This window comes from Diaphorobacter oryzae DSM 22780 (assembly GCF_059568935.1).
The window spans coordinates 1-55,651 of record NZ_JCANUL010000003.1 but is presented as its reverse complement, the minus strand read 5'-3'; the positions used below and the strand labels follow the sequence as shown (position 1 = coordinate 55,651).

Annotated in this window: 52 protein-coding genes and 1 rRNA gene (1 of these 53 cut by a window edge); 20 read left to right on the top strand and 33 right to left on the bottom strand. The window is 68.8% G+C overall.

Features of this window, described 5'->3' with window-relative positions; all coding sequences use genetic code 11:
* The 3 genes in view from pcnB to hda are tightly spaced (at most 50 nt apart) and all read right to left on the bottom strand, a layout consistent with a single transcriptional unit that may run on beyond the window.
* Positions 1–1,556, bottom strand: partial view of a polynucleotide adenylyltransferase PcnB gene (pcnB, locus tag BP68_RS06305; protein ID WP_496369776.1) — the 5' portion only. It extends 31 nt beyond the left edge of the window; 1,556 of the gene's 1,587 nt are visible here — the first part of the coding sequence; the start codon lies at positions 1,554–1,556; its stop codon lies off the left edge, out of view.
* Positions 1,553–2,254 carry a histidinol-phosphatase gene (locus BP68_RS06300; RefSeq protein ID WP_496369774.1) on the bottom strand — a complete coding sequence of 234 codons (702 nt, stop codon included), beginning with the start codon at positions 2,252–2,254 and terminating at the stop codon, positions 1,553–1,555. Before BP68_RS06300 ends, pcnB begins: the two co-directional genes overlap by 4 nt.
* A gap of 50 nt (positions 2,255–2,304) precedes the next feature.
* On the bottom strand, positions 2,305–2,997 hold the full coding sequence (gene hda / locus BP68_RS06295) for a DnaA regulatory inactivator Hda (RefSeq protein ID WP_496369772.1): 693 nt from the start codon (positions 2,995–2,997) through the stop codon (positions 2,305–2,307).
* 313 nt (positions 2,998–3,310) lie between these two features.
* On the opposite strand from hda, the gene purM reads away from it, so the two are divergent.
* The 3 genes from purM (at position 3,311) to BP68_RS06280 (ending at position 6,109) form a co-directional block, all read left to right on the top strand.
* A complete protein-coding gene (gene purM, locus BP68_RS06290) occupies positions 3,311–4,360 on the top strand; it encodes a phosphoribosylformylglycinamidine cyclo-ligase (RefSeq protein ID WP_496369770.1) in 1,050 nt (349 codons plus the stop codon).
* A gap of 18 nt (positions 4,361–4,378) precedes the next feature.
* Positions 4,379–5,467 (top strand): AI-2E family transporter, encoded by a 1,089-nt coding sequence (locus tag BP68_RS06285; RefSeq protein ID WP_496369768.1) that lies wholly within the window; start codon positions 4,379–4,381, stop codon positions 5,465–5,467.
* Positions 5,468–5,713: 246 nt separating this feature from the next.
* On the top strand, positions 5,714–6,109 hold the full coding sequence (locus tag BP68_RS06280; protein ID WP_496369766.1) for a universal stress protein: 396 nt from the start codon (positions 5,714–5,716) through the stop codon (positions 6,107–6,109).
* A 43-nt stretch (positions 6,110–6,152) separates the two neighbouring features.
* Here the strand turns inward: BP68_RS06280 and ppk2 are convergent, their stop codons facing one another.
* The 3 genes from ppk2 to murJ all read right to left on the bottom strand — a co-directional run bounded on the left by ppk2 (position 6,153) and on the right by murJ (position 9,631).
* Entirely contained in the window at positions 6,153–7,067 is a 915-nt protein-coding gene (gene ppk2, locus BP68_RS06275; RefSeq protein ID WP_496369764.1) for a polyphosphate kinase 2, read from the bottom strand.
* Positions 7,068–7,177: 110 nt separating this feature from the next.
* Positions 7,178–8,026, bottom strand: coding sequence for a SirB1 family protein (locus BP68_RS06270; RefSeq protein ID WP_496369762.1), 849 nt, complete (start codon positions 8,024–8,026; stop codon positions 7,178–7,180).
* Between the two features lie 39 nt (positions 8,027–8,065).
* Positions 8,066–9,631, bottom strand: coding sequence for a murein biosynthesis integral membrane protein MurJ (murJ, locus tag BP68_RS06265; RefSeq protein WP_496369760.1), 1,566 nt, complete (start codon positions 9,629–9,631; stop codon positions 8,066–8,068).
* Between the two features lie 104 nt (positions 9,632–9,735).
* Here murJ and rpsT point away from each other — a divergent pair, with 104 nt between their 5' ends.
* The gene (gene rpsT / locus BP68_RS06260) at positions 9,736–10,035 is read left to right on the top strand and encodes a 30S ribosomal protein S20 (protein WP_496369759.1); all 300 of its coding nucleotides are present in this window, start codon (positions 9,736–9,738) and stop codon (positions 10,033–10,035) included.
* 171 nt (positions 10,036–10,206) lie between these two features.
* On the opposite strand, the gene BP68_RS06255 is transcribed toward rpsT, so the two are convergent.
* Complete coding sequence (locus tag BP68_RS06255) at positions 10,207–10,521, bottom strand: DUF3579 domain-containing protein (RefSeq protein ID WP_496369758.1); 315 nt, start codon at positions 10,519–10,521, stop codon at positions 10,207–10,209.
* A 261-nt stretch (positions 10,522–10,782) separates the two neighbouring features.
* Here BP68_RS06255 and BP68_RS06250 point away from each other — a divergent pair, with 261 nt between their 5' ends.
* The 5 genes from BP68_RS06250 (at position 10,783) to BP68_RS06230 (ending at position 13,831) form a co-directional block, all read left to right on the top strand.
* The gene (locus BP68_RS06250; protein WP_496369757.1) at positions 10,783–11,979 is read left to right on the top strand and encodes an aspartate aminotransferase family protein; all 1,197 of its coding nucleotides are present in this window, start codon (positions 10,783–10,785) and stop codon (positions 11,977–11,979) included.
* A gap of 16 nt (positions 11,980–11,995) precedes the next feature.
* Positions 11,996–12,913, top strand: coding sequence for an ornithine carbamoyltransferase (gene argF / locus BP68_RS06245; RefSeq protein ID WP_496369756.1), 918 nt, complete (start codon positions 11,996–11,998; stop codon positions 12,911–12,913).
* 32 nt (positions 12,914–12,945) lie between these two features.
* Positions 12,946–13,080 carry a hypothetical protein gene (locus BP68_RS06240; RefSeq protein ID WP_496369755.1) on the top strand — a complete coding sequence of 45 codons (135 nt, stop codon included), beginning with the start codon at positions 12,946–12,948 and terminating at the stop codon, positions 13,078–13,080.
* Between the two features lie 45 nt (positions 13,081–13,125).
* The gene (locus tag BP68_RS06235) at positions 13,126–13,323 is read left to right on the top strand and encodes a hypothetical protein (RefSeq protein ID WP_496369754.1); all 198 of its coding nucleotides are present in this window, start codon (positions 13,126–13,128) and stop codon (positions 13,321–13,323) included.
* Positions 13,324–13,471: 148 nt separating this feature from the next.
* Entirely contained in the window at positions 13,472–13,831 is a 360-nt protein-coding gene (locus BP68_RS06230) for a YkgJ family cysteine cluster protein (RefSeq protein ID WP_496369753.1), read from the top strand.
* 153 nt (positions 13,832–13,984) lie between these two features.
* On the opposite strand, the gene BP68_RS06225 is transcribed toward BP68_RS06230, so the two are convergent.
* From BP68_RS06225 to BP68_RS06215, 3 genes are read right to left on the bottom strand one after another with little or no spacing between them, the layout of a single operon-like run.
* Positions 13,985–14,182: a hypothetical protein gene (locus BP68_RS06225; protein WP_496369752.1), complete on the bottom strand. Its 198-nt coding sequence runs from the start codon at positions 14,180–14,182 to the stop codon at positions 13,985–13,987.
* A 30-nt stretch (positions 14,183–14,212) separates the two neighbouring features.
* Positions 14,213–16,129: a ferrous iron transporter B gene (gene feoB / locus BP68_RS06220; protein WP_496369751.1), complete on the bottom strand. Its 1,917-nt coding sequence runs from the start codon at positions 16,127–16,129 to the stop codon at positions 14,213–14,215.
* Positions 16,126–16,419 carry a FeoA family protein gene (locus tag BP68_RS06215; RefSeq protein ID WP_496370381.1) on the bottom strand — a complete coding sequence of 98 codons (294 nt, stop codon included), beginning with the start codon at positions 16,417–16,419 and terminating at the stop codon, positions 16,126–16,128. Before BP68_RS06215 ends, feoB begins: the two co-directional genes overlap by 4 nt.
* 122 nt (positions 16,420–16,541) lie before the next feature.
* Here BP68_RS06215 and BP68_RS06210 point away from each other — a divergent pair, with 122 nt between their 5' ends.
* A complete protein-coding gene (locus BP68_RS06210) occupies positions 16,542–16,862 on the top strand; it encodes a YkgJ family cysteine cluster protein (protein WP_496369750.1) in 321 nt (106 codons plus the stop codon).
* Between the two features lie 10 nt (positions 16,863–16,872).
* On the opposite strand, the gene BP68_RS06205 is transcribed toward BP68_RS06210, so the two are convergent.
* Positions 16,873–17,340, bottom strand: a complete 468-nt coding sequence (locus BP68_RS06205) for an Lrp/AsnC family transcriptional regulator (protein ID WP_496369749.1) — start codon at positions 17,338–17,340, stop codon at positions 16,873–16,875.
* Between the two features lie 130 nt (positions 17,341–17,470).
* Between BP68_RS06205 and kynB the strand changes: the two genes are divergently transcribed.
* The 3 genes from kynB to kynA all read left to right on the top strand — a co-directional run bounded on the left by kynB (position 17,471) and on the right by kynA (position 20,420).
* Entirely contained in the window at positions 17,471–18,130 is a 660-nt protein-coding gene (gene kynB, locus BP68_RS06200; RefSeq protein WP_496369748.1) for an arylformamidase, read from the top strand.
* 86 nt (positions 18,131–18,216) lie between these two features.
* Positions 18,217–19,524, top strand: coding sequence for a kynureninase (gene kynU, locus BP68_RS06195; RefSeq protein ID WP_496369747.1), 1,308 nt, complete (start codon positions 18,217–18,219; stop codon positions 19,522–19,524).
* Positions 19,525–19,526: 2 nt separating this feature from the next.
* Positions 19,527–20,420 carry a tryptophan 2,3-dioxygenase gene (gene kynA / locus BP68_RS06190; protein WP_496369746.1) on the top strand — a complete coding sequence of 298 codons (894 nt, stop codon included), beginning with the start codon at positions 19,527–19,529 and terminating at the stop codon, positions 20,418–20,420.
* Positions 20,421–20,520: 100 nt separating this feature from the next.
* Here kynA and BP68_RS06185 read toward each other — a convergent pair whose 3' ends face one another.
* The 7 genes from BP68_RS06185 to BP68_RS06155 form a co-directional block, all read right to left on the bottom strand.
* Entirely contained in the window at positions 20,521–22,974 is a 2,454-nt protein-coding gene (locus tag BP68_RS06185; RefSeq protein WP_496369745.1) for a penicillin acylase family protein, read from the bottom strand.
* A gap of 116 nt (positions 22,975–23,090) precedes the next feature.
* Positions 23,091–24,143 carry an adenosine deaminase gene (locus tag BP68_RS06180; protein WP_496369744.1) on the bottom strand — a complete coding sequence of 351 codons (1,053 nt, stop codon included), beginning with the start codon at positions 24,141–24,143 and terminating at the stop codon, positions 23,091–23,093.
* Between the two features lie 161 nt (positions 24,144–24,304).
* A complete protein-coding gene (locus BP68_RS06175; RefSeq protein WP_496369743.1) occupies positions 24,305–25,465 on the bottom strand; it encodes a BMP family ABC transporter substrate-binding protein in 1,161 nt (386 codons plus the stop codon).
* A gap of 114 nt (positions 25,466–25,579) precedes the next feature.
* Positions 25,580–26,728, bottom strand: a complete 1,149-nt coding sequence (locus tag BP68_RS06170; RefSeq protein ID WP_496369742.1) for a BMP family ABC transporter substrate-binding protein — start codon at positions 26,726–26,728, stop codon at positions 25,580–25,582.
* Positions 26,729–26,761: 33 nt separating this feature from the next.
* Positions 26,762–27,682 (bottom strand): ABC transporter permease, encoded by a 921-nt coding sequence (locus BP68_RS06165; RefSeq protein WP_496369741.1) that lies wholly within the window; start codon positions 27,680–27,682, stop codon positions 26,762–26,764.
* Positions 27,682–28,755, bottom strand: coding sequence for an ABC transporter permease (locus BP68_RS06160; RefSeq protein ID WP_496369740.1), 1,074 nt, complete (start codon positions 28,753–28,755; stop codon positions 27,682–27,684). The genes BP68_RS06165 and BP68_RS06160 overlap by 1 nt, the downstream gene beginning before the upstream one ends.
* Positions 28,742–30,343 (bottom strand): ABC transporter ATP-binding protein, encoded by a 1,602-nt coding sequence (locus tag BP68_RS06155; RefSeq protein ID WP_496369739.1) that lies wholly within the window; start codon positions 30,341–30,343, stop codon positions 28,742–28,744. Before BP68_RS06155 ends, BP68_RS06160 begins: the two co-directional genes overlap by 14 nt.
* A gap of 218 nt (positions 30,344–30,561) precedes the next feature.
* On the opposite strand from BP68_RS06155, the gene xdhA reads away from it, so the two are divergent.
* Both xdhA and xdhB read left to right on the top strand, forming a co-directional pair.
* Positions 30,562–32,094, top strand: coding sequence for a xanthine dehydrogenase small subunit (gene xdhA / locus BP68_RS06150; RefSeq protein WP_496369738.1), 1,533 nt, complete (start codon positions 30,562–30,564; stop codon positions 32,092–32,094).
* Positions 32,091–34,421, top strand: coding sequence for a xanthine dehydrogenase molybdopterin binding subunit (gene xdhB / locus BP68_RS06145; protein WP_496369737.1), 2,331 nt, complete (start codon positions 32,091–32,093; stop codon positions 34,419–34,421). Before xdhA ends, xdhB begins: the two co-directional genes overlap by 4 nt.
* 21 nt (positions 34,422–34,442) lie before the next feature.
* Here the strand turns inward: xdhB and BP68_RS06140 are convergent, their stop codons facing one another.
* Entirely contained in the window at positions 34,443–36,569 is a 2,127-nt protein-coding gene (locus BP68_RS06140; RefSeq protein ID WP_496369736.1) for a diguanylate cyclase domain-containing protein, read from the bottom strand.
* A 250-nt stretch (positions 36,570–36,819) separates the two neighbouring features.
* Positions 36,820–37,443: a Crp/Fnr family transcriptional regulator gene (locus tag BP68_RS06135; protein ID WP_496369735.1), complete on the bottom strand. Its 624-nt coding sequence runs from the start codon at positions 37,441–37,443 to the stop codon at positions 36,820–36,822.
* A gap of 150 nt (positions 37,444–37,593) precedes the next feature.
* Between BP68_RS06135 and BP68_RS06130 the strand changes: the two genes are divergently transcribed.
* A complete protein-coding gene (locus BP68_RS06130; RefSeq protein ID WP_496369734.1) occupies positions 37,594–39,372 on the top strand; it encodes an EAL domain-containing protein in 1,779 nt (592 codons plus the stop codon).
* 85 nt (positions 39,373–39,457) lie between these two features.
* Complete coding sequence (locus BP68_RS06125) at positions 39,458–39,895, top strand: HIT family protein (RefSeq protein WP_496369733.1); 438 nt, start codon at positions 39,458–39,460, stop codon at positions 39,893–39,895.
* Between the two features lies 1 nt (position 39,896).
* Here the strand turns inward: BP68_RS06125 and BP68_RS06120 are convergent, their stop codons facing one another.
* Entirely contained in the window at positions 39,897–40,841 is a 945-nt protein-coding gene (locus BP68_RS06120) for a 2-hydroxyacid dehydrogenase (RefSeq protein ID WP_496369732.1), read from the bottom strand.
* Between the two features lie 294 nt (positions 40,842–41,135).
* Between BP68_RS06120 and miaA the strand changes: the two genes are divergently transcribed.
* Positions 41,136–42,119, top strand: a complete 984-nt coding sequence (miaA, locus tag BP68_RS06115; RefSeq protein WP_496369731.1) for a tRNA (adenosine(37)-N6)-dimethylallyltransferase MiaA — start codon at positions 41,136–41,138, stop codon at positions 42,117–42,119.
* A complete protein-coding gene (locus BP68_RS06110; RefSeq protein WP_496369730.1) occupies positions 42,116–42,802 on the top strand; it encodes an ABC transporter ATP-binding protein in 687 nt (228 codons plus the stop codon). The genes miaA and BP68_RS06110 overlap by 4 nt, the downstream gene beginning before the upstream one ends.
* Before the next feature lie 25 nt (positions 42,803–42,827).
* Here BP68_RS06110 and BP68_RS06105 read toward each other — a convergent pair whose 3' ends face one another.
* Complete coding sequence (locus BP68_RS06105) at positions 42,828–43,577, bottom strand: hypothetical protein (RefSeq protein ID WP_496369729.1); 750 nt, start codon at positions 43,575–43,577, stop codon at positions 42,828–42,830.
* Between the two features lie 119 nt (positions 43,578–43,696).
* Here BP68_RS06105 and BP68_RS06100 point away from each other — a divergent pair, with 119 nt between their 5' ends.
* Positions 43,697–44,686: a helix-turn-helix transcriptional regulator gene (locus BP68_RS06100; protein WP_496369728.1), complete on the top strand. Its 990-nt coding sequence runs from the start codon at positions 43,697–43,699 to the stop codon at positions 44,684–44,686.
* 102 nt (positions 44,687–44,788) lie between these two features.
* On the opposite strand, the gene ntrC is transcribed toward BP68_RS06100, so the two are convergent.
* From ntrC to rrf, 11 genes are all read right to left on the bottom strand, one after another.
* The gene (gene ntrC, locus BP68_RS06095) at positions 44,789–46,348 is read right to left on the bottom strand and encodes a nitrogen regulation protein NR(I) (protein WP_496369727.1); all 1,560 of its coding nucleotides are present in this window, start codon (positions 46,346–46,348) and stop codon (positions 44,789–44,791) included.
* A 50-nt stretch (positions 46,349–46,398) separates the two neighbouring features.
* Positions 46,399–47,469: a nitrogen regulation protein NR(II) gene (gene glnL / locus BP68_RS06090; protein WP_496370379.1), complete on the bottom strand. Its 1,071-nt coding sequence runs from the start codon at positions 47,467–47,469 to the stop codon at positions 46,399–46,401.
* Between the two features lie 23 nt (positions 47,470–47,492).
* Entirely contained in the window at positions 47,493–48,005 is a 513-nt protein-coding gene (locus tag BP68_RS06085; protein WP_496369726.1) for a hypothetical protein, read from the bottom strand.
* A gap of 226 nt (positions 48,006–48,231) precedes the next feature.
* Positions 48,232–49,647, bottom strand: coding sequence for a type I glutamate--ammonia ligase (gene glnA, locus BP68_RS06080; protein WP_496369725.1), 1,416 nt, complete (start codon positions 49,645–49,647; stop codon positions 48,232–48,234).
* Between the two features lie 169 nt (positions 49,648–49,816).
* The gene (locus BP68_RS06075; protein ID WP_496369724.1) at positions 49,817–50,638 is read right to left on the bottom strand and encodes a competence/damage-inducible protein A; all 822 of its coding nucleotides are present in this window, start codon (positions 50,636–50,638) and stop codon (positions 49,817–49,819) included.
* Positions 50,639–50,647: 9 nt separating this feature from the next.
* Positions 50,648–51,517 (bottom strand): EI24 domain-containing protein, encoded by an 870-nt coding sequence (locus BP68_RS06070; RefSeq protein ID WP_496369723.1) that lies wholly within the window; start codon positions 51,515–51,517, stop codon positions 50,648–50,650.
* 27 nt (positions 51,518–51,544) lie between these two features.
* Positions 51,545–52,537 carry a sterol desaturase family protein gene (locus tag BP68_RS06065; RefSeq protein WP_496369722.1) on the bottom strand — a complete coding sequence of 331 codons (993 nt, stop codon included), beginning with the start codon at positions 52,535–52,537 and terminating at the stop codon, positions 51,545–51,547.
* A 58-nt stretch (positions 52,538–52,595) separates the two neighbouring features.
* Positions 52,596–53,423, bottom strand: a complete 828-nt coding sequence (locus BP68_RS06060; protein WP_496369721.1) for a polysaccharide deacetylase family protein — start codon at positions 53,421–53,423, stop codon at positions 52,596–52,598.
* Positions 53,410–54,372, bottom strand: a complete 963-nt coding sequence (locus BP68_RS06055; protein ID WP_496369720.1) for a YncE family protein — start codon at positions 54,370–54,372, stop codon at positions 53,410–53,412. Before BP68_RS06055 ends, BP68_RS06060 begins: the two co-directional genes overlap by 14 nt.
* A 186-nt stretch (positions 54,373–54,558) precedes the next feature.
* Positions 54,559–55,296: a 16S rRNA pseudouridine(516) synthase gene (locus tag BP68_RS06050; RefSeq protein WP_496369719.1), complete on the bottom strand. Its 738-nt coding sequence runs from the start codon at positions 55,294–55,296 to the stop codon at positions 54,559–54,561.
* Positions 55,297–55,386: 90 nt separating this feature from the next.
* A 5S ribosomal RNA gene (gene rrf / locus BP68_RS06045) occupies positions 55,387–55,499 on the bottom strand.
* Positions 55,500–55,651: the final 152 nt, after the last annotated feature.

The window sequence follows — 55,651 nt, the reverse complement described above, 5'->3', positions numbered from 1 at the left end:
TCCTGCGCGCCGCCGGCGGCGGGCTTGCGGCGGCGACGGCGCCGCTTCTTGGGTGCGGCTGCGTCGCCATCAGCGGCATCGGGCTCGTTGTCCGGCGCCTCATCCACGGGCCGCGCGTCGGCTGGCGCGGCGCCCGCCTTGGGCACGCGCCGCACCACGGGCTGGGCCTTGCGCTGGCGGGTGCGCATTTCCTCGCGCGCCTGCTCGATCATGTCCTCGCGGCGCGCATCGTCGGCCAGCGAGAACTCCTGCCACCATTCGGCCAGTCCCTCGCCGATCTCGCCCACATCGGCCCGCAGGCGCAGGAAGTCGAAGCCCGCGCGAAAACGCAGGTGGGCCACCATGCCGTAGGGCGTGCTGCCCGAACGCTTCTCGAAGCGCGGCTGCATGACCCAGATCTCGCGCATGTCGGCCGCCAGCTTGCCGCGGCCCGAGACATCGCCGATGCGTTTGTCGAACACGTCGTCGATCGCGTCCTGCAGCGCCGGAAACGGCTGCTGGCGCGCCAGGCGCTGCTCCCAGCCGGTCTTCACGTCCTGCCACAGCACGCAGGCCAGCAGGAAGCTGGGCGCCACGGGCTTGCCCTCGCCCACGCGGCGGTCGGTGTCGGCCAGCGCGGCCTGCACGAAGGGGTGGGAGGCGCGGTCCACCACCACGTCGAGCAGCGGGTAGATGCCCTTTTCCAGACCCAGGGCCTTGAGCTGCGCGATGGAGGCCAGCGCATGGCCGGTCTGCAGCAGCTTGAGCATCTCGTCGAACAAGCGGCTTTGCGGCACCTCCTGCAGCAGGGGCTCGCAGGCCACCAAGGGCTTGGCGGTCTTGGGCTCGAGCGAGAAGCCCAGCGGGCTGAGCTTGGCCGCGAAACGCACGGCGCGGATGATGCGCACCGGGTCCTCACGGTAGCGCGTGGCCGGGTCGCCGATCATGCGCAGCACGCGCCGCTGGGCGTCCTCGATACCCTTGTGGAAGTCCACCACGACCTGGGTCTCGGGGTCGTAGTACATGGCGTTGACGGTGAAGTCGCGCCGCGTGGCGTCCTCGTCCTGCGGGCCCCAGACGTTATCGCGCAGCACGCGGCCGCTGGCGTCCACGGCGTGCTGCATGCCGGCGAGTTGGTGCTTGCTGGTCTTCTCGTTGCCGCTCACCTGGCCGGCGGCGGCGTTGTCCATGTAGGCGCGGAAGGTGGAGACCTCGATCACCTCATGCTCGCGCCCGCGGCCGTGGACCACGTGCACGATGCGAAAGCGCTTGCCGATGATGAAGGCACGGCGGAACAGGCCCTTGACCTGCTCGGGCGTGGCATTGGTGGCCACGTCGAAGTCCTTGGGCCGCAGGCCCAGCAGCAGGTCGCGCACGGCGCCGCCAACGATGTAGGCCTCGTAGCCCGCCTGCTGGAGCGTGCGCACCACCTCGGTCGCACGGCGGTCCACCAGCTCGGGGTCGATGCCATGCACAGATACCGGCACTTCCTCGCGCTTGCCGAAGCGGCGCTTTGCACCGCGGCCGGCGCCGCCCGCGCTCTTGCCGAGCAGTTTGTCGATGAACGTCTTGATCATTGTGGAGAGGGAAACAGGTCCAGGATGCGCCAGCCGCGCTGCTGCGCAAGCGTCCGCAGGCGCGGGTCGGGGTTGGTGGCGACGGGGTGGTTCACCTTCTCGAGCAACGGCACGTCGTTCATGGAGTCGCTGTAGAAGGTGCTGTCCACGTCCGCCCAGGCCAGGCCGCGCTCGGCCAGCCACTGCTCCATGCGCCGCACCTTGCCCTCGCGCATGGAAGGCACGCCGCGGATGTCGCCGGTGATCCAGCCGTCAGGGCCGCGCTCCAGCTCCACGGCCAGCAGCTGCTGCACGCCCAGGGCCTGGGCGATCGGGCGCGTGACGAACTCATTGGTGGCGGTGATGATGATCACCTCGTCACCCGCGTCCCGGTGCCGGCGCAGCAGCGCCAGGGCCTCGTCACGGATGGCGGGGTGGATCACGTCGCGCATGAACTGCGCGTGGGCCAGTGCCGCCTCCTGCGCGCCGCGCAGGCGCGCGGCCTCGGTGGCGAAGCGCACATAGTCGTGCACGTCCAGCGTGCCGGCCACATAGTCGTCGTAGAAGGCCTTGTTGCGCTGGCCGAATGCGTTGCGGTCGGTCCAGCCGATACGGATGGTGAACTCGCCCCATTCGTAGTCGGAGTCGAGCGGCAGCAACGTGTGGTCCAGATCGAACAGTGCCAGCCGCTGGCGTTGCGCCGGGGTGTCAGGTGTCATGCGTCTATGCGGTGTGTGGAAGAAATGCACGCGGCGCCGGGGCGGCCGCGCTACTCGGTCTCCAGCATGGTCTTGAGCAGGGGAATGGTCACGGCGCGCTGCGTGCGCAGCGCAAAGCTGTCCAGCTGGTCCAGCAACTGCATCAGGCTGCCCAGGTCGCGCGAGAAGCGGTTGAGCATGTAGTCCATCACCTCGTCGGCCAGGAAGATGCCGCGCGCGTCGGCCTGCTGGCGCAGCACGGCGCGCCGCTCGGGCTCGCCCAGCAGCTGCAGCTGGAACACATGGCCCCAGCCCAGGCGGGTGCGCAGGTCGTCGCGCAGCGGCAGGTCGGCCGGCGGCAGGTCGCCCGCGGCCAGCACCCAGCGCGGCGCCCCCACGGCCGGGCTGATGGCGTTGACGAACCAGTTGAAGGCGGCGGCCTGCTGCGCCGTGGTGTACAGATGCACCTCGTCGAGCAGCACGGCGCTCCAGCGCTCGTCGAAGGCCGTGGGCATGGCCACCGAGGCGTCGAGCCAGCCCACGCTGGCGCCCTGGCCGCGCAGGGCCTCGTACACGGCGCGCAGCAGGTGCGACTTGCCGGTGCCGGTCTCGCCCCACAGATAGGTGGGCACGGGGGAGCGCGGCGCGGCGCCGTCGCCCACCGCCAGGCGCAGGTGCTGCAGTGCCTGGGCGTTGGGCCCGGCATGGAAGTTGTCCAGCGTGGGGCCGGTGGCCAGCCCGATGTCGAGCGCCAATTGCTTCATCGTGCGCACCGCCCGCTGGCGCACGGCAGACGCCGGCCTGCATGAACGATGCGGGCCGCGGCCGTGCCTGGGCATGATTGACTGGGTTGCATGGAGATGGAGCGCTGTGTGAATGCCGCCGCGGCAGCCCCGTCGGCACCAGGCGGGCCGGGGCACGCGAGCGTGCAGCCGTTGATTTTAGTCCGCCGCCGCAGCGTTCGCCGCATGCGCGCGGCCACCGCCGTTCAGGGGGATTCACAGCTTGCACTGGCCGCGCCTTAAAATCCCCGGTTTTAGACCCGCAGCACGGGCCGACAGCACTGACGCACATCCCATGAGTTCCTCTGCCTCCTCCACCCCCATCTCGTACAAAGACGCCGGCGTCGACATCGACGCGGGCGACGCGCTGGTCGAGCGCATCAAGCCGCTGGCCAAGAAGACGCTGCGCGAGGGCGTGATGGCCGGCATCGGCGGTTTCGGCGCGCTGTTCGAGGTGCCCAAGCGCTACCAGGAGCCGGTGCTGGTCTCAGGCACCGACGGCGTGGGCACCAAGCTCAAGCTGGCCTTCGAGTGGAACATGCACGACACCGTGGGCATCGACCTGGTGGCCATGAGCGTCAACGACGTGCTGGTGCAGGGCGCCGAGCCCCTGTTCTTCCTGGACTACTTCGCCTGCGGCAAGCTCGATGTGGACACGGCAGCCGCCGTGGTCGGCGGCATCGCCAAGGGCTGCGAGCTGTCGGGCTGCGCGCTGATCGGCGGCGAGACCGCCGAGATGCCCGGCATGTACCCCGATGGCGAGTACGACCTGGCCGGCTTTGCCGTGGGCGCCGTAGAAAAGAGCAAGATTCTGACCGGCAAGAACGTCCAGCCCGGCGACGTGGTGCTGGGCCTGGCCTCGCACGGCGTGCACTCCAACGGCTTTTCGCTGGTGCGCAAGTGCATCGAACGCGCCAGCGCCAATGGCACCATCCCCGAGACCCTGGACGGCAAGCCCTTCAAGAGCGCCATCATGGAACCCACCCGCCTGTACGTGAAGAACGTGCTGGCGGCGCTCGCGCAGCACCCCATCAAGGCCCTGGCCCACATCACCGGCGGCGGCCTGCTGGAGAACATCCCCCGCGTCCTGCCCGAGGGCACGGCCGCGCACCTGAAGGCTGGCAGTTGGCCGCAGACCGAGCTGTTCGCCTGGCTGCAAAAGACGGCCGGCATTGACGACATCGAGATGAACCGCACCTTCAACAACGGCATCGGCATGGTCGTCGTCGTGCCCGCCGAGGCCGCCGAGGCCACGGCCGCCACGCTGCGCACGCTGGGCGAGACGGTGTACGCCATCGGCGCCATCGCCGAGCGCGGCACGGGCGCCGCCGTCATCGTCGGCTGATTCACCACCGCCGGCACGATGCCATCGGGACAGCAGCCGCAAGGCACGCCCGACCAGCCAGCGGCACCCACCAGGGCGGCATTCCCACCCGCCACGCGCGGCGTGGTGATCGCCAGCTACCTGCTGATGGGCGCCACGCTCCTGCTCGTGATGCTGCGCGGCCTGCTGCCCGGCCTGCTGTGCGTGTGCCTGGGCTTTCTGCTGACGCGCTGGCTGGCCCCCCGCCTGGCCTGGCTGCGCCGCCCCGGCCCCCAGGGCAACGGCGCGTCGCGCAGCGGCCAGACCCTGGCGGCCGCCCTGGTGATGCTGTCGCCCCTGCTGCTTGTGGCCCTGGCGCTGTCGCATTCGCGCAGCTACATCGTCGATGCGCCGCAGCAGTACCGTGAGCTGCTGGACTTCCTGGCGCGCACCGTACTGGAGCTGCGCCTGAAGCTGCCGACCGACATCGCCGCCCAGTTGCCCGAGGGCGCGGCCGAGATCCAGCGCAGCATCGCCGCCTACCTTGCCGCCAAGGCCGGGGCCCTGGCCATCGCCGGCCGCGCTTGGCTCACGGGGCTGCTCTATGCCTATGTGGGCCTGCTCATCGGCGCGCTGGCCGCGGTGCGCAGCGTGGGCGCATCGCGCGGACCGCTGGCGCAGGAGCTGGTGCTGCGCATCGCCCGCATGGGCGAGGCCTTTCGCCAGATCGTGGCGGCGCAGTTCTGGATCGCGGCCTTCAACACCCTGCTCACCGCCCTGTTCCTGCTGCTGGTGCTGCCCATCTGGGATCTGGACCTGCCCTACACGCCGGCGCTCATCACGCTGACCTTCCTGGCCGGCCTGGTGCCCATCGTGGGCAACCTGCTGTGCAACGCGGTCATCACCCTGGTGGGCCTGTCGGTCTCGCCCATGGCGGCCGTGGCCTGCCTGGCCTTTCTGATCCTGATCCACAAGGCCGAGTACGTGATCAACGCCAAGGTGGTCGGGCAGCGCACGCACATGGGCGTGTGGGAACTGCTGTCCGTGATGTTCGTGGCCGAGGCGGTGTTCGGCCCCGCAGGGCTGGTGGCGGCGCCGCTGTTCTACGCCTACCTCAAGAAAGAACTGGAAGCGGCGCGCCTGGTCTAGCCACGCCGCGCCAGCGCGTTATTGCTATGCTATTTATAGCATTTAGCGCTTATTTCACAAGTGCTGGCGGACAGAAAGACTTATAAAAACCGCCATCCCCGCAGCCCATCGGCAGGCTGCGGCCGCGCCGCATGTGTCCTCGCGGCGCCACGCCGGCCCTCGCCAATGCCGGGGCGTTGGGCTATTCTGCCGGCTGGCGCTGGTGCGCCAAAATCACAGTCAACACAGCAGCAAGGGAGACACTACATGACCATTCTCGTCGCCTACGTTCCACGCCCCGAAGGCCGGGCCGCGCTGGACAAGGGGATCGAAATCGCCAGCCGGCGCAATGAGCGCCTGGTCGTCGTCAACGCCGGCCCCGGCGGCCGCCAGGAGGATCCGAGCATCGTCAATGGCTACGAGGCCGAGCGCGTGGAAGAGCGGCTGGCCACGCTGCCCATCCAGGCGGAGTTCAAGCAGTTCGTGCGCGGCAAGAGCGCGATCGAGGAAATCGAGGAAATGGTCACGGCGCTGCAGGTGTCCGTGCTGGTGATCGGGCTGCGCAAGCGCTCGCCCGTGGGCAAGCTGCTGCTGGGCAGCATGGCCCAGGAAATCCTGCTCACCGTGGATTGCCCGGTGCTGGCCGTCAAGGCCTCCGCCTGATTCCCACTACTGCCCGCCGCCAGCGCGGCGGGCCCCGCCCCGCTCAATACACCTCGGGCACGACCATGCTGTCCGGCACCGGCTGGCGGAAATAGTCCGGGTTGCGCACGCGCTCGGGCAGCACCACACCAGGGTGCGGCACCTCGTCATAGGGCAACTGGCCCAGCAAATGGGCAATGCAATTGAGCCGCGCCTTCTTCTTGTCCACGGCCTGCACCACCCACCAGGGCGCCTCGGGGATGTGGGTGCGCTCCAGCATCACCTCCTTGGCCTTGGTGTATTCCTCCCAGCGCACCCGGCTCTCCAGGTCCATGGGGCTGAGCTTCCATTGTTTGAGCGGGTCGTGGATCCGGCCCAGGAAGCGCAGGTGCTGCTCCTCGTCCGAGATCGAGAACCAGTACTTGATGAGCCGGATGCCCGAGCGCACGAGCATCTTCTCGAACTCCGGCACGCTGCGGAAGAACTCCTCGTACTCCCCGTCCGAGCAAAAGCCCATGACATGCTCCACACCCGCGCGGTTGTACCAGCTGCGGTCGAACAGCACGATCTCGCCCGCGGCCGGCAGGTGCGCCACGTAGCGCTGGAAGTACCACTGCGTGCGCTCGCGGTCATTGGGCGCAGGCAGCGCGGCCACGCGCACCACCCTCGGATTCAGGCGCTGGGTGATGCGCTTGATCACGCCGCCCTTGCCCGCCGCATCGCGCCCCTCGAAGATGATCACCACCTTCTGCCGCGTGTGCAGCACCCAGTCCTGCAGCTTGACCAGCTCGCCCTGCAGCCGGAACAGTTCACGGAAATACTGCTGGCGGGCCAACCTGTCCACGGGCAGACGTACGCCATTCCCGTCGTAGTGGTGGTCCTCGACCTCCAGCTCGAGCTCCTCGTCGTAGCCGTCCGCCAGGTCGTCGGCAATGCGTTGCATGAGGTCCTGGGAATTGAGCTCGGATGGATGCGGCATGACGGCAGACTCTCAAGAAAGAGCTGGCATGGTGACACCCGTTCATGTCGATTCCATGACATGCCGCGCCTGTGTCACGGGCTTGTCACACCCCCTGCATGGCACGCACCTCAGAGGCGGCGCAGCTCTTTCACCTGCTGTGCAATGGCCGGCACGTCGCCGGCACCCGCCGCATGCGCGAGATAGGTTTCGAGGTCTTCCACCGCCTCCAGCACCTGACCCAGTTCGGCATGCGCCTGGCCGCGATCGCGCCATTCGCCCCAGGCATCGGGCAGCAGCACGATCAGCCGGTTCTGCACGGCGACGACGCGCCGCCAATCCTCCTGCGCACGGTGGATTTCCTTGAGGTTGCGCAGCATGCGCGCCAGGATGTCGCGCGCCGGTGCGGCCTGCAGGTACAGGCCCATGGGGACCTCATCCTCCGCGGCGCCCCGCCGTTGGCGAAAGGGCTCCAGGCGCTCGCCGAGCGCCTCTCGCGAGAGCGACTGACCCGTCATCGGGTCCATCACCACCTGGCCCGCGGGCAGCAGCACCTTGACCAGAAAGTGCCCGGGAAAGGCCACCCCGTGCGCCTTCAGCCCCGCGCCCTGCGCCAGCTCCAGCCACAGCACCGCCAGCGAGATCGGAATGCCGCGCCGCGTGCGCAGCACGGCATGCAGGTAGCTGTTGTCGGGGGCGTAGTAGTCGTTGAGATTGCCGCCAAAGCCCAGCTCGCCGTAGAAGAACTGGTTGAGCGCGCGCAGCTGCTGCAGCGGGTCGGCATCGGCCGGCATACGGCGCTGCAGCCGCGCCTGGAGCTGGTCCACATCGGCCAGAAGCTGCTCCACGTCGAGGTCCGGATACTCGTCGTGCGCAATGCAGGCCGCGGCCTCCAGCAGCGCAATGGAGTCCCCCTGCCCCACCTGCACCAGCGCGGCGAAGTATTCCAGCGGTGTCGGCACGGAGTAGCTCAAGGACATGGGACGCCTGCAGGTATCGGTGTGCTGTACGTGCCCCGTCTAGCGGCGCAGCAGCAGGCGCAGCCTCAGCCCGCAGGCCCACAGTGCGCCGAAGTAGATGGCAGCCGACGCACACAGCAGCAGCGCCAGCAGGCCGGCGCGCTGCAGGCTCTGCGAGCGCAGCGCCAGCCAGTCGAAATGCAGCGAGGCCCAGGCCAGGAACACGGCCAGCAACGCGCTGGCCCCTACCACCTGCAGCGCAAGCCGCCCCCAACCCGGCCGCGGCCGGAAGCTGCCGCGGCGCACCAGCCCGATGAGCAGCCACAGCGCATTGACGAGGGCACCCAAGCCGATCGACAGCGCCAGCCCCGCATGCGCCAGCAGCGGCACCAGCGCAACATTCATGACCTGGGTGGCCACCAGCACCACAATGGCAATGCGCACGGGCGTGCGGATGTCCTGGCTCGCGTAGTAACCGGGCGCCAGCACCTTGATGGCCACCAGGCCCAACAGACCCACACCATAGCCGGCCAGCGCCGCCGAGATCTGGCCCACGTCGCTGCCCTGCAGCGCGCCGTGGTGGAACAGCGTGGCCACCAGCGGCTTGGCGAATGCCAGCAGGCCCACGGCGCAGGGCACGGCCAGCACCACCACGATGCGCAGGCCCCAGTCCAGCATGGCGGAGTAGCGCTCGCCGTCCCCCGCGGCCTTGGCCGCCGAGAGTTGCGGCGTGAGCACCACCCCCAGCGCCACGCCGAGCAAGGCGGTGGGAAACTCCATGAGCCGATCGGCATAGAACAGCCAGGTCACGCTGCCCGGCGTCAGGTACGACGCGATCTGCGTATTGATCATGAGCGAGACCTGCGCCACACCCACACCCAGCAGCGCTGGCGCCATCAGCGTGAGGATGCGGCGCACGCCCGCCTCCTGCCATGCGCTGCGCACCCGGCCCCATGTCATACCGATGCGCGGCAGCAGCCCCAGGCGGAACAGCACCGGCAGCTGCACGGCCAACTGCAGCACGCCACCCGCCATTACGCCGCCCACCATGGCATAAATGGGCTCGATGCCACGCGCCGCAAGCTGCGGTGCGCCCCACCAGGCGGCGGCGATCATGCACAGGTTCAGCAGCACCGGCGTGGCCGCCGGCACGGCAAAGCGTTTCCAGGTGTTGAGCACGCCGGCCGACAGGGCCACCAGGGACATGAAGCCGATGTAGGGAAACATCCAGCGCGTCATGAAGATGGCGGCATCGAAACCCGCAGGACTTTGGCGCAGCCCGCTGGCCAGCGCCCACACCAGCAGCGGCGCGCCCACCACGCCCAGCACACAGGTCAGCAGCAGCACCCAGAACAGCGCCGTGGCCACGGCATCGACCAGGCCGCGCGTGGCGTCATCGCCGTGCCGCTGCCTGTGCGCGGCCAGCACCGGCACGAACGCCTGGCTGAACGCCCCCTCGGCGAACAGACGGCGAAACAGGTTGGGAATGCGGAAGGCGACGTTGAACGCGTCGGTGAGCACATTGGCCCCGAACATCGAGGCCATGAGCAGATCGCGCAGCAGGCCCGTTACGCGGGAGGCCAGGGTCAGCAGCGATACGATGGAAGCGGCTTTGAACAGGGACACCGCGGCAAGTGTATGCGCTTGGTGCCCGGACGGCCCTGAAACAGGGCGTGCGCTATAATCGCCGGCTTTGCTGACAACATCCTCAGACACAAGGAACACATACCATGGCATCTGGAAAGCCGAAGAAAAAGAACCCCCGCCTGGCATCGGGCCGCAAGCGCGCCCGCCAAGGCGTCAAGCTGAACGCCGCGAACACCTCGCTGCGCTCCAAGTACCGCACCGCCGTCAAGAACGTCGAGAAGGCCGTTCTGGCCGGTGACAAGACCAAGGCGACCGAACTGTTCGCCAAGGCCCAGTCCGTGCTCGACACCATCGCCGACAAGGGCATCTTCCACAAGAACAAGGCCGCTCGCGACAAGAGCCGCCTGTCCGCCAAGGTGAAAGCCCTGGCCCTGGCCGCCTGACCCTTTCAGGCAAACAGCCCGGGTGGCCTGCCACCCGCCGTTTGTAACGGGTGCGCTGTCAGCAAAGCAAGAAACCGCCTCCGGGCGGTTTTTTTGTGCGTGCGTGAAAGTGGAAATGACGGAGCCACGCCTGCCGCACGCGGCATGGCCCCAAAAGAGAAGGCCTGAAAATCAGGCCTTGGGATCGGGGAGCAGGCAGGCCTCGACGACCTGCAGGTCATTGTCCCTGGCGAAGTTCAGCACGAAGTCCCACGCCATGGGCTCATGGGCCTGCAGATCGCGGTGGACCACCACGCATTTCACGCCATTCATGGCCGTGGGCAGGCACCAGGGGGAATAGCTCAGATGGCTGCCCGGCAGGGCGCCTCCGGGGCGGAACTGGCTCATGACCCCCGCCAGCCGCTCGGCCCAGTCACTGGGTCGGAAGGTTCTCCCTTCGTGGGTAATTCCTTGAATGAAGACTTCTTTGGAGGAGGGAGCAACCATCGGGTTTGGGTCGTAAAGGGGGCCGCCAGCCTTGTGTGCCGGCGTGCCTTCATTCTAACTCTTATATAAGAGCTGCACCCTCAATGCCCCGACAACCCATGCCGTCACTGCCCCAGCCGGCACGCCGCCGCAGCGTCTGCGCGCGCATGACTGTGATGCGCAATCTTCAATGGCGGGCATGGGGCCTGCCCCTAGAATCGTGCTTCCTCTTTCGGCCCGCCAGGGCCCGTGATCGTCCCTTCCTAGTCAGGAGAAGTCTGCATGACCGCATTTGTCGAGGCTGCCTCGCCCCACGTGATGAACACCTATGGCCGCGTGCCCATCGCACTCGAGCGAGGCCAGGGCGTGCGCGTGTGGGACGTGAACGGCAAGCAGTACCTCGACGGGCTCGGCGGCATCGCGGTGAACACCCTGGGCCACAACCACCCCAAGCTGGTACCCGCGCTGCAGGAACAGCTCGCCAAGCTGATCCACACCTCCAACTACTACCATGTACCGGGCCAGGAGACGCTGGCCCGCCTGCTGACCGAGCGCGCGCACATGACCAACGTGTTCTTCTGCAACACGGGTCTGGAAGCCAATGAGGCCGCCATCAAGATCGCACGCAAGTACGGCGTGGACAAGGGCATCGAAAAGCCCGTGATCGTGGTCTATGACCACGCCTTCCACGGCCGCTCCATCGCCACCATGACGGCCACGGGCAACCCCAAGGTGCGCAACGGCTTCGGCCCGCTGCTTGACGGCTTCATCCGCGTGGCGCCCAACGACATCGAGGCCCTGGTGGAGGCCACCGAGGGCAACCCCAACGTCGTCGCCGTGCTGATGGAGCCCATCCAGGGCGAAGGCGGCCTGCACCCCATGCGCGCCGAATACCTGCAGCAGGTGCGCCAGCATTGCGACGCCAATGGCTGGCTGCTGATGCTCGACGAGGTGCAGGCCGGCATGGGCCGCACCGGCAAGTGGTTCGCCCACCAGTGGGCCGGCATCGTGCCCGACGTGATGACCCTGGCCAAGGGCCTGGGCTCGGGCGTGCCCGTGGGCGCGGTGCTGGCGCACGGCGCCGCGGCCGAGGTGCTCAAGCCGGGCAACCACGGCTCCACCTTCGGCGGCAACCCGCTGGCCATGCGCGCCGGCGTGGAAACCATCCGCATCATGGAGGAAGACGGCCTGCTGCAAAATGCCGCCGATGTGGGAGCGCACCTGCGGGCCGGGCTGCAGCGCGCGCTGGGCCAGATTCCTGGCGTGGTCGAGGTGCGCGGCCAGGGCCTGATGATCGGCGTGGAGCTGGACCGCCCCTGCGGCGTGCTGATCGACCGCGCGGCCGAGGCCGGCCTGCTGCTGTCGGTGACGGCCGACCGAGTGATCCGCCTCGTGCCCGCGCTCACGCTCACGCCCGCGGAGGCCGACGAGATCGTCGCCCTGCTCGCGCCCCTGGTGCAGGCCCTTCTGGCCGAATGAAGAAGATCGACCGCTTATGAAGCACTATCTGCAATTCACCGACTTCACCGCCGACGAATACAACTACCTGTTCTCGCGCGCCGCCATCATCAAGGGCAAGTTCAAGAGCTACGAGAAATACCACCCGCTCCTGGACCGCACCATGGCCATGATCTTCGAGAAGGCCAGCACGCGCACGCGCGTGAGCTTCGAGGCGGGCATGTACCAGTTGGGCGGCAGCGTGGTGCACCTGACCACGGGCGACAGCCAGTTGGGCCGCGCCGAGCCCATCGAGGACAGCGCCCGCGTGATCAGCCGCATGACCGACCTGGTCATGATCCGCACCTTCGGGCAGGAAAAGATCGAGCGCTTTGCCGAGTATTCGCGCGTGCCCGTCATCAACGGCCTGACCAACGAATTCCACCCCTGCCAGATCCTGGCCGACATCTTCACCTACATCGAGCACCGCGGCAGCATCACCGGCAAGACCGTGGCCTGGGTGGGTGACGGCAACAACATGGCCAACACCTGGCTGCAGGCGGCCGACCTGCTGGGCTTCACGGTGCACCTGAGCACGCCCGGCGGCTATGAAGTGGACGAGAAGCTCGCCTTCGGCGGCAAGCCCTACCGCGAGGGCTGCTTCAAGGTCTTCGCCGACCCCATGGAGGCCTGCCGCGGCGCCGACCTGGTGACCACCGACGTGTGGACCAGCATGGGCTACGAGGCCGAGAACGAGGCGCGCCGCAAGGCCTTTGCCGACTGGTGCGTGGACGCCGAGATGATGGCCGTGGCCAAGCCCGACGCCCTGTTCATGCACTGCCTGCCGGCCCACCGCGGCGAGGAGGTGATGGCCGACGTGATCGACGGCCCGCAGTCCGTCGTCTGGGACGAGGCGGAAAACCGCATGCATGTGCAGAAGGCCCTCATGGAGTACCTCCTGCTCGGCCGCGTGTAAGCGCACCGGCCACGCATCCACCCCCGCTTCCCATGGCAGCACACCGCACCCTGAACGGCCACCCGGCCCCGGCCTCGCGCCCGGGCCAGGCCGCGTGCTGCCGCCGCCGCGTGCCCGCCTGGCACGCGGCCCTGGACTACCTGCGGCTGGGCCAGTTGCCCGGCTGATCCACAAGGCACCCGTCCACCCCCGGCACCGGCCCCACCACACCCATGCGCCCGTGCCACACTCCTCCAGACCACCCCGCGCATGGGGCCCGGCACCACCGCACCCCACGCCGCGCGGACGATCCGCGCCGCCCGCAGGCGCCCGAGCTGCAAGGCGCGGCGCGGCGCATGGCGGCATGCATCCATGCGCTGCATGTGCGCATCCACACGTTCTATCTGAAGTTCCTGCAAGGCCATACCTAGTGGCCTGACGCATCGGCGCGCCCGCTGCCGCCGCCGAGGCCCGTCGCCTCGCCGGCGGCCCGCGTGTGCCTCTCCTTCATCCGCCTGCCGGCCGCCCCATGCATGGGCGCGGCCGGTCGTCGAAGCGACCGAATGCTGAGGAACTCCTATGTCCGACTCCCTGCACCCCTGCCTGCGTTGCGGCGTGTGCTGCCAGAACTACCGTGTGGAATTTTCCGTGTACGAACTGCAATCCATGGGCGGCAGCGTGCCCGACCACCTGGCCCATGAGGCGGGTGGCAACCGCTACCGCATGAATGGCACCGAGCGCCACCCCGTGCGCTGCGCCGCCCTGGGCGACCTGAGTGACCTGGGCGAAGGCTGCGTGGGCTGCACCATCTACGAACTGCGCTCCAGGCCCTGCCGCGACTTTCCGTTCGCCTCCTACGGCTGCCACGACACGCGGGGCAAGTTCGGCCTGCCGCCCCTGACCGACGAGGAAATGGGCCAGTGGCGCGAGGCCGCCTGAAACCGCCCGACGCCGACCATGCAAAAACAGGAGCTGCTTGCGCTTGCCAAAAGCCAATTTCAGACGGAAAACTATCTGAAACACCCTATCTATAAGCGCAAGCAGCTATTCATAAAGGAGCACAACGCGGGCGCTGCTCACGGCCGTGCGGCCTCATTGCGCATCGCGCCCGCCGCCGCAGCGCCCACCGCCGCAAGCCTTGCAGTCGCCGCAGCCACCGCCGTCCGTGGTGGCGGCCAGCGCCGGGTGCACGCGGGCGGCCCGCGCGCGCCAGCGGCGGGGCAGCCAGCGCCACAGCAGCGCAAGCGCCGCTGCCGCCACGATGAGACCCACGATGATGTCCTGCCACATGCTTGTGCTCCCCGGCCCCGGCCTGCGCCCTCAGCCCGCGCCCAGCGCCAGGGCCACGCGGTAGGTGATGAAGCTGGCCGCGTAGGCCAGCGCGAACAGATAGCCCGTCATGACCAGCGGCCAACGCCAGCCATTGGTCTCGCGCCGCACGGCGGCGATGGTGGACACGCACTGCGGCGCGAAGATGAACCACGCCAGCAGCGACAGCGCCGTGGCCAGCGACCACTGGCCGGCCAGCAGCGGCGCGAGCTGCGCGGCCGTGTCGTCCGCCGAGGCGGCAATGGCGTACACCGTGCCCAGCGCGCTCACCGCCACCTCGCGCGCGGCCATGCCGGGCACCAGTGCGATGCTGATCTGCCAGTTGAAGCCGATGGGCGCGAAGACCACCGCCAGCGCCGCGCCGATGCGCCCGGCAAAGCTGTACTCGATGGCCGCCCCCGTGGCCCCGTCAGGCGGCGCCGGGTAGGTCGACAGGAACCACAGCAGGATGGTGACCACCAAAATGATGCCGCCCACGCGCCGCAGGAAGATGCCCGCGCGCTCCCACAGGCCCAGGGCCAGGTTGCGCACGCTGGGCCAGCGGTAGGCCGGCAGCTCCATGAGCAGCGGCGCCACCGCGCCTGCGCCCCCGTCCCGGCGGCGCGCCAGCCGCGCCACGGCGGCCACGGCCATGGCGCCCACGATGCCGCCCAGGTACAGCGCGAACAGCACCAGCCCCTGCAGGTTGAACAGCCCGGCCACCTGCTGCTGCGGAATGAAGGCCGCGATCAGCAGCGCATACACGGGCAGGCGGGCCGAACAGGTCATGAGCGGCGCGATCAGGATGGTCACCAGCCGGTCGCGCCAGTCGGGAATGGAGCGCGTGGCCATGATGCCGGGCACGGCGCAGGCGAAGCTGGACAGCAGCGGGATGAACGAGCGCCCGGACAGCCCCACGGTGCCCATCGCCCGGTCCAGCAGGAAGGCCGCGCGCGGCAGGTAGCCCGATTCCTCCAGCGCGAGGATGAAGAAGAACAGGATCAGGATCTGCGGCAGGAACACCAGCACGCCGCCCACGCCGGCGATCACGCCGTCGGCCAGCAGGCTGCGCAGCGGCCCCGGCGCCATGTGGGCGTTGAGCCCCTCGGCCGCCCAGGCCGTGGCGCCCTCGATCCAGCCCATGGGCACCTCGGCCCAGCTGAACACCGCCTGGAACATCAGGAACAGCGTCGCCGCCAGCAGCAGCGTGCCCCACAGCGGGTGCAGCACCACCGCGTCGATGCGGTCATCGCGCTGCAGGCGCAGCGCGGGCTCGCGCACGGCCAGGCCCATGATGCGGCCCACCTCCTGGTGCAGCCGCTGCAGGCGCTGCAGGCGGTCGCCCTGCTGCGCATCGATGGCCGACGGGGTGGCACCCGCAGGGGCGGCGGCCGGCAGCGGCGCGGCCGCGTCCAGCCAGCGCAGCAGCTCCTGGGCACCGTCGGCGCGCACGCCCACGGTGGCGACCACCGGCAGGCCCAGCTCGCGCGCCAGCACCTCGCGGTCGATGGCGATGCCCTGGCGCTGCGCCATGTCGCTCATGTTCAGCACCAGCACCATGGGCAGGCCCAGGTCGCGCGCCTCCAGCACCAGGCGCATGTTCAGGCGCAGGTGGGTGGCGTCGGTCACGCAGACCAGCAGCTCGGGCACGGGTTCGCCCGGGCGGCGGCCGGTGACCACGTCGCGCGTGACGGCCTCGTCCAGGCTCTGGGCATGCAGGCTGTAGGCGCCGGGCAGGTCCAGCACGCGCACGCGGCGCCCGCCGGCGGTGGCGAACAGCCCCTCCTTGCGCTCCACGGTCACGCCGGCGTAGTTGGCCACCTTCTGGCGCGCGCCGGTCAGCACGTTGAACAGCGCCGTCTTGCCGCAGTTCGGGTTGCCCAGCAGGGCGATGTGCAGCAGCGGCGCCGCGGTCGCCTCGCCGCTCATGCCGCGCCCTCCGACACATGCACCTGGACCAGGGCCGCCTCGTGGCGGCGCAGGGCAAAGGTGGCCTGCCCCACGCGCACGGCCAGCGGGTCGGCGGCGGGAAAGCCCTTGGCGATCACGCGCACGGGCTCTCCGGGCAGAAAGCCGATCTCCATCAGGCGCTGGACCAGGGCGCGCGTGCGCGCGTCCTGCGCCGGCCCCAGCCCGGCCACGGTGGCCGCCACGCCGCGCGGCAAGCGGTCCAGCCCCCGGGGCGGATCGTCGGCAATCCCCTTGGCGGAGTGATGCATGTTCATGGAGATATTTGAATGAAAGTAATTCTCACTCTAACCCAGCATTGTGCTCCCGGCTTGATCCATCTCAGGATGCCGCGCCGCGTGGCACCATTTCCGGCCTCGGCCGCATTGCCCACATGACCCACCCCTGCCTGACCTGCGGCGCCTGCTGCGCCAGCTTCCGCGTCGATTTCTCGGTGCATGAGACCGAAGACTGGGGTGGCCGCGTGCCCCAGGGCCTGGTGGTGCCGGTGACGGAGCACACCGCCCGCATGCGCGGCACCGACCACGCGCAGCCGCGCTGCGCCGCGCTCACCGGGCAGGTGGGCACGCGCGCGGCCTGCGGCATCTATGAATGGCGGCCCTCGCCCTGCCACGAGTTCGAGGCCGGCAGCGACGCCTGCAACCGCGCGCGCCAGCGCCATCGGCTGGCGCCGCTGGACGGGCCGGTGCTGTAGGTCCGGCGCCTCACAGCGGCAGGCCGCCGATGCGGCCCTTGAATTCCTGCAGCGAGAAATAGGTCTGCACCTGGCGCACGCCCGGCAGGCGGTGCAGCCGGCGCTGCAGCAACTCGGAATACGCGTCGAGGTCCTGGGTCACCACCACCAGCAGGAAGTCGGCCGGCCCCGAGATGCCGTGGAACAGCACCACCTCGGGGATGGCGCACACGGCCTCCTCGAAGGCCACGGACAGCGCCTCGGTCTGGTGGTCTATGCCCACCATCACGAAGGCCATCACGCCCAGCCCCAGCGCTCGCCGGTCCAGCAGCGCGTGGTAGCCACGCACCACGCCCGTGTCTTCCAGCCGCTTCACGCGCCGCCAGCAGGGCGACTGCGACAGGTGCGCCATCTCGGCCAGCTCGCCCGAGGTGAGGCGGGCGTCGTCCTGCAGCGCGCGCAGCAGCTGGAGGTCGGTGCGGTCGATGTCGTTCTGCATGATTTAGTCACCTACGGGCGATAAAAGAATGGATTATCCAAATTTATCCATCAACACGAATAACTGATTTACCACCCACCACCTCTGCGCATAGCATTCGCGCATTGCAGCCGCCCCGCCCCTTCAGGCCATGACCCACGCCCCTTCGCCCCGCCCTGACCCGCGCACGCTCTGGGACATTTCCGCGCCCGTGCACGCGGCCAGCCCGGTGTTTCCGGGCGACACGCCCTACAGCCAGCAGTGGTGCGCCACGATCGGCCCTGGCTGCCCGGTGAACGTGAGCGCGGTCACGCTGTCGCCGCATGTGGGCACGCACGCGGACGCGCCGCTGCACTACGACACGGACGGCGCAGCCATCGGCGCGGTGCCGCTCGACGCCTTCATCGGCCCCTGCCGCGTGATCCACGCCATCGGCTGCGGCCCGCTGATCGAGTGGCGCCACATCGCCCACGCCGCGGCCAACCTGCCGCCGCGCGTGCTGGTGCGCACCTATGAGCACATGCCCGTGGACCGCTGGGACGGCGGCCTGACCGCCTATGCGCCCGAAACCATCGAGCGCCTGGCCGATGCCGGCGTGGTGCTGGTGGGCATCGACACGGCCAGCATCGACCCGGCCGACAGCAAACCGCTGCCCAGCCACCAGGTGATCCGCCGGCGCGGCCTGCGCGTGCTGGAAAACCTGGTGCTCGACGCCGTGCCCGAGGGCGACTACGAACTCATCGCCCTGCCGCTCAAACTCACCACGGCCGACGCATCGCCCGTGCGCGCCGTGCTGCGCGCCCTGGGGTGAGGCATGGCCAGCTTCAAGCCATTTTTTGGCCCCCCAGCGCTTATCCAGCAAGCGCAAACAGCTACCAAAACAATAGCAACCGCACCATGACCACTTTGCAAGACTGCCGCGCGCGCGATGCGTGCGACCCGCTGCGCGCCCTGCGCGGGCATTTCACGCTGCCCGAGGGTGTGATCTACCTGGACGGCAATTCACTCGGCGCCCTGCCCAGCGCCACGCCCGCGCGCGTGGCCCAGGTGGTGGAGCAGGAATGGGGGCAGGACCTCATCACCTCGTGGAACAAGGCCGGCTGGATCAGCCTGCCCCAGCGCCTGGGCGACCAGTTCGCCCCCTGGATCGGCGCCGGCCCGGACCAGGTGGTGTTCACCGACACCACCTCCATCAACCTGTACAAGGTGCTCACGGCCGCCGCCCGCGTGGCGCGCGAAGACCATCCGGGCCGCACCAAGCTCGTCAGCGAGCGCAGCAACTTCCCGACCGACCTGTACATCGCCCAGTCGGTGTGCCAGGAATACGGCCTGGAGCTGGTGCTGCTGGAGCCGCAGGAGATCGAGTCGCAGCTGCAGGACGACGTGGCCATCCTGATGCTCACCCACGTGAACTACCGCACGGGCGCCATGCACGACATGGCCGCCGTCACGGCGCGCGCCCATGCGCGGGGCATCCTCTGCGTCTGGGACCTGTGCCACAGCGCGGGCGCCGTGCCCGTGCACCTGCTGGACGCCGATGCCGACTACGCCGTCGGCTGCAGCTACAAGTACCTGAACGGCGGTCCCGGCGCGCCGGCCTTCGTGTGGGCCCACCCGCGCCTGGCGGACCGCTTCTGGCAACCGCTGTCGGGCTGGTTCGGCCATGCCGCGCCGTTCCAGTTCACCCCCGACTACCGGCCCGCGCCCGGCATCGCCCGCTACCTGTGCGGCACGCAGCCCATGGTCAGCCTGTCGGCCCTGCAATGCGGGCTGGATGTGTTCAGCGCCGTGGAGCCGCTGGGCGGCATGGCGGTGCTGCGCGCCAAGTCGCTGGCGCTGACCGATTTGTTCATCGAACTGGTCGAGGAACACTGCGCGGGCCACGGCCTGGGCCTGGCCACGCCGCGCGCGCACGCCGCGCGCGGCTCGCAGGTATGCCTGACACGCGACGAGGGCATGGGCGTGGGCGGTGTCGGCAGCGGCGCCTATGCCATCGTGCAGGCGCTGATCGCGCGCGGCGTGGTCGGCGACTTTCGCCAGGGCGACGGCGGCCTGGGGCGGCACAAGGACATCCTGCGCTTTGGCTTCACGCCGCTGTACATCGGCTTCGAGGACGTGTGGCACGCCGTGCAGCAGCTGCGCGAGGTGCTCGTATCGCAAGAGTGGCGCCAGCCCGTTTTCAACCAGACCCATGCCGTGACCTGACCATGACCTGCCCGCACCACACCACCCCCGCAACGACCGACCCTGCGGCCCGCCCCACCGAGGCCATCGTGCGCGAGGAAGGCGCGCAGCTGGACTTCAGCGCCAGCATGAGCTACGGCGACTACCTGCACCTGGACGCCATCCTCAACGCGCAGCACCCGCTGTCGCCCGCGCACGACGAGATGCTGTTCATCATCCAGCACCAGACCAGCGAGCTGTGGATGAAGCTCATGTTGCACGAGGTGCGTGCGGCCACCGCGGCCATCGCGCAGATCACGCCCGGCACGCGGGCCGATGCCTTCAAGATGCTGGCACGGGTCTCGCGCATCATGGAGCAGCTGGTGAGCGCGTGGACCGTGCTGTCCACCATGACGCCGCCCGAGTACTCGGCCATGCGTCCGTACCTCGCCAACTCCAGCGGCTTCCAGAGCCACCAGTACCGCTGCATCGAGTTTGCGCTGGGCAACAAGAACGCCGCCATGCTCCAGCCCCACGCGCACCGCCCCGAACTGCTGGCGCAGGTGCGCGCGGCCTATGAGGCGCCGTCGCTGTACGACGTGTCGCTGCAGCTGCTGGCGCGCGAGGGCCTGCCCGTGCCCGCCGACCGCCTGCAGCGCGACTGGACCCAGCCCTACCAGGCCAGCGCGGGCGTGGAGGCCGCCTGGCTCGCGGTCTACCGCGATCCGCACCAGCACTGGGACCTGTACCAGCTGGGCGAGAAGCTGGCCGACATCGAGGATGCGTTCCGCCTCTGGCGCTTTCGCCACCTGACCACGGTGGAGCGCGTGATCGGTTTCAAGCGCGGCACCGGCGGCACGGGCGGCGTGAGCTATCTCAAGAAGATGCTGGACGTGGTGCTGTTCCCGGAGATCTGGAGCGTGCGCACCGCGCTCTGAGTCCGCGCGCCGCCATGGCGTAAAAAAGGGCCCCGCACTGCGGGGCCCTTGTGTAGGGGTGTCGGCGTGATGGCACGCCGACGTGCGTCCTCTCGCGCCCTCAGGGAGCGGACATCAGGTAGGACGTCCTTGAGACCCTCAGCAACTGGTAGTCCGGATGGCCCGTGATCTCGGACTCCGAGAACGGTATGCGCACCCATTGCTTGGCGCTGTAGGCCTTGGTGTAGTCGCCGAAGTGGGGCGACGCGGGGTCGTCCGACAGCGAGAACGTCAGGAAGGTGTACGCCTGCACGCCGCCCGCCGGGAAGCTCACCACCTGCATGTACGAGTTGCCGTGGGGCTGGCCATCCATGCGGTAGCCGCCCGCGGTGATGTCGTTTTCCGAGCAGCTGATGGTGAAGTAGCCCACGCCGCCGCAGCCGCCATACAGCGGCAGCTTGGCGCCGCCCTTGGTGGCGAACAGCACCTCGCCGCGCGGTGCGTCCAGCGCAAAGCCGCTCTGCCCCACCCGGCTGATCGCCGTGGCCATGGCCTGGCGCAGGGCATTCAGCGCGCTGGCATTGATGCCGCGCGGGGTGTTCAGCGGGTCGCTCGCGCTGAAGGGCACGGAATACAGACCCGCCACCGGCACCCGGCTCCAGAACTCGTCCCACAGGTGGGAGCCCTTGGACTCCTTGTTGCCCCGGTTGTCCCAGGCACGAAGCGTGGCGCAGGCCTGGGTGGCATCCACCACGGCGCCGTTCACCGTCCACTGCGAGGGCGTGCAGATCAGGCCCAGGATCTCGTCCTTGAAGCGCTCGGCCGAGAACACACGGCTGTTCAGCACCATGTCGCGCACGATGGCGCTCGTGGCCTTGTTGCCAGCATAGCCATCGGTGCCTGCCAGACGCTCCAGCGCCATGGAGTGGCCCAGGCGCGTGCGCAGCGACAGCGCCGTGGTGCCCGCGGGTCCGAAGATGGCGGGATAGCCGGTGAGCGGCGCGTGGGCGTTGGACAGCCAGTAGCTGTCGTTCATGTTGCCCACGTAGTCATCGCGCTGCTGGCTGGGCATGCGCGACGGCCCGACGGCCCCCTTTTGCTTGGAGTCCGCATCGGTGAGCCAGTCGCAGGCGCTGCGCGAGCCGTCGAAGAACGGCACATTGGGCAGCGCCGCGCCGACGGCCGCGCCAAAGGGCGTCGTGCACGCGGCCGTCTGCTCGGGCGACACGTTGGGCACGGCGCCGATGTCGGCGTACCAGACCCTGGAGCTGCCGCGCCCCACGGCCACCGTGTTGACCCAGGGAATGGCGGACTCTTCCTTCTGGATGGCGATGAACTCATCGAGCGACTTGGCCTGGTTCCAGCGCATCCAGTTGCGGAAGGTGCGGTAGTTCTCGCCATTGATGTCGCGGATGGCGAAGGCCGTGGTCTGGTTCCAGGCCAGCGCCGGGTTCAGCCCCGCCAGGTTCACCAGCGGGCCGTATTCCGACTTGTAGAGCGTTCGCACCACGTTGCCCACGGAGCCGTCGGCATTGCGACTGGGCACCGTGATGGTGCTGGCCGCCATCTTCACGGCGCTGCCGTCACGCATGTAGCTCGTGGGATCGTTGGACGCAAGCTGCAGCTGGAAGAAGCCGAAACGCCGCGCGGCAGACACCGTGTGGCTCCAGGCCACGTTGTCGTTGAAGCCGATCAGCACCATGGGCACGCCCAGGAAGCCGACGCCGCTCACGTTGACCTGGTTGCCGATCGTCAGCTGCGCCTGGTAGAAGCGGTCCGGCCCCTTCCAGTACCAGTGCGGGTTGCCGAACATCACGCCGCTACCTTCCCCCGTGGCGGCCGGCGCGAAGCCGTACATGTTGCTGCCGATGCCGGCCTCTCCCCCCACCTGCAGGGCCGGGGGCGTGGTCAGCCGGGGATCGAGCGCCGGGGCGGCCTCGGCAGCGGCCTTGCCGGCCACGGGCGCCGTGGCGTTGGCGATGGCCGCCACGAAGTTGCTGTAGCCGCCAGCCAGGTTCGCGGCATACATGCGCCGCCACAGGTCGTTCACGGTGATGGGCTGCACCCATGCCTCGGTGCGGCAGGCCGCATGGGCCGAGCCACCCTCCTTCACGCGGGCCACGTAGCTGTTGTAGCCCACCACGAAGCCCTCGACCATCTGGCGCAGGTTCTCCGGCTGCGCGTCGGCCATCTTCTTGACCACATCGTCCGAGATCACGTGGCGGTGGAAGAAGTCGGAATCGATATTGCTCGGGCGCCCGATGGTGCTGTTGTAGACCAGTTGGGCGCTGCCGCCAAAGTGGCGCGAACGCTCGCCGCGGTAGGTCAGGAAGGAGTCGGCCATGGTGCACAGATTGTCCTGCGCCTGCGCGAAGCCCATGCCGAAGCCGCCATTGGTCCAGTTCGATGCCTTGATGTGCGGCACCCCCATGGCGGTGCGCCGGATCTCCGCAGTGTGCGTGGAGGGACTGCTGCCGCCCTCGTCATCATTGCCTCCACAAGCCGCCAGGGCCGCCACGGCCGCCAGGGTCAGCCAGGCGCGCGGCATGTTGCCGCGCAGCATTCTCTCTTGCATGCGTTGTCTCCTGTTGTTGGTGTGCCTGCACCGACTTGGTGCGGGCGCAGGCCGGCACAGGATAGACGCATTCGCGCGGCTTGCACAGGCTGGCTTGCCACGCCCGGGACGGCCGGTCAGTCGTTTTCGGCGTAGCGCTCGAAGCACTCCTTGAGCCGGTGCTGCCAGTCGCGCTTGTCGGCCTGCGGCGCGAAGCTGGCCTCGAAGCTGTTGAAGGCAAGCCGGTAGGCGTCGCGCGCCGTGAGCGCGGGCACGGCCGCAAACAGCCGGATGAAGTTGTCGTTGATGTAGCCGCCGAAGTAGGCCGGATCGTCGGAGTTCACCGTCACCGCGAGCCCGGCATCCAGCAGCTGCTTGAGGTTGTGCTGCGCCAGGTCGGGAAACACGCGCAGCTTCTGGTTGGACAGCGGGCAGACGGTGAGCGGCGTGCGCTCCTCGGCCAGGCGGCGCATCAGCGCCGCGTCGTGGATGGCCTGCACGCCGTGGTCTATGCGCTCGGCCTTGAGCACGTCCAGCGCGCTCCAGATGTAGGCCGGCGGCCCCTCCTCGCCCGCATGGGCCACCACATGCAGGCCCAGTTCGCGGCAGCGCGCGAACACGCGGGCGAACTTCTCGGGCGGGTGGCCGACTTCGCTGCTGTCCAGCCCCACGCCCACGACGCGGTCCAGCAGTGGCAGGGCCTGCTCCAGCGTGGCGAAGGCCTCCTCCTCGCTCAGGTGACGCAGAAAGCACAGGATGAGCGAAGCCGAGACGCCCCAGGTGGTGCGCGCATCGGCGCAGGCGCGGTGCAGGCCGTTGATCACGGCCTCGATATGCACGCCGCGTGCCGTGTGCGTCTGAGGATCGAAGAAGATTTCCGCATGAGCTACGTTATTGATAGCAGCCTGCGCAAGATAGGCGCGCGCCATATCGTAAAAATCCTGCTCATGCAGCAGCACGCTGGCGCCTGCGTAATAAATGTCCAGAAAACTCTGCAGGTCCTGGAAGTCATAGGCGCGGCGCAGCGCCTCCACGCTGGCGTAGGGCAGTGCAACGCCATTGCGCCCCGCCAGCGCGAAGATCATCTCGGGTTCGAGCGACCCTTCGATGTGGATGTGCAGCTCGGCCTTGGGCATGGCGGCCAGCAGACCCGGCAGCCGTTCGGCGGGGATGGGCGGGACCTTGAACATCGGTGACCTCCAAAGGTGATGCCGCGGGCCTGCAGGCGGCGGCGGTAGGCCGATGATGCCCTGTCGGCAGCCAGATGCAACTGCGCCCCCGCCACGGGACTGCTCCGGACAAAAAAGGGCTGCCTGGTCAGGCAGCCCTTGCTCCGGCGCAAAGAGGTGGATTACTTCTTGCCGCCCGGCACCTGGCCTTCCACGCCCTGGACGTAGAAGCCGATGCTGGTGAGGAACTTGTCGTCGGCCACGGCGTCCTTTTCCAGCACGGCCTTGCCAGCGTTGTCCATGATCGGGCCCTTCCAGATCACGAAGCTGCCGTCCTTCAGGCCATTGCGCACTTCGTCGACCTTGGCCTTGATCTCGGCAGGAACGTCCTCGGCGATGGAGACGAGATCGACCGCACCTTCCTTCACGCCCCACCAGCTCTGGCCCGTGGTCCAGGTGCCTTCCAGCACGTCCTTCGTGGACTTGATGTAGTACGGTGCCCAGTTGATGATGGCCGAGCCCAGGTGGGCCTTGGGTCCGTAGGCCGTCATGTCGCTGTCCCAGCCGAAGGCGCGCTTGCCCTTTTCCTGCGCAGTCTTGAGCACGGCGGGCGAGTCGGTGTTCTGGAACAGCACGTCGGCGCCGCCGTTGATCAGCGAGGTGGCGGCCTCGGTTTCCTTGGGCGGGCTGAACCACTCGTTGACCCAGACCACCTTGGTCTTGACCTTGGGGTTCACGCTCTGCGCACCCATGGTGAAGCTGTTGATGTTGCGGATCACCTCGGGAATCGGCACCGAACCCACGACCCCCAGGGTGTTGGACTGGGTCATGGCGCCGGCGATGATGCCGGCCAGGTAGGCGCCCTCGTAGGTGCGGCTGTCGTAGGTGCGCACGTTCTCGCTGGTCTTGTAGCCCGTGGCGTGCTCGAACTTGGCGTCCTTGAACTCGGCGCCCAGCTTCTGCATCACGTCCATGTAGCCGAAGGTGGTGCCAAAGACCAGCTTGTTGCCCTGCGTGAGCATGTCACGCAGCACGCGCTCGGCATCCGGGCCTTCGGGCACGCTTTCCACGTAGGTGGTCTGGATCTTGTCGCCGAACTCGGCCTCCAGCTTCTTGCGCGCCTGGTCATGAGCGTAGGACCAGCCGCCGTCGCCCACCGGGCCGACGTAGGCAAAGCTGATCTTCAGCGGCTCGGGCTTGGCTGCGGGCGCCGCGGCCGGCGCAGGCTCGGCGGGCGCTGCCGGCGCCGGCTCGTCCTTCTTGCCGCAACCCGCCAGGGCCGCAGCGGCAAGGGCCGACAGCGCGGCCATCTTGAACAGGGAGCGCTTGTGCAAATCAGTCATGGATTTCTTTCGGGAAAGTGGGGGAAGGGGGCTGGCGGGCTGGTTCCGGCCCGCCCGCCAAGAGCCAGTGCGCCCGCATCATGCCAAGGCATTCTGGCGGGCGCATCCGGTCTATCACTTGCCCTCGGTTCCGGGCACCTTGCCTTCGACGCCGGCCACGTAGAAATTGATGCCGCTGAGGAACGGCAGGTCGGCCACCTGGCCCGCGGTCAGCACTTCCTTGCCGGCGTTGTCCTTGACCGGGCCGGTCCAGACGGCAAAGCTGCCGTCTTGCAGGCCTGCCTTGGCCTTGGCGACGCGGTCCTTGATCTCCTGGGGCACATCGTCGGCGATCTTCACCAGATCCATCGCGCCCTCCTTCACGCCCCACCAGTGGGCGCCGCCTTGCCACTTGCCGGCCAGCGTATCCTCCACCACCTTGGTGTAGTAGGGCGTCCAGTCGATCACGGCGGAGCCCAGGTGGGCCTTGGGCGCGTAGGCGCTCATGTCGCCGTCCTTGCCGAAGGCGCGGACGCCGCGCTCCTCGGCCGTCTTGAGCACGGCCGGAGAGTTGGTGTTCTGGTACATCACGTCCACGCCGCCGTTGATCAGCGATGCGGCGGCCTCGGCCTCCTTGGGCGGGCTGAACCATTCATTGACCCAGACCACCTTGGCCTTGATCGTGGGGTCCACGCTCTGCGCGCCCAGCACGAAGCTGTTGATGTTGCGCACCACCTCGGGAATCGGCACGGAGGCCACCACGCCCACCGTCTTGGTCTTGCTCATGCCGCCGGCCACGATGCCCGCCAGGTAGGCGCCCTCGAAGGTCTTGGTGTCGTAGGTGGCCACGTTCTCGGCCTGCTTGTAGCCGGTGGCATGCTCGAACTTCACGTCCTTCAGGTCGGCCGCGACCTTCTGCACGAACTCCTGGTAGCCGAAGCTGGTGGCGAAGACCAGCTTGTTGCCCTGGGCGCCCATGTCGCGCATCACGCGCTCGGCGTCGGCGCTTTCGGGCACGCTCTCGACGAACGAGGTTTCGATCTTGTCGCCGAACTTCTCCTGGATGGCCTTGCGGCCCAGCTCATGCTGGTAGGTCCAGCCGCCATCGCCAATGGGGCTCACGTACATGAAGCCGATCTTCAGTTTGTCCGCCGCGGGAGCCGCTGCGGGGGCGGGCGCGGAGGCGGGAGCCTCCTCCTTCTTGCCGCAGGCGGCCAGCGTGGCCAGAGTCACGGCCGACAGGGCCACGGCCTTCAAAAGGGATCGTTTGTTCAATGCGTTCATGGCGAAGGATTTGAGGGGAAGAAAAGAGCGCACTCAGCTGCCGGGATAGAACGGCTTGCCGAGCGAGGCCGGCATGTTCGCACGAATCCAGGCCGGGTTGCGCGAGATCAGCACCAGCACCGCGATGGTGGCCAGGTACGGCAGCATGGACAGCAACTGGCTCGCCACCTGCACGCCCGTGGCCTGCAGATGGAACTGCAGCATGGTCACGCCGCCGAACAGGTAGGCACCCAGCAGCACGCGTGCGGGCCGCCAGGTGGCGAAGGTGGTCAGCGCCAGCGCGATCCAGCCGCGCCCTGCCACCATGCCCTCCACCCACAGCGGGGTATAGACGGTGGAGACATAGGCCCCGGCCAGCCCGCACAGCGCCCCGCCGGCCATCACCGCGGCCAGGCGGATGCGGCGCACGGGGTAGCCCAGCGCGTGCGCGGACTCGGGCGCCTCGCCCACCGAGCGCAGCACCAGGCCGGCGCGCGTGCGGTACAGGAACCACACCAGCACCACCACCAGCACCATGGTCAGGTAGACCAGCGGGTGCTGCCTGAACAGCGCCGGCCCCACCACGGGCAGATCGCCCAGCACGGGCCAGGAGAACTTGGGCGTGTCCGGCAGCTTGGCCTGCACGTAGCCGATGCCCACGAAGGCCGAGAAGCCCACGCCGAACAGGCTCAGCGCCAGCCCCGTGGCGTACTGGTTGGTGTTGAACCAGATCACCAGCACGCCGAACAGCGCCGCCAGCACCGCGCCCGCGGCCATGCCAGCCAGCAGGCCCAGCGTGAAGCTGCCCGTGTGCACCGCCGTGGCGAAGGCCGCGATGGCGGCGCAGAGCATCATGCCCTCGGCCCCCAGGTTGACGATGCCCGCCTTTTCGTTGATCAACAGGCCCAGCGCGGCAATGGCCAGCACGGTCCCGGCGCTCAGCGTGCTGCCCAGCAGCAATGCGTACGATTCCATCAGCGGCGCCCTCCCTTCAGCCCCACCCAGCGCACCCGGTACGCGATCAACGTGTCGCACGCCAGCAGCGTGAACAGCAACAGGCCCTGGAACACGCCCGTGAGCGACTTCGGCAGCCCCAGGCGCGACTGCGCCAATTCACCACCGATGTAGAACATGCTCATGAGCAGCGCCGAAAACACCATGCCCACCGGGTGCAGCCGCCCCACGAAGGCCACGATGATGGCCGCGAAGCCATAGCCCGCCGGCACATAGGGCGTGAGCTGGCCGATGGGCCCCGCCACCTCCAGCGCGCCGGCCAGGCCCGCCGCGCCGCCGGAGATCAGTAGCGCCGTCCACAGCGCGCGCCGCGACGAAAAGCCCGCATAGCGCGCCGCCGCCGGCGCCAGCCCGCCCACCTGCAGCGCAAAGCCTGCGCGCGTGCGAAACAGGAACACCCACAGAAGCAGCGCCCCGACCAGGGCCAGCGGCAGGCCGATGGTCACGCGCGAGCCCGCGAACAGCTTGGGCATCTGCGTGACGCGCTCGAACATCTTGGTCTGCGGGAAGTTGAAGCCCATGGGGTCCTTCCACGGCCCGTACACCAGATAGCCCAGCATCAGCGTGGCCACGTAGACCAGCATCAGGCTCACCAGGATTTCATTGGCGTTGAAACGGTCGCGCAAGAGCGCCGTGATGCCCGCCCAGGCCATGCCGCCCAGCACGCCCGCCACCAGGATGGCGGGCACGATCCACGGGCCCGTGGTCTTGTCGGCCAGCAGGGCCATGCCGCCGGCCGCCACGGCGCCGATCACGAACTGCCCCTCGGCCCCGATGTTCCAGACGTTGGAGCGAAAGCACACGGCCAGCCCCAGCGCGATCAGCAGCAGCGGCGTGGCCTTGACCATGAGCTCGCCCAGCGCGTACGGAGACTTGATGGGCTCCCAGAAGAACACCTGAAGGCCGCGCACCGGGTCCTTGCCCAGGGCCGCGAACAGCAGCATGCCGATCAGCACCGTGATCGCCAGCGCCAGCAGCGGCGAGCCAAAGATGAACAGGCGTGAGGCCTGGGGCCGCGCCTCAAGCTTGAGCATGGCCGTCCCCCTGCCCGCCGGCCGCGCGCAGGTGCGCCTGCACCTCGGCATGCCACAGGCCGCTCATCCATTCGCCGATGCGCTCCACCGTCGCCTCGGCGCGCGGCACCGACGGCGACAGCCGCCCCTTGGCCAGCACATGCAGCCGGTCACTGATTTCAAACAATTCGTCCAACTCCTCGCTGAGCACCAGCACCGCGCAGCCCTTGTCGCGCAGGGCCAGGATTTCGCCGCGGATCTGCGCCGCCGCCCCCACGTCCACGCCCCAGGTGGGTTGCGAGACGATGAGGAGCCTGGGGCCGGCGTCGATCTCGCGGCCCACGATGAACTTCTGCAGGTTGCCGCCCGACAGCGACCTGGCCGCCGCATGCGGCCCGCCCGCCTTGACCTGGAAGCGCGCGATGATGGCGCGCGCCTGCTCCTGCAGCTGCCCCATGCGCAGCCAGCCGCCCGGTCCCACGGCATCGCCGCGCGTGAGCAGCAGGTTGTGCGCCAGGCCCATGGTGGGCACGGCGCCGCGGCCCAGGCGCTCCTCGGGCACGAAATGCAGGCCCAGCGCACGGCGCTGGCGCGGGTTCAGCCGGCCGGCCTGCACCATGCCCTGCGGCCCCGCCACCTGCACCATGGCCGCCTCGGCGCGCTGGTCCTCGCCCGACAGGGCGTAAAGCAGCTCCTGCTGCCCGTTGCCCGAGATGCCGGCAATGCCCACCACCTCGCCGGCACGCACGTCCAGGTCGATGTCGATGAGCGGCACGCCGAACGACCCGGCCGCCGGCAGGGTCAGGGCGCGGGTGCGCAGCACCACGCCGCCCGTGGCCACCTCGCGGTGCGCCAGCCGCGGCGGCTCGGCGCCGATCATCAGGCGCGACAGCGAGGCGTTCGACTCCTGCGAGGGATCGCACACGCCCGTGACCACGCCGCCGCGCATCACCGTGCAAGCGTTGCACAGCGCGCGGATCTCGTGCAGCTTGTGGCTGATGTAGAGGATGCTGCAGCCTTCGCTGGCCAGCTTGCGCAGCACCACGAAGAGCTTTTCCACCGCCTGCGGCGTCAGCACCGAGGTGGGCTCGTCCAGAATCAGCAGCTTCGGGGACGTGAGCAGCGCGCGGATGATCTCCACGCGCTGCATCTCGCCCACGCTCAGGGTGTGCACGGGGCGCAGCGGGTCGATGTCCAGCCCGTATTCGGAGGCCGTGGCGCTGACGCGCCGCGTCACCTCGGCCAGCGGCACGCTCTTGTCCTGGCCCAGCCAGACGTTTTCGGCCACGGTCAGCGTGTCGAACAGGCTGAAGTGCTGGAACACCATGGCGATGCCCAGCGCCCGCGCCTCCTGCGGGTTGCGCACCTGCACCGGCCGGCCGTCGAACTGCATGCTGCCCTCGTCGGGCTTGACGGCGCCGTAGATGATCTTCATCAGCGTAGACTTGCCGGCGCCGTTCTCGCCCAGCACCGCGTGCACCTCGCCGGGCTGCACGGTCAGCGACACGCCGTTGTTGGCCACCACGGCCGGGTATCTCTTGGTGATGCCCGTCAGCTGCAGCCGCGGCGGCGCACCGGCGGCGGGGGCAGAAGGGGGTGAGGAATTCATCTGCGCGATTGTCTCCTAGTTTTGCCATCACCCGCTGGATTGGAAAAGGCACGCAGCGCTTACCCAACATGCGCCAACAGCTACCGTTTTCGTAGCATTACCGCCACCACCCGGGTGCGCCGGCGCCGTTCCGGCCCCGCCGCGCGCCATGGCGGCCGGCGCCCCCTACACGGACAACCCTATGGCAAGGCGCCCGCCATGGGCCTACCCTAGTCGCCATGACCACGCCATCCCGCCCCCTGCGCTTCATCCGCCGCGGCCGGCCCGTGCTGCTGCACGGCGTTGCACCCGACCGCACCCTGCTGGAAGTCCTGCGCGAAGACCTGGGCGCCACCGGCACCAAGGAAGGCTGTGGCGAGGGCGACTGCGGCGCCTGCACCGTGGTGCTGGGCGATGCCGTGCAAACGCCGCAAGGCGCCCGCGTGCGCTACCAGGCCGTCAACAGCTGCATCCGCCTGGCCCACTCCATCGACGGCATGGCGCTGTGGACCGTGGAAGACCTGGCCGAGGACCCGCTCATCCGGCCAACTGCCGACGGCCCGCACGACGTGCGCGACGGGCTGCACCCCGCACAGGAGACCCTGGTGCGCTGCCACGGCTCGCAGTGCGGTTTTTGCACGCCGGGCTTCGTGATGAGCCTGTTCGGCATGTACCAGAACCATGTCTGCCAGGGCCGCACGATCACGCGCGCGCTGGCGGCCGAGGAGCTGTCGGGCAACCTGTGCCGCTGCACCGGCTACCGCCCCATCCTGGACGCCGCGCAGCAGATGGCGCAACTGCCCCGGGTGCAGGTGGACGAACCCGCATTGCTACAACAATTAGAGCTACTCGCGCTTGATGTACAAGCGTCAGAGCCCGATTTGGCTTACAACGCCCCCACCACGCTGGTCCGCCTGCTGGAGGCGCGCGCCGCGCACCCCGACGCCAGGATCGTCGCCGGCGCCACCGACCTGGGCCTGTGGATCACCAAGCAGCACCGGCGCTTCCCGCGCCTGCTGGATGTGACCCGCGCGCGCGAGCTGCACACCCTCGCCGAGCAGAACGGCTGGCTGACCATCGGCGCCGCCGTGTCGCTGACGGACGCCTTCGCCGCGCTGCAGGCGCGCTGGCCGCAGCTGCACCGCTTTGCGGCGCGCTTCGCGGGCCTGCCCGTGCGCAACAGCGGCACGCTGGGCGGCAACCTGGCCAACGGCTCGCCCATCGGCGACTCCATGCCGCTGCTGATCGCGCTGGGCGCGCAGGTGGAGCTGGCCAGCGCCAGCGGCAGCCGCCGCCTGCCGCTGGAAGCCCTGTACACCGGCTACCGCCAGAACGCGATGGCGGCCGACGAGCTGCTCAGCTTCATCCACGTGCCGCTGCCCGCCCCCGGCCAGCTGCTGGCGGCCTACAAGGTGTCCAAGCGCCTGGACGACGACATCTCCGCCGTCTGCCTGGCGCTGAACCTCACGCTCATCGCCGGAACGGTCACGCGCGCACGCATCGGCGCGGGCGGCGTGGCTGCCACCCCGGCGCGCGCGCGCCAGACCGAGGCCGCCCTCACCGGCCAGCCCTGGACGGCCGCCACCGCCGAGCGCGCCGCCGCCGCGCTGCAGGCCGAGTTCACCCCCATCAGCGACATGCGCGCCAGCGGCGCCTACCGCCGCGAAATGCTGGGCGCCCTGCTGCGGCGCTTCTGGCGCGAATCCCAGGAAGGCCCCCAGGCCATGACACTGGACCGCCTGCAACCCCTGTCGCCAAAGGCCCTGCCATGAAACGGGACACCGACACCCTGCCCGGCCACGCCACGGGCACGCCCCCGGCCATGGGCCAGCCCCATGCCCACGAGAGCGCGCGCGCCCAGGTGAGCGGCACGGCGCACTACATCGACGACCTGCCGGAGCTGAAGGGCACGCTGTACGCCGCGCCCATCCTCAGCACGGTGGCGCATGGCCGGCTGGACGGCGTGGACCCGCAGGCCGCCCTGGCCCTGGCCGGCGTGCACGGCGTGGTGCTCGCGCAGGACATTCCGGGCGACCCGGTGCTGGCCGCCTTCGCGCATGACGAGCCCGTGTTCGCGCAGGGCACCGTGCAGCACATCGGCCAGGTGGTGGGCCTGGTGGTGGCCGACTCGGTCATGCAGGCGCGGCGCGCGGCGCGGCTGGTCGGGCTGGCCATCACGCCGCTGCCGGCCATCCTCACGGTGCAGGACGCGCTGGCCGCGCACAGCTACGTGCTGCCGCCCGTGCAGGTGCGCCGGGGCGACGCGGCCCGGGCCCTGGCGCAGGCGCCGCACCGGCTGCAGGGCCGCTTCGAGGTCGGCGGGCAGGAGCATTTCTACTTGGAGGGCCAGATCGCCTACGCCCTGCCGCAGGAGCAGGGACAGTGGCTGATCCACTCCAGCACCCAGCACCCCGGCGAGGTGCAGCACTGGGTGGCGCACGCGCTGGGCATCGACAGCCACGCCGTGCGCGTGGAATGCCGGCGCATGGGCGGCGGCTTCGGCGGCAAGGAGACGCAGGCCGGCCACCTGGCCGTGTGGGCGGCGCTGGCGGCGCACAAGTTCCAGCGGCCGGTCAAGCTGCGGCTGGACCGGGACGACGACTTCCTGGTCACGGGCAAGCGCCATCCCTTCGCCTATGAATACGACGTGGGCTTTGACGACACCGGCCGCATCGCCGGCCTGCGGCTCATGATGGCCGCCAACTGCGGCTTCAGCGCGGACCTGTCGGGCCCCGTGGCCGACCGCGCCGTCTTCCACTGCGACAACGCCTACTTTCTGGAGCATGTGGACATCCATTCCTACCGCTGCAGGACGAACACGCAGAGCCACACGGCGTTCCGCGGCTTCGGCGGGCCACAGGGCGTGATCGCCATTGAGGCCATCCTGGGCGACATCGCCCGCGCGCTGGGCCGGGACGCGCTGGACGTGCGCCTGCGCAACCTCTACGGCCTGCAAGAGCGCAACGTCACCCACTACCAGATGCCCGTGGAGGACAACATCCTGCACGATTTGCTACCAAAACTAGAGCTATCAGCGCTTTACAGGCAAAGGCAAAAGGCCATTTTAGCTTGGAACTCGGCCAACGCCGTCTTTAAACGCGGCCTGGCCATCACGCCGGTGAAGTTCGGCATCAGCTTCACGGCCACGCTGTTCAACCAGGCGGGCGCTCTGGTGCATGTGTACACCGACGGCAGCGTGCAGGTGAACCACGGCGGCACCGAGATGGGCCAGGGCCTGCACACCAAGGTCGCGCAGATCGTGGCCGACGAACTGGGCGTGCCCTTCGCACGCGTGCTGGTCACCGCCAGCGACACCGGCAAGGTGCCCAACGCCAGCGCCACGGCCGCCAGCAGCGGCACCGACCTGAACGGCCGCGCGGCCCAGTTCGCCGCGCGCCATGTGCGGGACAACCTGGCAGCGTTCGTCTGCGGGCTGGACGGCTGCGGCGCGGGCGCCATCCGCTTCGCGGGCGGGCTGGTGGTCTCGCCCAGGCGCACGCGCCGCTGGGAAGAGGTGGTGAAGGAGGCCTACGCCAACCGCATCCAGCTGTGGAGCGACGGCTTTTACCGCACGCCCAAGATCCACTACGACAAGGCCACCCTGACCGGCCGGCCCTTCTATTACTTCGCCTACGGCGCCGCCTGCACCGAGGTGGTCATCGACACCACGAGCGGCGAAAGCCGCGTGCTGGCCGTGGACATCCTGCACGACGTGGGCCACAGCATCAACCCGGCCATCGACATCGGCCAGATCGAGGGCGGCTTCGTGCAGGGCATGGGCTGGCTCACCACCGAGCAGCTGGTGTGGAACGACCAGGGCCTGCTGACCACGCACGCCCCCAGCACCTACAAGATTCCCGCCACGGGTGACGTGCCCGAGCACCTGCGCATCGCCCTGTGGCCCGCGCCCAACCGCGAGGACAACGTGGGCGGCAGCAAGGCCGTGGGCGAGCCCCCCTTCATGCTGGCCGTCAGCGTCTACGAGGCACTGCGCAACGCCATCGCCGCCGGCCGTGCCGGCGATGCCCATGCGCCCGTGCGGCTCACGGCGCCGGCAACGGCCGAGAACGTGCTGCGCGCTCTCGGCACCCTGCCCTGAGCGGCCCCCTCATCCACGCCTTCAAGCCGCCACGCGCACGCCGCCCAGCGCCACGCGGTTGCGCCCGGCGCGCTTGGCCTCGTAGCAAGCCATGTCGGCCGCATACAGCACGGCGGCCACGTCGCGCAGGCCCGGCGCCAAGGGCACCAGGCCGATGCTCAGCCCCAGTGTGAAGCTGCGCCCCTGGTAGGCGGGCTCCCAGGCCTGCACGGCGGCGCGCAGTTGCTCGGCCACGGCTTGGCCGCGCGCCAGCGTGCTGCCGGGCAGCAGCACGGCGAATTCATCGCCCCCCAGGCGCGCGGCCCAGCCAGTCTGGCGCACCTCGGACTCCAGCAGACGCGCCAGGTGACGCAGCACGTCGTCGCCCGCGTCGTGGCCGGCCACGTCGTTGACCACGGTGAAATGGTCCAGGTCCAGGAACAGCAGCACGCCGCCGTCGTCCTCCTGCGCCGCAGCCGGCTGCGGCCCGCGCGCTGCGCGCTCGGCCAGCAGCAGCCCCAGCCGCCGCTCGAATTCGGCGCGGTTCAGCAGCTGGGTGAGTGGGTCATGGGTACGCTCCCAGTCCTGCTGCAGACGCGCCTCGCGCTCGGCGGTGCAGTCCTCCAGCGTCCACACCATGCCCCCCGCGGGATCGCCCGCCAGGGCCGGCTGGCCCTGGGCACGCACCCACAGGGTGCCGCCCTCCTGGCGCCGCAGGGGCAGCTCGCCATCAAAGACGCCATGGGCCGCGAGTTCCGCACGCACCTGCCGCGCCACGTCCACCCCATTGCCTTGCGCGGCCAGCAGGTCCAGCAGATGGCGGCCCTGCAGCTGCGCCGGCGTGTAGCCCAGCAGCCGGCAGGCCTGCAGGCTCACAACCTCCACCCGCTCGGCCCGCGTCACGGCGATGCCCAGCGGCACATGCTCCAGCACCGCCTGCAGCTGGCGTTTCACGGCCTGCGAGCCCTGCTGGTACTGGCGCCGCCGCTCCACCAGCCGGGTGCACACTCGCACCACGTCGTCCACCTCGCCCGCTGCGCGGGGCCAGGGGCCGTCGCCGGCCGGGCCCGCAAGCGCCGCCCCGCCCGCGCCTTCCGGCGTTGCTGTATCCGACTCGGCCTCCAGCACGGCCATGGCGCGCTGGCGCAGCCGGGCCAGCGGCCGGGCCAGCCACGCCATGGCCGCCACGGCCACGGTGCAGACCAGGGCCACGGCGGCCGCGGCCGACCACCAGGCGCGGCGCTGCGCCCCATGCAGGGGCTCCAGCATGGCCTGCGTATCGCTCACGCGGGCCACCACCCACCGGGGCATGGGCACGCTGGCCAGGCTCACCACATGGCCGGCCTGCAGCTCGGTCACGCCGCGGCCGCCCAGGGGTTGCTGCGCGCTGCGCCAGCGGGCATAGACCTCGGCCAGGCCGGGCTCGTCGTCCACCTGGCCCAGCACGCGCGCCAGGTCGGGGTGCGAGAGGATCACCCCATCGCGCGTGAACACGATCAGCCGCGATTCGCTGCGCGCCGGCAGCGCCAGCGAGTGCGGCAGCAGCCCCTGCGACTGCAGGCGCAGCACGCCGGCCACGGCACCGATCACCCGCCCCTCGCCGCGCAGCAGGGGCATGGTGAACATGACGCGCGCATCGGCGGCCGTGGCGCCGATCAGCTCGGAAACCAGCGGCTTGCCGTTGAGCAGCGTGCGCACCAGGTAGTCCCGCTCGGTCGGGTCGAGGTCGGAGGCCTTCTCCAGCCTGCCGTAGCGCAGGTTGAGGCCGAGGTCGCCATCCTTGCGCGCGACCTGCATGGCGTCGAAGAAGCGCACCGCCGGCAGGCCCTGCTGCAGCAGCCATTCCAGCGACGAGGGGGAGTCCAACATCTCGGGCGTGATGCCGTCGGCCACGGTGGCCAGCACCTTCTGGCTTTGCTCGATCTTGCTGGCCAGCAGGCGCGCGACCAGTTCGACCTCGTCGTTTTGCTGGCCCACCAGCCGGTGCATGGCCTCCTGCCCCGCGGCGCGGGACACCAGCCACACGGTCAGCGCGCCGGACAGCAGGATGGCCACCGCGGCGACCAGCAGCAGCTTGCGCACCAGCGGCCCGGGAAACCAGCCCCTGGCGCCCGGCTCCCGCTCGGGCGCCAGCGCCTCCAGCACGGTGGCGTGCTCGGGGGGCGTCATGGGCGCTCCGCGGTCGAAGCACCTCGGGCGATGAAATCGAGGAAGGCGCGGGACATGGCTGGGGTTCCTGGAGGCCTGAGAAAACCCCAGCGCCCAGGCCAATATACGCAGCGCCTTCGCCGCCCGGCTTGGGTGGAACCCTGTGAGGCGCGCAGGAAAACCCTGACGCATGCCAAGGCCGCACCGGGCCCGAAACAAGTGGATGCAAATATGCCGACGCGGTGACTACCGCGGCAGCGGCGCAGGGCGGCTAGACGCCGGCCACCATCTGCAGCGCCCGCGGCTGCGGCAGGCTCAGCACGTTGCCCGTGCCGGCAATCAGGCCGTGCTCGCGCAGGTGGCGCAGCACGCGCGACAGGGTTTCGGGCGCGATACCCAGTTGCGCGGCGATCAGGCGCTTGCGCTGGTGCAGCGTGACCCGCAGCCCGCCGTCCTCGCTGTTCTGGGCGTGGCGCAGCAGCCATTGCGCGCAGCGCGCCTCCGCATCCTGGGCCAGGCGGCTCACGGCCAGCTCGGTCTGCTGGCAGTAGCCCGTGGCCATGTCGCGCAGCAGCGCCTGGGCCGGCTCCGGCAGGCCATCGAAGGTGCGCCGGAAGTCCTCCAGCGGCATGCGGCGCAGCTGCACGCGTGTGTCGGCCACCATGTCCACCGCGCAGGGCTGGTCCAGCAGGGCCGTGGCGGCGTCGAGCCAGAACGGCCCCTCGACCATGCCCAGCTGATGGCGCATCACGCCCTCCTCGCGCACGCCCAGCAGCACGCGGCCGCTGTCCAGGTACAGCACGGACGCAGGTTGTTGGTGGCGCTCGCGCAGCACCTCGCCCGCGGTGGCCACCTCGATCTGTGCGGACTGGTCGGAGGACGGAATGGGGAACATGGCCGCCACTGTGCCGGTGCACCGCCCATCGCGCTTTGAGGGAAATCAAAAGGGGGGCGCAACAAGCCATCGCGCGCGGGACATCCCGCGTCACGGCCCTGTCACTTGCCCCGCCTAAGCTGCATCATCAAAAGTTACCAATCGTAATCCATGCACGAAGCCAAGCGCTTCCCCGTGCAGGCGCTGCTGCGCACGCTATCGCCCGCAGCCCGGCAGGGCACCGGCCCCCTGGCGCGGCTGCTGCGCGCCGGAGGACTGCACTGCGTCTTCCAGCCGCTGGCCGATCTGCGCGAGGGGAACATCTATTCGCACGAGGCGCTGATCCGCGGCCCCGCGGGCACGGTGCTGCAGGCGCCCGACGCGCTGCTGGCGCAGGCGCGCACCGAAGGCATCCTGCATGACTTCGAGCTGCTGTGCGTGGCGCAGGCCCTGCTGCAGTGGGGCGTGCAGGCCACGCCGGGACGCCTGTTCATCAACATCAGTGCCAACGCACTGGTCTGGGGCGTGGGCCTGTGCGGCGCCGACCCGTTGGCCGACGTGGTGCGGCGGCTGGGCGTGCCGCCGCACATGGTGGTGCTGGAGATCACCGAGCACGAGCGCGTGGCCGACCTGGCGCCGCTGCGCGACGCGCTGCGCCAGGTGCACGCCTGCGGCATGCGCCTGGCGCTGGACGACTTCGGCGACGGCCATTCCAGCCTGCGCCTGTGGTCCGAGGTGCGGCCCGACTTCGTGAAGATCGACAAGTACTTCACGCGCGACATCGGCCGGCATCCCGAGAAGCTGCAGATGCTGCAGGCCATCCGCGGCATTGCCGACACGTTCGGCACCACGCTGGTGGCCGAGGGCATAGAGACCAGCGAGGAGCTGCGCGCCCTGCGCGACCTGGACATTCCCTACGGCCAGGGCTACCTGCTGGGCCGGCCCGCGCCCGCCGCGCGCCAGGCCATCGAGGCCCCGGCCCTGGCCGTGCTGCGCGACCGGCGCGTGGCCGTGCTGCCCCACAGCGGCCAGCATGTGCGCCCGGGCATCCTGCGCAACCTGCTCATGGTGCAGGCGCCCACCGTCACGCCGCAGACCAGCAACGACAGCGTGGCCGCGCTGTTTCGCACCCATGGCGACCTGCACGCGATCGCCGTGCTCGAAGGCGTGCGCCCCGTGGCGCTCATCAACCGCCAGCAGTTCATGAACCACTACGCCACGCTGTACTTCCGCGAGGTGCACGGGCGCAAGCCCTGCCGCGCCTTCGCCGACGACGCGCCGCGCGTGGTGGAGATCGACTGCGACGTGGAGGCGCTCGTGGGCATCCTGACCTCGCAGGACCAGCGCTACCTCAACGACGGCTTCATCGTCACCGACAACGGACGCTACCTGGGCCTGGGCACGGGCGAGCAGCTCGTGCGCGGCGTGACCGAGGCGCGCATCGAGGCCGCCCGCCACGCCAACCCGCTCACCTTCCTGCCGGGCAACATCCCCATCAGCCTGCACATGCAGCGGCTGCTGGACAACCATGCGGAGTTCGTCGCCTGCTATGCCGACCTGAACCACTTCAAGCCGTTCAACGACCACTACGGCTATTGGCGGGGCGACCAGATGATTCGCCTGGTGGCGCGCGAGGCCATGGCGCTGTTCGACGAGCCGGCGCGCCGCGAGGGCGGCATCTGGGCCGAGGATCGGCACGGCGTGCAGCGCTTCTTCGGCTGCACCACGCTGTCCATCGGCGCCGTGCGTGTGGCCCCCGGCAGCATGCGCCAGGCCGAGGAAGTCGCCAACCTCGCGGCCTTGTCCAAGCGCGATGCCAAGCAGTCTCACGCCGGCATCGCCTGGCGCGATGCCGTGCCAGGCGCCGGCGCCTGGCGCAGCGATGGCCGGGCACAGGCCCAGGCGGTGCCCCTGCCTGGCCAGTCCCAGGCCAGGGTGCTGGCGCTATAGCTCCTACACTCGCAGGCTGCGGCCGCCCATCCCCGATGGCGCGGCGGCGCACCCCGAAGTCTGAAAAAATAGGAGAGACAGCCCCGTGCCCATGTTTGTTGACACCTCGCCGCCCGGCCAGTGCATCTTCTGCCGCTTGGTGGCCGGCGAGATTCCCAGCGCGAAGGTTTACGAAGACGCGCTCACCATCGCCTTCATGGACATCGGCCAGGTCACGCCCGGCCATGTGCTCGTGGCCACCAAGCGCCACGCCGCCACGCTGTTCGACACCACACCCGAAGAGGCCGCCGCCGTGATGCAGACCGCCCGCCGCGTGGCCCTGGCGGTGCAGGCGGCCTTCGACCCGCCCGGGCTCACACTGCTGCAGGCCAACGGCGTGCTAGGCGGGCAGACCGTGGGGCACTTCCACATGCATGTGGTGCCGCGCCACGAGGACGACGGCATCGCCCTGACCTGGCCGCGCCAGGAGCCGCCGGCCGCCGTGCTGGCCGGCTACGCAGAGCGCCTGCGCGCGGCGCTGTAGCTCAGATCGGCGACACCACGCCGCGGCCGGCGAAGTGGCCCTCGGCGTTGGCCAGGAAGCGGTCCACGCTGGCCTGCACGGCCTCGGGCGACCAGCCGGCCACATGCGGCGTGAGCAGCACGTTGTCCAGGCCGATCAGCTCTTGCGGCGGGGCCGGCTCGCTCTCGTACACGTCCAGCCCCGCGCCGGCGATGCGCCGATCGCGCAGCGCGGCGGCCAGCGCCGGCGTGTCCACCACGCTGCCGCGCGCGATGTTCACCAGGTAGCCCTGCGGGCCCAGCGCCTGCAGCACCTCGGCGTTCACGCGGTGGCGCGTGGCCGCGCCGCCCGGCGTGGCGCAGACCAGCACGTCGCACCAGGCGGCCAGGTCCAGCAGGCGGCCAAAGTAGCGGTGCGGCACGTCGGCGCGCGGGCTGCGGTTGTGGTAGCCGATCTCCATGTCGAACCCCGCCGCGCGGCGCGCGATCTTGTGGCCGATGGTGCCCAGGCCGAAGATGCCCAGCCGCTTGCCCGACACATTGGGCGGCAGGCCGATGGCGTCGCGCCACACGCCCTCGCGGCACTGGCGGTCCAGCGCGCGCACGCCGCGCACGATGCCGATCAGCAGGCCGAAGGCATGGTCGGCCACGCAGTCGTCGTTGGTGCCCGCGCCATTGGCCAGCGCGATGCCGCGCGCGCGGGCGGCCTCCAGCGCCACGTTCTCGTAGCCCGCGCCCAGCGCGCACACCAGCTCCAGCGCCGGCATGGCGGCGATTTCCTGGGCCGTGAGCCCGGCGGCGCCGACGGTCAGCACCGCGCGAAAGCGCGCGCCCTGCTCGGCTATGGCCTGGGCGCGCTGCGCCGGCGTGGGGGCGTAGCAGACCGCGAAGCGCTGGCCGATACGGTCCAGGTGCTGCGGCGACATGCTGTTGAGGATGAGCAGGGGAATAGCGGCAAAAGAGGTCACGGCGTCACTCAATCAGGAAAAGGCGCTGGCAAGAACGGCACGCGCTGCGCACGGCCGCACATCACATACTATGCTTTTCATAGCTGCCAGCGCTTGATGGTAGGGCGATACAGGCCATTTTGAATCAAACCCTGGCCGCCCGCGCCGGGCCCGCGGCAAAACCCCGCCATGGCGCGGGAACTTCAGGCTGCGCCCGGGGCGCCACGGGGGCGGACTCTGCTACCCTCGCGCGCATCGTGTCCGCCCCGTTCGCCGCCCTCGGCCCGCAGGCGCACGCCGAATTGAAGCCCTTCCATGCACGCTGAACGCATTCCCCCCATCGCCCTGGCGGGCCCCACGGCCTCGGGCAAGACGGCCGCGGCCTTCGCGGTTGCCGAGGCCCTGGCGCCACACCTGCCCGTGGAGATCATCAGCGTGGACTCGGCCCTGGTGTACCGCGGCATGGACATCGGCACGGCCAAGCCCACGCGCGAGGAACAGGCCCGCGTGCCGCACCACCTGATCGACATCCGCGACCCGTTGCAGGCCTATAGCGCGGCCGAGTTCGTGCAGGACGCCACGCGGCTCATGGCCGAGATTCGCGCGCGCGGCGCGCTGCCGCTGCTGGTGGGCGGCACCATGCTGTACTTCAAGGCGCTGTTCGACGGCATCGACGACATGCCCGCGGCCGACGCCACCATACGCGCACGCCTGGAGGCCCAGGCTGCCACCATCGGCTGGCCCGCCATGCATGCCGAGCTGGCCGCCGTGGACCCGGTCACCGCCGCCCGCCTGGCGCCCGGCGACAGCCAGCGCATCCAGCGCGCGCTGGAGGTGTGGCATGTGTCGGGCCGGCCGCTGTCGAGCTTTCACACTACTAAAAACATAGCTACTATCGCAAGCCCCATAAGCGCTGCAAGCCTTTTCTCCTTAGAACCGCACGACCGCGCCTGGCTGCACGGCCGCATTGCCGAGCGCTTCCACGCCATGCTGGCCACGGGTTTTCTTCATGAAGTGCTGCGCCTGCGCGCGCGCGGCGACCTGCACGCCGACCTGCCCAGCATGCGCTGCGTGGGCTACCGCCAGGCCTGGGAATCGCTGGACGGCCTGTTCCCCCTGAGCAGCCTGCCCGAGCGCGGCATTGCCGCCACGCGCCAGCTGGCCAAGCGCCAGATCACCTGGCTGCGCAGCATGCCCGAGCGCCACGCCATCGCCTGCGACGCGCCCGACGCCACGGCGCAGCTGGTGCGCGCCGTGTGCGCCCGCGTGCTGGACGACGACGGCAGCGCCGCCGCATGAGCGCCGCCACAGCCACCACCGGCACGCCGCTCGTGCAGGTGCGCGGCCTGGCCAAGCACTATGGCGCCCAGAGCGTCTTCGAGGGCGTGGACCTGCAGGTGCACCGGGGCGAGTTCGTCGCCATCGTCGGCGACTCGGGCGTGGGCAAGTCCACGCTGCTCAACTGCCTGGCGGGGCTGGACCACTGGGATGCCGGCCAGGTCCTGCACGAGGGCCTGGACCTGGGCGCACTGGACGACACCCGGCGCGCCCTGTGGCGCCGCGCCCATGTGGGCTTCGTGTTCCAGGCCTTCCATGTGCTGCCGCACCTGGACGTGGCGCAGAACGTGGGCCTGCCGCTGATGCTGCTGCAGCGCCCCGACCCGGCGCGCGTGCAGCAGATGCTGGCCGCCGTGGGCCTGGACAGCCTGGGCGGGCGGCTGCCGCAGCAGCTCAGCGGCGGCCAGCTGCAGCGCGTGGCCATCGCCCGCGCCCTGGTGCACCGCCCCGCCCTGCTGCTGGCCGACGAGCCCACGGGCAACCTGGACCCCGGCACGGCGTCCCTGGTCATGGACCTGCTCATCGCCCAGACCCGCGAGCATGGCGCCGCGCTGGTGCTGGTCACCCACTCGGACGCCGCGGCGGCGCGCGCGGACCGGGTGCTGCGGCTGACGGCGCGGGGCTCGCAGCCGGCCGCGCCCTGAGCCCCGGCCCGGCGGCCCCATCGACTCAATACTTCAGGCGCGGGCCATTGCAGAACAGGGGCCTGAAGTTGCCGGTGGTGGAGCGCAGGATGCCGTCGAGCACCTGGCACTGGCGATTGCCGTCCTCGATATAGCGGCTGTCCCCGGTGGCGCGGTAGGCACAGGCGTCGAATTGCGCGATCTGGTCGAAATAGCTCACCTGGGGCTCGGAGGTATCGCCCGGGTACTTCAGGTTGGCGCAGGCCTGCAGGCTGCCCGATCCCGAACCGCCGCCGGAGCCCCCACCAGAGCCACCACCCGATCCGCCCCCGGACCCGCCGCCCGAACCAGGCTCGGCAAAACGCACGCTGCTGCCGCCCAGCGTGACCTGGGAGTCGCTCTTCTCGATCGCCAGCATGGTGCCATCCGTGGCCACCATGCCCGCGATCGGCGTGCCGCCGCTGCCGGCCACCAGCCGCACCTTGCCAATGGTGCGGCTGCCGCCCTTGACCAGGTTGTTGTTGCTGTCAACGATGATGTCCGAGGCAACGCCCGCCACCTCCATGCCACGCGTGCTGGAGCGGAACTTGGCGTACTGGTTGTGGGCATCCACGACCGAATCCCCGTTGCTGCTGCCCGAGAAGGCGATGAAGCCCGAGGAGGCTGGCGGCGACGAGGAACCCGAATCGCTGCCGCCGCCGCAGGCGTACAGGCTGGCGGCGACGCCGCACAGCAGCAGGGCGCGCAGTGGACGGATGGCACGGGAACGGGCAAGGGAGGAGTGGGAGGTGTTCATGGTTTTGGTGCAATGAAAAGTAACGGCCCCAACCATATACTTGACACAAAACAAACAAAATGATGCAAATGCATCAGATCCCTCCCCGCCGAAGGTCAACGCCGTAGGAAACGAAGCGAATGGACAGCGCCAAGTTCGACGAGTTCAACGCCCTGCTGCTGGAGCTCTACCGCGCCAGCGCGGAGCTACCGCTGGAGTCGTACCAGGACACCGTGCTGGACGCCCTCAAGCCGCTGCTGGCATTCGACGCGTCGATGTGGGGCACTGCCGTCTTCATGCCCGGCCAGGGCATCGACATCCACACCATCCACCTGCACAACCAGCCGCGGGAGATGGTGGCGGCCTATGAGGAGGTCAAGCACCTGGACACGTCGGCGGCCACCGTGGTCGGCAAGCCACGCGTGACCAAGGGGTTCCACAGTCCGTCGTGGTTTGACGACCCGCAGTGGAACGGCTACCGGGACTTCCAGCAGCGCTTTGGCCATGAGAACGTGTTCATCACGGCGCACACCGACCCCGGCTCCGGGTTCACGCAATGGGTGTCGCTCTTTCGGTCGAACGACGACCGGCATTGCCGCCCGAACGAGGTACACCTGCTGGCGCAGCTCGCCCCGCACCTGATGCAGGGGCTGAACCACAACCGCAGCCGCCATCTGGATCGCCTGAGCGCACAGGCGGGCGGCGCGCACCATGAAGCCGCCATTGCCGATGCGCGCGGAGTGATCTACTACGCCACCCCGGGCTGCGCATCCGTGCTGCGCGCGGAATGGGAGAGCACCTGGCGGCCCAACCGGCTGCCGGAGCCTTTGCTGCAGTGGGCGTCCTCCACGCCAGAGCCCTTCCTGGGCCGCACGCTGGTCGCCAAGCACCACGTCCAGAAAGACCTGCTGTTCGTGCGGCTGCGCCCGCTGTGCGCCGCCGACCGCCTGCCCGCGCGGCAGCGGCAGATCGCCCATCTGACGGCGCGGGGGCTGAGCCACAAGGAGGTGGCGCAGCAACTGGGCCTGGCGCCGGCCACAGTCCGCACCCAGCTACAGAACATCTACCGCAACCTGCAGGTGCAGAGCATTGCGGGCCTGGCGACCGCCTTGCGCGATACCCACTGGTAGGCACGCGCGCACGGCGCACCGGCCGGGCCGCCACAGGGCATGGCGGGAAGCGCCCCGAGGCGGGGTCGGTTCACGCGGCAGTCAATGCCCTGCGCCCATCGCTCATGCGTCGTCCGACGCCTCCAGCCCCAGCTCCTGGATCTTGCGCGTGATGGTGTTGCGGCCAATGCCCAGGCGCTGCGCGGCCTCCATGCGCCGGCCATGCGTGGCCTGCAGCGCCGTGCGGATCAGCCGCGATTCAAAGCGCCGCGAGAGCACGTCCCAGACATCGGCGCGGCCGTCCTGCAGCAGTCTTTGCGCCTCGCTCTCCAGCGCCTGCTCCCAGCCGCCGGCCGCAGGGGCCGCGGCAGCGGGGGGCGGCAGGTCTTCTTGGCGCACCGCCATGGGCAAGGTACCGGCCGGTGCTGCCGCACCCGCGTCGCCGAGCGCCCCGGCTTCTCCCCCGAGGGCCCGCTCACCCGCCACGGCCGGCGCCGCGCTCAGGGGAGCCCCCAGCACCTCGGGCGGCAGATCCTGCACCGAGATCACCTGGGCCGGCGCCATCACGGTGAGCCAGTGGCAGATGTTCTCCAGCTGGCGCACGTTGCCCGGAAAGGCAAAGCGCGTGAGCAGCGCCAGCGCGCCCTCGGAAATGCGCTTGGGCTCCACACCGAGCTGGCGTGCGCTCTGTTGCAGGAAATGGCGCGTGAGCATGGGCACGTCCTCGCTGCGCTCGCGCAAGGCAGGAAGGCGCAGGCGGATCACGTTCAGGCGGTGGAACAGATCCTCGCGGAACACGCCGTCCTTCACGCGCTGCTCCAGGTTCTGGTGCGTGGCGGCGATCACACGCACATGGGCCTTCACGGCAGCATGGCCGCCGACGCGGTAGAACTGGCCGTCCGACAGCACGCGCAGCAATCGCGTCTGCAGGTCGAAGGGCATGTCGCCGATTTCATCGAGGAACAGCGTGCCGCCCTCGGCCTGCTCGAAGCGGCCGCGCCGCTGCGTCTGCGCGCCGGTGAAAGCGCCGCGCTCGTGGCCGAAGAGTTCGCTCTCCAGCAGATCCTTCGGGATCGCCGCGGTGTTGATGGCCACGAAGGGGCCGCCCGCCACCGGCGAGTGCTTGTGCAGCGCGCGCGCCACCAGCTCCTTGCCCGCGCCGGACTCGCCCGTGATGAGCACCGTGACCACGCTCTGGCTCAGCCGGCCGATGGCGCGAAACACATCCTGCATGGCGGGCGCCTGGCCCAGCATCTCGGGCGCTGCCGTCTGCTGGTGCTCCGCCACTTCCTCGCGCTGGCTTTCCTCCACCGCGCGGCGGATCAGCTCCACGGCCTTGGGCAGATCGAAGGGCTTGGGCAGGTATTCGAAGGCGCCCCCCTGGAAGGCGGATACGGCGCTGTCCAGGTCCGAGTAGGCGGTCATGACGATGACCGGCAGGCCGGGCTGCTGCGCGCGCACCTGCTCCAGCAGGTGCAAGCCCGATCCGCCCGGCATGCGGATGTCGCTCACCAGCACCTGCGGCCCCTGGTGGGCCGAATCGCCCGAGGCTACGTCGGCCAGGGCATCCAGCACGTCGCGCGCCTGCGTGAAGCTGCGCGTGGGCAGGTTCTCGCGCGCCAGCGCCTTTTCCAGGACGAAGCGGATCGATGGGTCGTCGTCTACTATCCAGATCGGCTTCATGTGTTCTAGCTCCCTTTCCCCGATTTCCCGGTGGTTTGACACGGCGGAACTCAGGGCAGAGGGATGAGGATGCGAAAGTCCGTGCGGCCTGGCCTGCTTTCACACTCGATCAGGCCATGGTGCCGCTGCACAAAGGTTTGCGCCAGCGTCAGGCCCAGCCCCGATCCCCCGTCCCGGCCCGTCACCAGCGGATAGAAGATCCGCTCCTTGATGGCTTCGGGCACGCCCGGTCCGTTGTCGATGACATGCAATTCCAATGCCAGCCGGTAGCGCTGGCGGCCGAACGTGACCTGCCGGGCCACGCGCGTGCGCAGGGTGATCACCGCATCGCCGGCCGCAATGCGCGCGGAGAGCGCCTGGGCCGCGTTCTGCACGATGTTGAGCACGGCCTGAATGAGCTGCGCACGATCGCCGCGGAATTCGGGTATGGAGGTGTCGTAATCGCGCTGTACGCACAGGCCCTGGGGGTATTCGACAAGGATCAGGGAGCGCACGCGCTCACAGACCTCGTGGATGTTCACGTCGCCCACCAGATGGGGATGGCGGTGCGGCGCGAGCAGCCGGTCCACCAGGCTTTGCAGGCGGTCGGCCTCGTGGATGATGACCTGGGTGTACTCGGTGAGGTCGGGGCTGTCGAGCTCCATCTCCAGCAGCTGCGCGGCGCCGCGGATGCCGCCCAGCGGGTTCTTGATCTCGTGCGCGAGGTTGCGGATCAGCTCCTTGTTGGCCAGGGCCTGCTCGCGCAGGCGCTCCTCACGGTCCTGGCGTGCCTGGGCCTCCAGGGGCCACAGCTCCACCAGCACATCGCCGTTGTGCTCCACCACCGTCACGCTGGCATGCACGGGCAGCGCCTCCTGCTGCGTGCGGCGCAGCACGGCCTCGAAGCGCAGCGCCGCGAAATCCCGCCCCCGCGCACCGGCCAGTGCCGTCTGCATGATCGTCGGATCGGTGAATAGACCACAGAAGTCCACGCCCTCCAGCGTACGGCGCGACAGGCCCAGGGCGTTTTCCAGCGCGGCATTGACGAACACCGCAGCGCCGTCGGGATGCAGGACGGCAGTGAGCGTGGAGACGAGGTCCAGCGCCTGGTAACGCTCCGGCGGGTTCGGCGCTTGAATGATCGCTCCTCGGGGTGCGGGCCTGCTTATTTATTCAGGCGCGCCAGCTCGCGCTTGATGCCTGCCACATCGGCTTCGGCACGGGTCACGCCGGCCTTGAGCTCGGCCGTGCGCTCGATATAACCCTGCGGGTTGCGCATCTCCAGCGCCGTCCGCTGGGGCGAACCATCGTTGTATTCCTTGCGCAGATCGGCCAGCCGGGACTCGGCCTTGCGCAGCTCGGCCTCGAGAATGGCGCGTGCATCCGCGTCCCGCGCACGCTGGTCGGCCGCATCCACGCGCGGCGCATTCGCGGGCGAACTGCTGCTGGTACCGCTGCCGGAGGTCGATGCGCTGGAGCCGCCCCCCGACGTGGCCGCGGCCGGCCGGGATCCCTGGAGCACAGTCACATTGCCGCCCTCCACGAGCTTGCAGCCACGCTCCTTGGCCTGGGTGGCGTTGTTGGTGTATTCGTTGCCGCAACGGTAGATGCGGTCCTGCCCCCAGGCGGGGTGCAGCACGGCGACAAGGGCAGTCAGAGCAAACAGTGTGTTTTTCATGGAGTTCCTCACATGGCATGCGTCAGGCATGCGCAATGCAGGCAAGTATCCCGCAATCACCCGATGGCGCCAATTGCGCCCGGCCAACCCGGCGGGATTGAAGCAGATCCTTGCAACCTGCCCAATGTTCCATGCGGGCCTGCGTCATATATAAAAAAAGCGGCCGAAGCCGCTTCTTTTTGCTGGTCAAGAGGACATACGCCGCAAGGGGCGCACGGCCCTTGGCTTACAGCGAGTAGTACATGTCGTACTCGACGGGGTGCGGAGCCATGCGGAAGCGCTGCACTTCGCCCATCTTGAGCTCAATGTAGGCGTCCAGCATGGCGTCGGAGAACACGCCACCCTTGGTCAGGAAGCCACGGTCCTTGTCCAGCGCCTCCAGGGCCTGGTCCAGGCTATGGCACACGGTGGGCACCAGCTTGTCTTCCTCGGGCGGCAGGTGGTACAGGTCCTTGGTGGCGGCCTCGCCCGGGTGGATCTTGTTTTCCACGCCGTCCAGGCCGGCCATCATCAGGGCCGAGAAGCACAGGTAGGGGTTGGCCAGAGGATCGGGGAAGCGTGCCTCGATGCGGCGGCCCTTGGGGTTGGCCACATAGGGGATGCGGATCGAAGCGGAACGGTTGCGCGAGCTGTAGGCCAGCTTCACTGGCGCCTCGAAGCCGGGCACCAGGCGCTTGTAGCTGTTGGTGCCGGGGTTGGTGATGGCGTTCAGCGCGCGGGCGTGCTTGATGATGCCGCCGATGTAGTACAGGGCATAGTCCGACAGGCCGGCATAGCCGTCACCGGCGAACAAGTTCTTGCCGTCCTTCCAGATGGACTGGTGCACATGCATGCCGGAGCCGTTGTCGCCCGCGTAGGGCTTGGGCATGAAGGTAGCCGTCTTGCCATAGGCGTTGGCCACGTTCCAGATCACGTACTTCATGACCTGGGTCCAGTCGGCGCGCTCGACCAGCGTGCTGAACCTGGTGCCGATCTCGTTCTGGCCGGCGCCCGCCACTTCGTGGTGGAACACCTCGACCGGAATGCCCAGCGACTCGATGATCAGGGACATTTCGGCACGCATGTCCTGCGTGCTGTCCACGGGAGGCACGGGGAAGTAGCCGCCCTTGACGGTGGGGCGGTGGCCGCGGTTGCCGCCTTCCAGCTTGGCACCGCTGTTCCAGGGGGCTTCGTATTCCTCGATCTCGAACATGACCTTGCCGGGCTCGTTGGACCAGCGCACGCCGTCGAAGATGAAGAATTCGGGTTCCGGGCCGAAGTAGGCCGTATCGCCCAGGCCGGAAGCCTTCAGGTAGGCCTCGGCGCGCTTGGCAATGGAGCGGGGGTCGCGGTCATAGGCCTTGCCGTCGCCGGGTTCGATCACGTCGCACTGCAGGAACAGCGTGGTTTCCTCGAAGAACGGATCGATGTTGGCGGTACTGGGGTCAGGCATGAGCTGCATGTCCGAAGCCTCGATGCCCTTCCAGCCGGCAACGGAGGAACCATCGAACGCGTGGCCGGAGGCGAACTTGTCTTCGTCGAAGTGGGACACGGGCACGGTCACGTGCTGTTCCTTGCCACGGGTGTCCGTGAAGCGGAAGTCCACGAACTTGACCTCGTTCTCCTTCACCATCTTCATCACGTCTGCAACGGTCTTGGCCATCAGGGTTCTCCAGGAATAGAAGTGCTCATCAAAAATGATGCGGAAAGAAAAGCAGTTTGCATGCCAACGTACCGGTACACACACCGGGCCGGGGCACCTGCGGCGGCCTGCCTTAGAACGCCGCCATTACGCACCAATACAGTGCATGCATTTTATGCGGCGCGCCCTTTTACAAATGGCGCACCACTTCAGGGCCCATGGAAGACCCAATCTGGTGCAATGCCCGGCGTAAGTCCTCCCATGCCGGTGGCACCAGCGCCGCCGCGCCCTTGACCCCCAGCTCCACATGGCGCCCGTGCACGGGGTGGTCCACACTCGGCAGGCTGAAGACCTTGATGCCGGGGTGCGCGGCCTCTATGCGTTCCATCAGCGGAGTGAGCGCGGCCTCCATCGCGCCATAGAGCACGATGGAGTGCTCGGTCTGCGGCTGGCGGTTGAACCACTGCGCGCAGTGGTGGTCCAGCACCCACTCCACCATCGGCCAGGCCATCACCGGAAAGCCGGGAACGAAATGCACCGAGCCACCGCCCGGCCCGTCGCACGAAAAGCCCGGAATCTTGTTGTAGGAATTGGGAATGATGCGCGCGCCTTCGGGAAACACGCCCATGTTCAGCCGATGCAGGTTGTCCGGTCTATCGGGGGTGAACACCTCGCCCTGCTCGCGCGCCACGTCCTGCATGCGCTCGCGAATGAGCGCCTGCGCCTGCGGATGCGGCACCAGGGGGCACCGCAGCGCGGCAGCCGCACACTGGCGGGTGTGGTCGTCGGGCGTGGCGCCGATGCCGCCGCAGCTGAAGACGACGTCCGACGTGGCAAAGGCCCGCTGCAGCGCCGCCGTGATGCGTGGCCGGTCATCCCCCACATAGTCGGCATAGGCCAATGCCAGGCCACGGGCCGCCAGCAATTCGATGACCTTGGGCAGGTGCTTGTCAGCCCGCTTGCCCGACAGAATTTCGTCGCCGACGATGATGAGGCCGAAGGAAGGGGTCATGGGCGGGGATTACTCAGAAGAAGCCGGAAGTGCAGGCGCAGTGGCGGGTGCCGCGGGATTCACGACCTCCGGCGCACCCTCGCCCCGCTCCTGCCGCAGCCGCTGTAGTGCCGCCAAACAGAAATGGGTGAACCACAGGGACGAGAAAGCGAACACCAGCGTATAGATCCAGATGGCCACGGGCACCAGCACGAAGAACGCCGCGGCAAACACCACGCCGGAGGCCCAGACAATGCCCGGCGCCGCCCCCAGAAAGCCGGTCAACACCCCGATGCTCAGCAGGCTCAGCCTGTGGCGCTTGAAGATTTCCTGGCGCTCGGGCTTGCTGGCATGGTCGGCCAGCGCGTCGAAGGCCATGACACGGTAGGTCAGCCAGCCCCAGATCAGCGGTGGCAGCACCAGTACCAGGGGCGGTACCAGCCACAGCGGCACGGAGATGACCAGAGCGAGCAGCGCCGCAACCGTCGATGCCAAGGACCACAGCACGCTGGCGATGAAGGAGCCGCCGCGCTTGCGCTGCAACTGCGGAAAGCGCCGTTGCGCCACCAGTGTCACCACCGCCGGCGCCATCAGCACGGCCACGGCCAGCACGCAGACGATGACGATCAGCGGGGTGGCGCCCATGAGCACAAGCAGCGGCGCCAGCGCCACGGGCAGGTTGTCCACGCCGAAGTTGCCCAGCCACCCCCACAGCAGGGCCAACCAGTCGGAGCCTTCCAGCGCGCCCTGCATCCAGGCCACCGCTTGGGCCCAGAACAGGTAGCCGCCCCCCACGGCGACAGCCGTGATCAGCAGCAGCGGCAGCAGCGACAGCGCGATGACGCGCGGAATCAGGCAGTAGCCCGCCGCACGCCAGAAAGAATCAAGGAGTAGCCCCATGCGCGCAAGCATAGCGCCATTGGATGATCAGGCGCGCCCCACCAGGCGCAGCAGGCCGCGCCACTGCTGCGCCCAGAAGCCCGCGCCATAGTCGCGCACCTGGCCATCCGCGCCGGGTTCGACCTGGTCACGCACGCCGGTGGGGTCGTAGCGATGCTCGAAATTGGCCGTGCCGAACAGCATGTCCCACCATGGCAGCAGCACACCGAAATTGTGGCCTCCCAGCACCGTGGCACGCGAAGCCCCTGGCGCGGGCGCCTGCGACTCGTGTCCGATCCCTATCGCATGGTGCAGGCGGTGAAAGCGTGGGCTGACCCACAGGCGCTCGCCGAAGCGGCCGAACCACAGGCGCAGATTGGCATGGTGCAGGTTTTCGCTGAGCTGGGTGAGCGCCACGATGGCAACGAACTGGCCCGGCGCCACGCCTATGCATTGGGCCACGACGACGAGGATGACATCGCGCAGCAGATCGTCCAGCAAGTGGTTGCGGCTGTCGCTCCACATGGTCATCTGGCGCTGCGAGTGGTGCAGGGAGTGCAGCCGCCACCACCAGCCGAACTGGTGCTGCCCGCGGTGGATCCAGTAGTCCACGAAGTCGAACACCAGCAGGTACAGCAGCAGGCTCGCGATGGGCTGGTCCGTCACTCCGGGCCACAGCGCATCGAGCTGAAAGGTCTGCCAGCCGTGCACCCGCAGCGCGCCGAACACATCGCTCCACACCGGGGTCAGCGTGAAGAACAGCACCAGCCGGAACAGGCCCAAGCGATGGATCAGCGTGTAGAGCACATCGGTACGCACGGCGGCGCGGTCGCGCAGCGGCTCCACCGGCCGCCAGCGCTCCAAAGGTGCAATCACCGCCAGCATGACCACCAGCTGCAGCAGGCCGACCAGCAGCCACCCCGTGGCGTCATAGCCGTCCTCCAGCACGCTGGCCTGCCCGAGCGCAAACAAGAGGGGCTGCACCAGCGACTCGAAAAGCCATTGCTGTGCGGCATCAAACGGCTGGGTCAGCCAGGGCATGGGATTCACCATCGCATCGGGGGTTGTCTGCGCCCAGCATAGCGCCGGGCTGTGTCAGTTATGACTTGGCCTTCATGCCGTAGTCGGGATGCTCGCGCAAGGTCCGAAAGCACAGCCCTCGCTCCTTCAAGCCCTTGATGAGCGGTTCCAGCACGGCCGGCGCCCATGCGTCCTTGCGCGACCAGATGCCCAGATGGGCCAGCAAAATGTCGCCGTCGCGGATGGACCGCAAGGCCTGTTCCAGCAGCATCTTGTTGCTGTAGCGCTCGCTGGGCAGTTCGTCGCCCAGGAATCCGGCAGAAGTCCAGCCCACATGCGTGTAGCCGCAGGACTGGGCGGTCGCGAGCAGGCGCCGGGATGTCTTGCCACCCGGCGCGCGGAACAGGGGCAGCGGCTCCTTGCCGGTCATGGTGCGCAAGCGGTGCGCCGCGCCATCGATCTCGGCACAGTACTGGGCCTCCGTCATCGAGAAATCCTCGCCGGCGCGCGGGCCAGCCGACGGCCGGACCCGGAACGAGGGGCGCTGCTGCGTGCCCGCATCGGCGCGCCAGTACACATGGTGCAGCGTGTGCGAGGCGAATTCATGCCCTTCGGCAGCACGCGCACGCCACCAGGGCGCCCACTGCTCGTCCAGGCTGCTGCCGCCACTCAGCGTGCGCTCGTCGGCCGCGAAGAAAGTGGCCTTCACCCGCTGCCGCTGGAGCACCTCGGCCACCAGATTCGCGACGCCCATATGGCCCGTATCCAAGGTCAGATACACCACACCATTACAGTCATTTTGGGCCTTCGCGCTTATAGGAAAAGCGCAAGCAGCTATAATATTTATAGCAAAAAAAAAGCGAAGCACAGGCCACGCACCTGGCATCCACTTCTCAGCGCGGGGCATGCTTCAGCGTCCAGACGCCATGGGGCGATTTGCCGACGTTGATGGCGCGCACCACCTTGCGCTCCTGGGTATCGATGACGAGCATCTTGCGCGCCCAGCGCGCACTGACATAGATCCAGCGGCCATCGGCCGAAACGTCCATGCAATCGGGACCGCCTGGCGCCGGATAGACGTCCACCACACGCTGCGCCTGCATGTCGATCTTGCTGATGGTGTTGGCGACCCGGTTGCTGACGAACAGGTGTCGCCCGTCGCCCGTCGCACGAAAGGCGTGCGCCCCGTCACCGGTCTTGATGCGCTGCACGCTGCGCGGCTGCTCGCCCGAGATGTCGAACACCTCCACACTGTCGCTGCCAGTCAGGCCCACAAAGACATGTTTGCCATCGGGGGCGCCATAGACATCCGCCGGCATGGCCCCCGTCTTCGTCCGCCACTTGATCTTCTGTGTCGCCAAGTCGATGGCCACCAGCTCATCGCTGTCCTGCATGGTCGAGTACACCGTACGGCTGCCACTGTCGATCCAGAGATGGCTGGGCGTCTTGCTCGTCGGAACACGCTGCACCAGGGTCAGGTCCTTGCCGTCCCAGCGATAGAAGTCCACATGGTTGAGCCGGTTGGCTGCCGTCACCAGCCATTTCATGTCCGGCGAAAAGCGCAGATGGTACGGATCGACAATGCCGCGCACCGTGCGCTGCACCTGTGCCGTGCGGGGATCCACAAAGGTAAGGCTGTCGCCCAGAGCGTTGGCCACGATCAGCGACTTTTCATCCGGCGTGAGGTAGAGGTGGTGCGGCTCCTTGCCCGTGGCGATGCGCGTGGTCTCTGTCCAGGTCACGGGGTCGATGACACTGATATCCGCCTGCAGCGAATTGAGCACGAATACCGGCGGCTCCACCACGCTGGCGTGAGCGCCCACCACCAGCCCCACGGCCACCAGGGCACCAAGCATGCGCCCAATCATTCGATTCTTCACCACGGCCCCCTTCGGCACGACACACCCATCAGCTGGGCGAAACATTCGGCATCTCATCCATGAGCGCCACAGCGGACAACGCCGCGATGGTGCCTGCCGTTGACGCGGCTGCACGCACGATGCGTGATAGCGCCGGGCCTCGTGAAGTCTTGGAATGTCGCCCTATTTGAGCAGTGCCAGCTGCTCCGCGCCCAGCCAGCACCATTGACCAGGCAGCAGGTCGTCGGGAAGCGCCAACTCCCCGATGCGCGAGCGGTGCAAGGCCTCCACGCGATTGCCCACGGCCGCCATCATGCGCTTGACTTGGTGGTACTTCCCCTCCGTCAAGGTCAGGTCAATCCGGTATGCATCCTTCTGCACGCAGGCCGCCGCGCGCACTGGCTTGGGGTCGTCGTCCAGCACAACCCCTGCCAGCAGACGTTCTATCTGCTCCGCATTCACCTCATGCTTGGCTGTGATCTGGTACACCTTCGGCACATGCTTCTTTGGCGAGCTCATACGGTGAATGAATTGCCCATCGTCGCTGAGCAGCAGCAGCCCCGTCGTGTCCTGATCCAAACGTCCCACCGCCTGCACGCCATTCACGGCCCCCTTGCTGGGCCGTTGCCGCAAAGGTGCAGGCAACAGCGTGTAAACACTGGGATAGGTGGACGGCTTTTGCGAGCACTCCGTCCCCGCAGGTTTGTGCAACATCACATACGCCCTGGCTTGGTAAGGCCAGTCCACGCCCTGTACGCGCAGGCGTACCCCTTCGGCTTCGAAATCCTGCGTTGCATCCAGACAGGCAACGGGCATGGCCCCCGTCGTTTGATGGACCAGCACCAGGCCTTGCTGGATCAAACCCGCGCAGACACGGCGGGTACCAAAACCTTGCGAATAAAGAATGTCTTGGAGCTGCATGGCCGTGACTGAGAGTTTTCTGTTTCCCCGATCCCCCAAGCAAAACGCCCCCCAACTCGATAGAGCTGGAGGGCGGTTTGGGCTGTAATAGCCTGACGATGACCTACTTTCACACGGGGATCCGCACTATCATCGGCGCGAAGTCGTTTCACTGTCCTGTTCGGGATGGGAAGGAGTGGTACCAACTTGCTATGGTCATCAGGCATAACTTGTTGCGGCGCAGGTTTGATGTCTGCGCTGCGAATTCATAGAGTCTTGGAATCAGGGTTTTGTATTTGATTGCGTGCTTGGCATAACAGTCTTGACTGCATTAGTCAAAGTTATAGGGTCAAGCCGCACGGGCAATTAGTACTGG

Excerpts from the sequence above, each read along its gene's own strand:
- BP68_RS06140 (WP_496369736.1), bottom strand. The coding sequence starts at position 36,569 with ATGACGCCCCCCGAGCACGCCACCGTGCTGGAGGCGCTGGCGCCCGAG.
- BP68_RS06170 (WP_496369742.1), bottom strand. The coding sequence starts at position 26,728 with ATGAACGCATTGAACAAACGATCCCTTTTGAAGGCCGTGGCCCTGTCG.
- argF (WP_496369756.1), top strand. The coding sequence starts at position 11,996 with ATGAAGCACTATCTGCAATTCACCGACTTCACCGCCGACGAATACAAC.
- BP68_RS06085 (WP_496369726.1), bottom strand. The coding sequence starts at position 48,005 with ATGAAAAACACACTGTTTGCTCTGACTGCCCTTGTCGCCGTGCTGCAC.
- BP68_RS06285 (WP_496369768.1), top strand. The coding sequence starts at position 4,379 with ATGCCATCGGGACAGCAGCCGCAAGGCACGCCCGACCAGCCAGCGGCA.
- BP68_RS06060 (WP_496369721.1), bottom strand. The coding sequence starts at position 53,423 with ATGCCCCGCGCTGAGAAGTGGATGCCAGGTGCGTGGCCTGTGCTTCGC.
- BP68_RS06175 (WP_496369743.1), bottom strand. The coding sequence starts at position 25,465 with ATGACTGATTTGCACAAGCGCTCCCTGTTCAAGATGGCCGCGCTGTCG.
- BP68_RS06110 (WP_496369730.1), top strand. The coding sequence starts at position 42,116 with ATGAGCGCCGCCACAGCCACCACCGGCACGCCGCTCGTGCAGGTGCGC.
- xdhB (WP_496369737.1), top strand. The coding sequence starts at position 32,091 with ATGAAACGGGACACCGACACCCTGCCCGGCCACGCCACGGGCACGCCC.
- BP68_RS06055 (WP_496369720.1), bottom strand. The coding sequence starts at position 54,372 with ATGCTTGGTGCCCTGGTGGCCGTGGGGCTGGTGGTGGGCGCTCACGCC.
- kynB (WP_496369748.1), top strand. The coding sequence starts at position 17,471 with ATGACCCACGCCCCTTCGCCCCGCCCTGACCCGCGCACGCTCTGGGAC.
- BP68_RS06235 (WP_496369754.1), top strand. The coding sequence starts at position 13,126 with ATGCGCCCGTGCCACACTCCTCCAGACCACCCCGCGCATGGGGCCCGG.
- kynU (WP_496369747.1), top strand. The coding sequence starts at position 18,217 with ATGACCACTTTGCAAGACTGCCGCGCGCGCGATGCGTGCGACCCGCTG.
- BP68_RS06100 (WP_496369728.1), top strand. The coding sequence starts at position 43,697 with ATGGACAGCGCCAAGTTCGACGAGTTCAACGCCCTGCTGCTGGAGCTC.
- BP68_RS06070 (WP_496369723.1), bottom strand. The coding sequence starts at position 51,517 with ATGGGGCTACTCCTTGATTCTTTCTGGCGTGCGGCGGGCTACTGCCTG.
- BP68_RS06185 (WP_496369745.1), bottom strand. The coding sequence starts at position 22,974 with ATGCAAGAGAGAATGCTGCGCGGCAACATGCCGCGCGCCTGGCTGACC.
- BP68_RS06075 (WP_496369724.1), bottom strand. The coding sequence starts at position 50,638 with ATGACCCCTTCCTTCGGCCTCATCATCGTCGGCGACGAAATTCTGTCG.
- BP68_RS06050 (WP_496369719.1), bottom strand. The coding sequence starts at position 55,296 with ATGCAGCTCCAAGACATTCTTTATTCGCAAGGTTTTGGTACCCGCCGT.
- kynA (WP_496369746.1), top strand. The coding sequence starts at position 19,527 with ATGACCTGCCCGCACCACACCACCCCCGCAACGACCGACCCTGCGGCC.
- purM (WP_496369770.1), top strand. The coding sequence starts at position 3,311 with ATGAGTTCCTCTGCCTCCTCCACCCCCATCTCGTACAAAGACGCCGGC.
- BP68_RS06165 (WP_496369741.1), bottom strand. The coding sequence starts at position 27,682 with ATGGAATCGTACGCATTGCTGCTGGGCAGCACGCTGAGCGCCGGGACC.
- xdhA (WP_496369738.1), top strand. The coding sequence starts at position 30,562 with ATGACCACGCCATCCCGCCCCCTGCGCTTCATCCGCCGCGGCCGGCCC.
- ppk2 (WP_496369764.1), bottom strand. The coding sequence starts at position 7,067 with ATGCCGCATCCATCCGAGCTCAATTCCCAGGACCTCATGCAACGCATT.
- BP68_RS06160 (WP_496369740.1), bottom strand. The coding sequence starts at position 28,755 with ATGCTCAAGCTTGAGGCGCGGCCCCAGGCCTCACGCCTGTTCATCTTT.
- BP68_RS06180 (WP_496369744.1), bottom strand. The coding sequence starts at position 24,143 with ATGTTCAAGGTCCCGCCCATCCCCGCCGAACGGCTGCCGGGTCTGCTG.
- feoB (WP_496369751.1), bottom strand. The coding sequence starts at position 16,129 with ATGAGCGGCGAGGCGACCGCGGCGCCGCTGCTGCACATCGCCCTGCTG.
- BP68_RS06205 (WP_496369749.1), bottom strand. The coding sequence starts at position 17,340 with ATGCAGAACGACATCGACCGCACCGACCTCCAGCTGCTGCGCGCGCTG.
- BP68_RS06135 (WP_496369735.1), bottom strand. The coding sequence starts at position 37,443 with ATGTTCCCCATTCCGTCCTCCGACCAGTCCGCACAGATCGAGGTGGCC.
- BP68_RS06065 (WP_496369722.1), bottom strand. The coding sequence starts at position 52,537 with ATGCCCTGGCTGACCCAGCCGTTTGATGCCGCACAGCAATGGCTTTTC.
- BP68_RS06225 (WP_496369752.1), bottom strand. The coding sequence starts at position 14,182 with ATGTGGCAGGACATCATCGTGGGTCTCATCGTGGCGGCAGCGGCGCTT.
- glnA (WP_496369725.1), bottom strand. The coding sequence starts at position 49,647 with ATGGCCAAGACCGTTGCAGACGTGATGAAGATGGTGAAGGAGAACGAG.
- ntrC (WP_496369727.1), bottom strand. The coding sequence starts at position 46,348 with ATGAAGCCGATCTGGATAGTAGACGACGACCCATCGATCCGCTTCGTC.
- miaA (WP_496369731.1), top strand. The coding sequence starts at position 41,136 with ATGCACGCTGAACGCATTCCCCCCATCGCCCTGGCGGGCCCCACGGCC.
- BP68_RS06130 (WP_496369734.1), top strand. The coding sequence starts at position 37,594 with ATGCACGAAGCCAAGCGCTTCCCCGTGCAGGCGCTGCTGCGCACGCTA.
- rpsT (WP_496369759.1), top strand. The coding sequence starts at position 9,736 with ATGGCATCTGGAAAGCCGAAGAAAAAGAACCCCCGCCTGGCATCGGGC.
- BP68_RS06105 (WP_496369729.1), bottom strand. The coding sequence starts at position 43,577 with ATGAACACCTCCCACTCCTCCCTTGCCCGTTCCCGTGCCATCCGTCCA.
- BP68_RS06155 (WP_496369739.1), bottom strand. The coding sequence starts at position 30,343 with ATGAATTCCTCACCCCCTTCTGCCCCCGCCGCCGGTGCGCCGCCGCGG.
- hda (WP_496369772.1), bottom strand. The coding sequence starts at position 2,997 with ATGAAGCAATTGGCGCTCGACATCGGGCTGGCCACCGGCCCCACGCTG.
- BP68_RS06230 (WP_496369753.1), top strand. The coding sequence starts at position 13,472 with ATGTCCGACTCCCTGCACCCCTGCCTGCGTTGCGGCGTGTGCTGCCAG.
- BP68_RS06250 (WP_496369757.1), top strand. The coding sequence starts at position 10,783 with ATGACCGCATTTGTCGAGGCTGCCTCGCCCCACGTGATGAACACCTAT.
- BP68_RS06300 (WP_496369774.1), bottom strand. The coding sequence starts at position 2,254 with ATGACACCTGACACCCCGGCGCAACGCCAGCGGCTGGCACTGTTCGAT.
- BP68_RS06280 (WP_496369766.1), top strand. The coding sequence starts at position 5,714 with ATGACCATTCTCGTCGCCTACGTTCCACGCCCCGAAGGCCGGGCCGCG.
- BP68_RS06270 (WP_496369762.1), bottom strand. The coding sequence starts at position 8,026 with ATGTCCTTGAGCTACTCCGTGCCGACACCGCTGGAATACTTCGCCGCG.
- BP68_RS06240 (WP_496369755.1), top strand. The coding sequence starts at position 12,946 with ATGGCAGCACACCGCACCCTGAACGGCCACCCGGCCCCGGCCTCGCGC.
- BP68_RS06210 (WP_496369750.1), top strand. The coding sequence starts at position 16,542 with ATGACCCACCCCTGCCTGACCTGCGGCGCCTGCTGCGCCAGCTTCCGC.
- BP68_RS06255 (WP_496369758.1), bottom strand. The coding sequence starts at position 10,521 with ATGGTTGCTCCCTCCTCCAAAGAAGTCTTCATTCAAGGAATTACCCAC.
- BP68_RS06215 (WP_496370381.1), bottom strand. The coding sequence starts at position 16,419 with ATGCATCACTCCGCCAAGGGGATTGCCGACGATCCGCCCCGGGGGCTG.